The organism is Actinoallomurus sp. CA-142502 (assembly GCF_050936355.1).
Taxonomy (GTDB): Bacteria; Actinomycetota; Actinomycetes; order Streptosporangiales; family Streptosporangiaceae; genus Actinoallomurus; species Actinoallomurus iriomotensis.
This window is the reverse complement of sequence record NZ_JBNJMY010000001.1, coordinates 3030466-3087663: the sequence shown is the minus strand read 5'-3', so window position 1 is coordinate 3087663 and position 57198 is coordinate 3030466. Positions and strand designations below refer to the sequence as shown.

Genomic DNA, 57198 nt, shown 5'->3' with positions numbered 1-57198 from the left:
AGGCGGCCAGCGCGGGCGCGTTGTTGCAGTTGACCAACTCCATGCGCATGTCCGGCATGCTCCGGTCCGCGCGGAAGAGGTCGATGAGGAGCGCGGCGACCTTCTCCGCGCCTACCACCGGGCGGCGCGACGCGGTGGCCTTGCCGCCGCTGTCGGCGGTCCAGGTGGCGTCCGGCGCGAGCAGCGAGAGCAGCCCGTCCGTGTCACCGGTGGCCGCGGCCGCCATGAACTGCTCGGTGAGCCGCGTGATCTGCGCCGCGTCGACGGGCTCGAAGCGTTTACGGCGCGCCTGCACGTGTGCGCGGGCGCGGTGCGCCACCTGGCGCACCGCGGCCACGGATTCACCCACCGCTGCGGCGATGTCGTCGTGGTCGAAGGCGAACACCTCGCGCAGCACGAACACCGCTCGTTCGTCGGGGGTGAGTGTTTCGAGCAGCACGAGCATCGCCATGGACACCGACTCGGCGAGCACCACATCGGTCGACGCGTCGTGCTCGTCGAGCAGCAGCGGCTCGGGCAGCCAGGGGCCGATGTAGTCCTCGCGACGGCGCGCGCCGGCCCGCACCGCGTTGAGCGCCTGGCGGGTCACCAGCCGCGCCAGATACGACTTGGTGTCCCGCACCGTCGCGAGGTCCACTCCGGCCCACCGCAGATAGCTGTCCTGCAGCACGTCGTCGGACTCGGTCGCCGAGCCGAGGATCTCGTAGACGATCGTGAACAGCAGCGGCCGCAACAGGGTGAACCGTTCGGCGTGCTCGTCCGCCGTCATTCGGAGGTGACCACCTGCGCGACGGAGACCGGCTGCTCGGGCCTCGGGCCGCCCTTGAGCCAGCCCGGGGAACCCGGCTTGCGGGCCTCGCGGCGGATCTTCACCACGCCGAGCCTGCAGGTCATCTCCTTGACCCTCGCGCCCACGCGGCCGCCGATGTAGAGGTTCACCACGGCGTCGTCCTTGCGGGCGAGCTGCCGGACGCCGACGCGCCGGCCGAGGCTGATGCACGTCCCGGTGAGGGCCAGGTCGATCGGCGCGGATTCGGTCCCCGCGATGTGGCTCAGCACGGTGTCGGCGGCCTGCGCCCCGAGCGGCCCGGCGGCCTGGCAGCTCATCCGCACCGCCTGACCCGACGGTGCGGCGGCGTCGCCGGCCGCGACGATACGTTCGTCGTCGACGCTGGTCAGCGTCTCGTCGGTGAGCAGCCGGCCGAGCGCGTCGGTCCGCAGCCCGCTCGCCGCCGCCAGGTCCGGCACCCCGAAACCCGTCGTCCAGATGGTGAGTGCGCTGGGACGCACCGCACCATCGCCGAAGACGACTGAGTCCGGCCGGACCTCGGTCACCACGTCGCCCTCGCGCACGGTGACACCGTGCCGGGTCAGCCACTTGGCGACGTACCGGCGACCCGGCGTGCTCAGTGACGGCATCAGGGTGCCGCCGCACACCAGCGTGACCGTGCGTCCTTGTTCGGCCAGTTCGGCGGCCGTCTCGATGCCGGTCGGCCCGCCGCCGACCACGGTGACCGGAGCATCGAGCGGCGACTCCCCCAGCCTGGCGCGCAGCCGCTGCGCGGGCTCGAACTCCGCGATGGGGAGGGCGAACTCGGCCGCCCCGGACACCGACGACGGTATCGCCGCGCTGCTGCCGACCGCGTAGATGACGTGGTCGTAGTCCAGCGCGCGGCCCGACGCCAGCTCTACCGTCCTGGCGGAGGTGTCGATGCGCGTGGCGCTGTCGACGACCAACGCGATGCCGTCGCCGAGCAGCGTGCCGTAGTCGACCGTCGCGTCGCCGGTTCCGCTTGTGGCGTGTGTCGTGTTCGGTCATGCCCACAAGACACCACCCGGCGTGACATGCGTCACTTCAGCGCGCACCGAGGAAGGGCGTCAGCAGCGGTAGCAGGGCGTCGGGGCGGTCCAGCGGGATGATGTGGCCGCAGTCCTCGATGAGATGGCCGGTGAGGTCGTCGGCGACGGGCCGCAGCTGCCGTTCGAGGGCGGCGCCGACGGGGTGGGCTCCGATCGCCATCGTGGGCACGGTGAGCCGGTGGGCGCCGGCGGCGTCCTGGATCTGGCGTGCGTTCGCCGGGGCGGCCCGGTAGTAGGAGAAGGCGCAGCGCAGGGCCTCGGACCCGGTGTACGCGCCGATGAAGGCGTCCCGGATCTCGCGTGGCACACCGCGGCCGCGGGTGCCGGCCGTGAGGAACCAGTCGATGTACTCCGCCTCGTGCCCGGCCAGGACCGTCTCGGCGAGGCCGGGAACCGCGTGGAAGCCGAACCACCACGGCGGCCCGCCGGCGAGGAAGTCCTCGGCGCCGGGCAACGGGCCCAGCGACGACTCCATGAGCACCAGTCGCCGTACGCGTTCGGGGCGCCGCATCGCGAGCAGGAACGCGGGCGGGGCGCCGGCGTCGATGCCGACGACCGCCGCCGACGGTTCGCCGAGAGCGGTGAGGAGTTCTTCGGCGTCGGTGGCCAGGGTCCCGGCGTCGTAGCCGTCCGCCGCTCTCGTGGTCGCGCCGAGTCCGCGCAGGTCCGGGGCGATGACGCGGTGGTGCCGGGCGAGCCCGGGGAGGACCTCGGTCCACAGCCGCCAGGTGTGCGGGAAGCCGTGGAGCAGCAGGACGGCGGGTCCGTTCCCGGCGACCGCCACGTTGATCTCGATGCCGTTGGCCGCCACCCGTCGCAGGGAGATCGCGGGGTGGCCGGAGACGGGCGGATGAGCTGTGCCGGGCATGAGGTCTCCCTGGTGCAGTGGTAACCGATGGTGACCAGGAAAGGTTAGGTAACCTCTACCGCGTGGCCAAGACCGCACTTTCGCGACAGGTGGTGAGCCGCAGGTGACCTCCTCACCCGCCCGTACCTCTCCGGCCCGCACGGCGAAGGGGGCGCGGGGCGACCTCTTCGACCCCGCGTGCCCGACCCGCCGCCTGCTGGACCGCATCGGCACGAAGTGGACGTCCATGGCCGTCAAGGTCCTCGCGGAGGCCTCCCCGGACGAGGTGCGCTTCGCCGAACTCCGGCGGCGGATGCCCGGCGTCTCGCAGAAGATGCTGTCCGCGACGTTGCAGAGCCTGACCCGCGACGGCCTGGTGGCCCGGCGGGTGGAGCCGACCGTGCCGCCGAGGGTCCACTACCGGCTCACCGACCTGGGCCTGTCGCTGGAGGTCGCGCTCGCCACCGTCCGGGCCTGGGCCGAGGAGCACATGGCCGAGATCGACCGCGCCGACCACGCCCACGCCGACGAGTAGGGCCGGTCGAGCCTCTCCGCGATGAAGCCTCGTCAGCCGGACCCCGAGGACGGCGGGCGCTCCGCCGTCCTCGGATCGGCGAGCCGTGCGACCAGGCCGTCGAGAAGAGCCCGGAGCAGTTCGGCGAGCTGCTCGCGCTGGGCGGGCGTCAGGTGCTCGACCAGGGCCTGCTCGTGGCGGAGCAGCTCGTCGACGCTCCCCTCGATCAGCGCGTGACCCTCCGCGGTCAGTTCGACCGCGCTCGTCCGCCCTCCGCTGCTGCGGTGGGCCCGTACGAGGCCGGAGGTCTCGGCGCGGGCGACGCGCTGGCTGATCGCCCCCGCGCTGACCAGGCAGGCCTCCTTGAGCTCCGCCGGCGTCATCCGGTACGGCGCGCCGTGTCGGCGCAGCGTGGACAGCAGGTCCAGAGTGGCGGCGTCGATGCCGAGCCGCGCAAGGGTACGGCGCCGGTCGTCGGCCAGCAGCTTGCCGGCATGCCAGATCCGGGTGATCACGCCGATCGACTCGACCGGCGTGCCGGGGCGCTCGCGCGTCCAGGCGAGCTGGATCCGCTCCGCTCCGTCCGGGTTGCGTGGTGGCGTCATACCGACCTAGCGTAGAGCACGCTGTTTAGACCTAAACAAGGAGTGTCATGCCACGCACGGCAATCGTCACCGGGGGCGGTACGGGCATCGGCCGCGCGGTCGCGCGGCGGCTCGCCGCCGACGGACTGGACGTCGTGATCACCGGGCGGCGCAAGCAGGTGCTCGAGCAGACCGCCGAGGAACTGGGCGTCCGCGCGGTCGCCTTCGACGCCTCCGACGTCGCGGCGATCGAGGCCGCCCTGCCCGACCTGCCCGGCCAGGTGGACGTCCTGGTCAACAACGCGGGCGGCAACATCGCCCGGCACCGGCCCGCGCCCGCCGAGGGCGACCTGGCCGGGCTGCGCGACCTGTGGGCCGCTCAACTCGAGAGCAACCTGATCAGCGCGGTCCTGACGACGAGCGCGCTGACGCCGCGGCTGGCCGCCGGCGGCCGCGTGATCTCGATCGGCTCGATCGCGGGAGCGCGCGGCAGCGGCGGCGGCGGGGCGTACGGGGCGGCCAAGGCCGCGCTGCACACCTGGACCGGCGACCTGGCCTTCGAGCTCGGCGGCCGGGGCGTCACGGTGAACGCCATCGCCCCGGGCTACATCGAGGACACCGAGTTCTTCGGCGCGGGCGGTCCGGGGACCGAACGCCGGGCCTGGCTGATCGGCCAGACGGCCAACGGCCGTCCCGGCCACCCCGAGGACGTCGCCGACACGGTCGCCTTCCTGGCCTCGCCGGAGGCCGGCAACATCACCGCCCAGGTGATCCACGTCAACGGCGGCGCCTTCCGCGGCCGCTGACGAGGAACAGAGAAACGCCCGGAACCCTCAGCCGAGGGTTCCGGGCGTTCTTTCAGCGCAGGTCGCCGTTGGTCATCCCGGTCGGGGCCGGCGGCAGGGCCACCAGGCCCATCTCGGCGCGGGAGGCGAACAGCTCGTGCTTGGGCACCACTCGCACGCTGTAGCCGAACGCTCCGGCGCGGTCGAGGGTGACGTCACCGGCGTAGCGCAGCCGGCCGCCCTCGATGTTCTCCACCTGCGTCAGCTCGACGTACGACGGGTCGACGAGCGTGTCGGTCTCGCCGACACGGCCGTACACGACCTCCACGGCGACGTCCGACGGCTCCAGGCCGCCGAGCTCCACCGTCGCGCGCACGGTGAGCGTGCCGCCCAGCTGCGGGCTCTGCGCCGCGCCGCTGGACTCCACGTGCTCGACCGTGACGCCCGGCCAGAGCTTGGCCACCCGCAGCTTCCAGGCGGCCACGGACTTTGCCGCCACGTGCTCGTCGGCGGCCAGCAGCCGGCCCGAGACGGCGGCCGGGGCGTACAGGTCCCGGACGTAGTCGCGGAGCATGCGCCCGGCGAGGACCTTCGGGCCGAGCGTGGTCAGCGTGTGCTTGACCATCTCCAGCCAGCGACGCGGCTGGCCGTCGGTGGTCCGGTCGTAGAACAGCGCCGCGACGTGGTCCTCGATCAGCTCGTACAGGGCGTTCGCCTCGACGTCGTCGCGGCGGTCCGGGTCGGCGGCGCGGTCGGCCGAGGGGATGGCCCAGCCGTTGTTGCCGTCGAACCACTCGTCCCACCAGCCGTCGCGGATCGACAGGTTGAGCCCGCCGTTCAGCGCCGCCTTCATACCCGACGTGCCGCACGCCTCCAGCGGCCGCAGCGGGTTGTTCATCCACACGTCGCAGCCCTGGACCAGGGACTGGCCGAGCGCCATGTCGTAGTCGGGCAGGAACACGATGCGGTGGCGTACGGCCGGGTCGTCGGTGAACCGGACGATGTCCTGGATGAGCCGCTTGCCGCCCTCGTCGGCCGGGTGGGCCTTGCCCGCGATGATGATCTGCACCGGACGCTCGGGGTCGAGCAGGATCGACTTGAGCCGCTCCGGGTCGCGCAGCATCAGGGTCAGCCGCTTGTACGACGGCACGCGGCGGGCGAACCCGAAGGTCAGCACGTCGGGGTCGAGGACGTCGTCGATCCAGGTGAGCTCGGCGTCGCTCGCGCCGCGCTGCAGCCACGACTCGCGCAGCCGCCGCCGGGCGTCGAGCACGAGGCGCTCGCGGAGCGTCCGGCGGATGCGCCAGATCTCCGCCTCGGGGACCCGGGCGACCGCGTCCCAGCCCTCGCCGTCCTCGACGACACCGGTCAGCTGCCGCCGGGCGAGGTCCACCATCTCGGGCGCGACCCAGGTCTCGGCGTGCACGCCGTTGGTGATGGAGCCGATCGGCACCTCTTCGGTGTCGAAGCCCGGCCACAGCCCGCCGAACATCTCCCGGCTGACGGCGCCGTGCAGCACCGACACGCCGTTCACGCGCTGCGCGAGGCGCATGCCCATGACGGCCATGTTGAAGACGTCGGGGTCGCCCTCCTCGTACGTCTCCGCGCCGAGGGCGAGGATGCGCTCGCTGGGGATGGAGGACGCCTCGTTGTCGGTGCCGAAGTACTTCTTGATCAGCTCACGGGGGAACCGGTCGATGCCGGCCGGGACGGGCGTGTGGGTGGTGAACACCGTGCCGCCGCGCGCGGCCTCCAGTGCCTCGTCGAGGGTGAGGCCCTGCTCGTCGATGTACTCGCGGATGCGCTCGAGGCCGAGGAACCCGGCGTGGCCCTCGTTGGTGTGGAAGACCTCGGGGGCGGCGTGTCCGGTGACGCGGCAGAACTGGCGGATCGCGCGGACGCCGCCGATGCCGAGGAGCATCTCCTGCAAAAGCCGATGGTCCGTTCCACCGCCGTACAACCGGTCGGTGACGTCGCGCGACGCGGGGGAGTTCTCCTCGACGTTGGAGTCGAGGAGGAGCAGCGGCACGCGGCCGACGCTCGCGATCCAGACCTGGGCGTTCAGCCGGTCGCCGTCCGGCAGGCCGACGGCGACCCGCACGGGCGTGCCGTCCTGCTCGCGCAGCAGCGTCAGCGGCAGGCCGTCGGGGTCGATCGGCGGGTAGTGCTCCTGCTGCCAACCCTCGGCCGACAGCGACTGGGAGAAGTACCCGTGGCGGTACAGCAGGCCGACACCGATGATCGGCACGCCGAGGTCGCTCGCGGTCTTCAGGTGGTCGCCGGCGAGGATGCCGAGACCGCCGGAGTACTGCGGCAGGGCCGCCGCGATGCCGTACTCCGGGGAGAAGTAGGCGATGGCCGCCGGAACGTCGGACAGCCCCTGGTACCAGCGCGGGGCGGTGACGTACTCGCGCAGTTCCTCGACGGCGTCGCCGAGCGCGCGCAGGAAACGCCGGTCGCCGGTGAGAGCGTCCAGGCGTTCGGCCGAGACCTCCCCCAGCAACCGCATCGGATCATGGCGAGTCGCCTCCCAGAGCTCCGGATCGACCGACTGAAAGAGCTCGAGCGTCTCTGGATGCCACGACCAGCGCAGGTTGAGGACAAGCTCCTCGAGCGGCTGGAGCGGCTCGGGCAGGACCGTGCGTACGGTGAATCTCCGGATGGCCTTCACGTGGCGCGACACTAATCGGTAACGGGCAGTGCTCGCGACCCAAACCCGCACAGCGGCCCACATCCTTGGATCTATGTTTGCCGCCTCCGTACGCCGGACGCGGCGAAGTGCGAAGTCCGCCGGGTGATGTCACCATTGACCGAAGGGCCGCCGGGCCGATCCTCGGCGAGCCGTTCGCGTGCGCGGCACACCCCGCCCGGCACGCTCGCGCCGTACGGGCCGGTCACGCCATCGCCTTACCATCGAGACAAGGCACAACCACCGGATCTGGCCGCGCAGACCTCCCCCTGGGATCCCCTCCCGGTACGCCGACGTGCCGAGATCCTCCCCGATCATGAAAACCGACAATTCTCCTGTTTCAGTCGCGGGAGATTGGCAACGGAGTCCATATGCGCGAGCCCTCGCCGAGCACCCCCGTACCGCACGGCGCCACCCGTGGTCAAGAAAGATCATTTATTTCGGAAGACGAGGTTGATCCCGCCTCCACGTCGGTACGCTCGCCTGCGATGATCGGACGAATTCCCATTCTCGACGTGCAGCCCGTGGTCGACTGTGGTCGCTGGCCGGCCAGGGCCGTCCCCCACGAGACCTTCACGGTGAGCGCCACGGTGTTCCGCGAGGGGCACGAGATGCTGGGCGCGGGCGTCGTGCTGCGCGATCCCGAGGGCCACGCCGGACCGCCGGCCCTCATGCACGAGGTCACTCCGGGCACCGACCGGTACGCCGCGGAGGTCACGCCCTCCTCGACCGGGACGTGGCACTTCCGGGTCGAGGCGTGGGGCGACCCGATCGCGCACTGGTGGCACGACGCGGGCATCAAGATCCCGCGCGGGCAGGACACCGAGCTGATGCTCGAGGAGGGCGCCCGGCTGTTCGAGCGGCTCGCCCGTGAGGTGCCGCGGGCCGAGCGTGCGGCGGTCACGAGCGTGGTCCGCGCGCTGCGCGAGACCGCCATCCCGCCGCTCATGCGCTTCGAGGCGGCCGACACGGCGGAGATCCACGCGCTGGTGGAGCGGCACCCGCTGCGCGAGCACGTGACGGTGACCGAGTGGCAGCCGCTGCTCGTCCAGCGCGAGCGCGCCCTGTACGGCTCCTGGTACGAGATGTTCCCCCGCTCAGAGGGCGCCTCGTACGACCCGATGGGCCGCCGCGCGCCGCAGTCGGGAACGTTCCGAAGCGCGATGAAGCGGCTCCCGGCGATCGCCGAGATGGGCTTCGACGTGGTCTACCTGCCGCCGATCCACCCGATCGGCTCGCAGTTCCGCAAGGGCCCGAACAACACGCTGCACGCCGAGCCGCACGACCCCGGATCGCCGTGGGCGATCGGGTCCGAGGACGGCGGGCACGACGCGATCCACCCGCAGCTGGGCGGGTTCGCCGACTTCGACGCGTTCGTCGACTATGCCAAGAACCTCGGCATGGAGGTGGCGCTGGACCTGGCGCTGCAGTGCTCGCCGGACCACCCGTGGGTCAAGGAGCACCCCGAGTGGTTCACCACGCGCGCCGACGGGTCGATCGCCTACGCCGAGAACCCGCCGAAGAAGTACCAGGACATCTATCCGCTCAACTTCGACAACGACCCCGAGGGCATCTACGCCGAGGTCGAGCGGGTCGTACGGCTGTGGATGGACCACGGCGTGCGGATCTTCCGGGTGGACAATCCGCACACCAAGCCGGTGGCGTTCTGGGAACGGCTCCTCGCGAGCATCGCCGAGACCGACCCCGACGTGCTGTTCCTGGCCGAGGCGTTCACCCGGCCGGCGATGATGCACACGCTCGCCAAGATCGGTTTCCACCAGTCCTACACGTACTTCACCTGGCGCAACAGCAGCCAGGAGCTGGAGGAGTACCTCCACGAGCTGTCCGGCCCCGCGGCCGCGTACATGCGGCCGAACTTCTTCGTCAACACGCCGGACATCCTCCACGAGTACCTCCAGCACGGCGGGCCGCCCGCGTTCGCGGTGCGGGCCGTGCTGGCCTCGATGCTGTCCCCGACGTGGGGCGTCTACTCCGGTTACGAGCTGTTCGAGAACACCCCGGTGCGACCGGGCAGCGAGGAGTACCGCGATTCGGAGAAATACCAATTCCGGCCGCGCGACTGGGAGGCGGCCGAGCGCGAGGGCCGAAGCCTCGCGCCACTCATCTCGACCCTCAACTCTTTGCGAAGAGCACACCCCGCACTGCGCAGGCTGCGTAATCTACGATTCCATAACGTCGACCAGCCTGAGCTGATCTGTTTCTCCAAACGCGTGCCTCCGACCGACGGGAACGCCGCGGACCTCGGGGACGTCGTGCTGGTCGTCGTCAACCTCAATCCACATCAGGTTCGCGAGGCGACCGTCCACCTCGACATGCCCGCGCTCGGTCTGGACTGGCCGGAGGAGTTCGTCGTCAGAGACGAATTGTCTGGCGGGTCTTATACCTGGCGGCAATCGAACTACGTGCGCCTCGACCCGCACACCCAGTCCGCACACATCTTCACGGTTTCGAGAGGCGAGAGTTGACCCAGATCGATCCCCTGCTCGGAGGCGGCACCGTAGAGCCGGTTCCGGACACGTTCACGCGCGAGACGCCGAACGAGCCGCACTGGTACAAGAACGCGGTCTTCTACGAGGTGCTGATCCGCGGCTTCTACGATTCGACCGGCGATGGCACCGGCGACATCAAGGGCCTCACCGAGAAGCTCGACTATCTGGTCTGGCTCGGCATCGACTGCATCTGGCTGCTGCCCATCTACGAGTCGCCGCTGCGCGACGGCGGGTACGACATCAGCGACTTCATGAAGATCCTGCCGGAGTTCGGCGACCTCGGTGACTTCGTGGAGCTGGTGGACGAGGCCCACAAGCGCGGCATCCGCGTCATCGCCGATCTCGTGATGAACCACACCAGCGACCAGCACCCGTGGTTCAAGGCGTCCCAGGAGGACCCGGACGGGCCGTTCGGCGACTTCTACGTCTGGTCCGACGACAACACCGGGTACGCCGACGCGCGGATCATCTTCGTCGACACCGAGACCTCCAACTGGACCTGGGACCCGGTGCGCGAGCAGTACTACTGGCACCGGTTCTTCAGCCACCAGCCGGACCTCAACTTCGACAACCCGGACGTGCAGGAGGCGATGCTGGAGGTCCTGCGCTTCTGGCTGGACCTCGGCATCGACGGCTTCCGTCTCGACGCGGTGCCCTACCTGTTCGAGCGCGAGGGCACCAACTGCGAGAACCTCAAGGAGACGCACGACTACCTGAAGAAGGTTCGCGCCGAGATCGACCGGCTCTACCCCGACCGGGTGATGCTGGCCGAGGCCAACCAGTGGCCGGCGGACGTCGTGGAGTACCTCGGCGACCCCGCGACCGGCGGTGACGAATGCCACATGGCGTTCCACTTCCCGGTCATGCCGCGGATCTTCATGGCGGTACGCCGGGAGCAGCGCTACCCGATCTCGGAGATCATGGCCCAGACGCCGAAGATCCCCGAGAACGCCCAGTGGGGCATCTTCCTCCGCAACCACGACGAGCTGACGCTCGAGATGGTGACGGACGAAGAGCGCGACTACATGTACTCCGAGTACGCCAAGGACCCGAGGATGAAGGCCAACATCGGCATCCGCCGGCGGCTGGCCCCGCTCCTCGACAACGACCGCAACCAGCTGGAGCTGTTCACCGCGCTGCTGCTGTCGCTGCCCGGATCGCCGGTGCTGTACTACGGCGACGAGATCGGGATGGGCGACAACATCTGGCTCGGCGACCGCGACGCGGTCCGTACCCCGATGCAGTGGACCCCGGACCGCAACGCGGGCTTCTCCAAGTGCGACCCGGGCCGCCTCTACCTCCCGACGATCATGGACCCGATCTACGGGTACCAGGCGATCAATGTCGAGTCGCAGCAGAACAACCCGGGTTCGCTGCTGCACTGGACGCGCAAGATGATCGAGATCCGCAAGCGCCACCCCGTGTTCGGGGTCGGCGACTACACGGAGCTGTCCGCGTCCAACCCGAGCGTCCTGGCCTTCGTTAGGGAGTTCGGCGCGGATCGCGTACTTTGTGTGAACAACCTGTCACGGTTCCCCCAACCCGTGGAGCTCGACCTGCGGCGCTTCGAGGGCGTCAACCCGGTCGAGTGCATGGGTGGTGTTCAATTCCCCCCAATCGGGGAATTGCCATATCTCCTGACACTTCCAGGACACGGTTTCTACTGGTTCCTCCTGCCGGCGAACCACGGAGGTGGTGGCGAATAGCCATGTGGCCCAGGCAGGAGGAACGGGCGAGGTGACGTAGCCAGTGCGGCTGACCGAACGACTCGACGATCTGATCGCGGACTGGCTTCCGCGCCAGCGGTGGTTCGCGGGCAAGGACCGAGGGATCGACGACGTCTCGGTCGTGTTCGAAACGGAGCTGGTCTCCGGCGATCCGTCGCTACGCCATGTAGTGATCGCCGTACGCCAGGGTGAGCAGGTCGACCGTTACCAGGTACCGGTCGGCCTCCGCCGCGAGCTACCCGGACGGCTGGAGTACGCCGAGATCGGGCGCATCGACGGCGTGCACGTCTATGACGCCGTGCACGACCCCGAGCTGACCCGCGTGCTCCTGGAGAAGATGGCCGACTGCTCCGACGCGGGGCCGCTGGCCTTCCGGTCGATCTCCGGCCTGGAGACCGACCTCGACAGCCTCGCCAGCCCCGCCGAGCAGAGCAACACCTCGCTCATCTACGGCGACCTCTACATCTGCAAGCTGTTCCGGCGGCTGACCGCCGGCATCAACCCCGACCTGGAGCTCAGCCGCGGCCTGATGGGCGCGGGCAGCAAGCACGTGCCCGCGCTCCACGGATGGATCTCCTGCGAGCTGGACGGCACCGTCTCCACGCTCGCGATGCTGTCGGAGTTCCTGCGGACCGGAACCGACGGCTGGCAGCTCGCCGGCACGAGCGTGCGCGACCTGTACGCCGAGGCCGACCTGCACGCCGACGAGGTCGGCGGCGACTTCGCGGCCGAGTCCGAACGCCTCGGCGCCGCCACCGCCGAGGTCCACCGCGACCTGGCCACCGCCTTCGGCACCGGCGTCATGGCCTCCGCGGAGGTGCGGGAGCTGGCCCGGCAGATGCACGCCCGGCTCAACGAGGCCTGCGCCGCGGTCCCCCAGCTCGTCCCGTACGCCGGGCGGCTCAGCGAGGCGTTCGACGCCTTCGCCACGGTCGACGAACCCCTCATGGTCCAGCGGGTCCACGGCGACTTCCACCTCGGCCAGGTCATGCGGACCGAGATGGGCTGGATGCTGCTCGACTTCGAAGGTGAGCCGGCCAAGCCGCTGGAGGAACGCCGGCGGCCGGCGCACCCGCTGCGCGACGTCGCGGGCATGCTCCGCTCCTACGACTACGCGGCCCGGCACCTGCTGGTGAACGCCAAGGCGGTCTCGGGCAACCCGGACCAGCTGGAGTACCGCGCGCACGAGTGGGCCGAGCGCAACCGCACGGCGTTCTGCCGCGGCTACGCCGAGGCGGGCGGCGTCGACCCGGCGGCGCACGAGGAGATCATCCGCGCCTTCGAGTTCGACAAGGCCGTCTACGAGGTCATGTACGAGGCGCGGAACCGGCCGTCGTGGCTGCACATCCCGCTCAGCTCCATCGCCGCGCTGAGCGCCTCACCGGCCCCGGGGTCGCGCACCCGCTGATCCGGTCCGTCGTCGGCACGCGGGACCTCGGGGAGTCCCGCTGCCGGGGATCGTCCCTACCGGCGCCGATACGGGTTCGGCTCCCAGCGCACGAGATGGTCGGCGAGATCGTTGCCGAGGTACAGCATCTCGGCCGCGTCGGTCGCCAGCAGGCCCTGCGGCGTGTACAGAAGGTCGCAGGGCACGTCGAACTCGGCCCGCTCGGGACTGGTATGGATGATCTCTCTCAGCAGACCGTCCCGGGTGCGGCCGGCGACCTGAGGGTCGCTCGTCACGGAGACGAAGGGGCTGAGCCGCAGCCTGCCGTCGACGCCCTGGACGTGCAGTTCGGCGAGCTGCCGCATGCCCTCCGGGAAGCGCGCCAGGCCGGTGACACGCCGGATGTCGGCCTCCGTGCCGTTCCGCCAGAGGTTCGGTATCAGGTCATCGGGGTTGTTCCGGTCGCAGAACCGGAAGACGCGGATCTTCCCCGCGGCCTGTACGGCGCGAGTACCCGACGTGTCGGCCGGGGCCTTGAACAGGCGGGCCGCGGCCTGGAAGACCCGCGCGGCCTCCGCATCGCGTCCGGTCACACCAAACCCCCGCACAGTCGCAACGCCCACCGGAGAAGGCCGATGACGATGGGCCGGATGCGACCGTACGGCTCGCGGCGTAAATCCTGATCAACTTCTGATGTCACCGCATGAAACCGGATGCTCTCCCATCACGTCTGATCGCGGTATGGGCCTGGGCGGCCACAGTCGGTAAGATCCGCTGTTCTCCGCCCTTCCCGGCTTGGGCGAACCGATGGAGGTATGTCCGTGAGTGGGATCGTGTTGGTGCTCGTGCTGGCACTGATCGTCCTGGTTGTGGCGCTCGTGATCCTGCTCATCGTGGTGCTCGGCCGGCGGCGCCCGGCACCGCCGCCCGCGGTGCCCCGCGACCCGTTCGCCGCCGAGGACAGCGTCGCCGGCGACCCCCGCACGCTCAAGGCGGGCGACCTGGTCGAGTACCTCGGCACCCGCTACTTCGTACGGGGCTCGCTGCGGCTGCGCGAGGGCGGCTTCACCTGGAACGAGCACCTCCTGGACGCCGACACGGCCGAAGGGCGGAAGGTGTGGCTGTCGGTCGAGGAGGACCCCGACCTCGAGGTCGTCTTCTGGACCGAATACGAGATCGGCGACCTGCGTCCGGGCGCGAGGACGGTCACCGTCGAGGGCGTGGAGTACCGCCGCGACGAGCACGGCACCGCCGACTACACCAGCGAGGGGACGACCGGCGTCGGGGCCCGGGGCCGCGTCGAGTACGTCGACTACGAGGGCCCGGGCGGCCGCTACCTGTCGTTCGAGCAGTACGGCGGCGGCCAGTGGGAGGCCGGGCTCGGCGAGCGGGTCCCCGCCGGCACGATGACGATCTACCCGAGCGGCGGCTGAATGCTGGCCGTCCTCGACACCCCCTACCAGGACGCGCGCGCCGACGGCCTCTCGTTCGCGCTCGGCCTGCCGCCGCTGGACGCGCTCGCCGTCCTGCCGGTCGAGCGCGCCGGCGTGACCGTCGAACTGCGGCTGCTCGGCGCGTCCCACCAGGTGCTGGCCGGGCCGCTCAGCGAGACGGTCGCGTGCCTGCCGGGCGCAGCCTCGCCGTTGCCCGGCAGCGCGGCCACCGCCCTGCTCGGCTGGACGTACGCGTTCACCGCGGAGACCGCCGCGCACGACGACGACGCGGCGTTCGGACGGGCCATCGAGGCGGTGTGCGCGCGGCTCGCGGACCGCGGCGACGCGCTGACCGGTGCGTTCCCCGGCTCCCCGCACGCCGTCACCGCCATCGCCCTCGATGCGGCGGCGCCGCACGCCACCGCGCGGCAGTCCGGGATCGGCTGGCGGACCTGGCACGCCTACCCCCAGACCCGGGAGATCGTGATGACGCGGAGCCGGCTGGTGAGACCTTCATGAACAGGACCCGGGGCATGAACAGGACGTACCGGGCCGTGGTCGGCGTGCTCGCCACCGCGCTGCTGGCCGTGACCCTCACCGGCTGCGGCTCGCCGTCGTCATGGATCGCGAAGAAGTACCAGCGGGTCGGGACGGACACCTACCGGTCGTCCCTGCCCCCGCAGGCCGTGGCGGCGGCGATCAACCGCAAGTTCAAGGCGATCGACCGGGTCGACGACCTGGCGACGCTCGGCTCGGGGGGCGGCATCTTCCTGCGCTACCCGAGGCTCGTCGTCGGCGTGACGCCGTACGGGCCGGGCAGCAGGATCACCGTCGACAAGCCGTCCGGCGGTTACAACCGGTACTACTCCCACGTCGGCAGGCGCTGGAGTGCCCCGGGCAGCAACGGCTGGAACAGCCACGGCATCCCATCCTTCCGCGGCGGCGGTCCCGGGTCAGGCAAATAAGGAGCAACCGATGCACGACACCCTCCATGACATCGGCGCGACCTTCGCCTACGGCGCGGTCGGCATCGCGTTGATGGCACTCGGCTACCTGGTGGTGGAGGTGACGACACCCGGCCGGCTCGGCCGTCAGATCTGGACCGAGGCCAACAAGGGCGCCGCGCTGCTCCTCGGCGTCAAGCTGCTCGGCATCGGCGCGATCGTCACCACCGCGATCGTCACCAGCGACAACGACCTGAGCCGGGGGCTGGTCGACACCGCGGTCTACGGCGGGATCGGCATCGTGCTGATGGTCGTGGCGTTCTACTTCCTCGCCCTGATCACGCCTGGCAGGCTCGGCGCGACGCTGGTGGACGGCGCCGCCGTCCACCCGGCGGGCTGGGTGGTCGCCGCCGCCGACATCGCCGTCGCCGCGATCGTGTCCGGGGCGGTCTCCTGACCGCCCGCGACCTCGACCGGTCCGCGCCGCCGCCGTCCGTGCCGGAGGCGGACGCGCCGCCGGCCGGGAGGCTCGGGGCCCCGGCCCGGGTGGCGCGGGCGCTCGTGCTGGCCGCGGTCTTCACGTGCGCGGCGTGCGGGCTGGTGTACGAGCTGGCGCTGGTGGCGCTCGGCAGCTACCTGGTGGGCGACTCCGTCACGCAGGCGTCGATCGTGCTGTCGGTCATGGTCTTCGCGATGGGTGTCGGGTCGCTGCTGGCCAAACCGCTGCGGCGGCACGCGGCGGCCGCGTTCGCGCTGGTCGAGGGCGCGCTCGCGCTGGTCGGCGGCCTGTCGGTGCTCGCGCTGTACGCCGCGTTCTCCTGGCTGGACCTGTACGTCCCGGCGCTCGTGGCGGTGGCGTTCGCGGTCGGCGCGCTGATCGGCGCGGAGATCCCGTTGCTGATGACGCTGCTCCAGAAGATCCGCAAGCAGGACGCGGGCAGCGCCGTCGCCGACCTGTTCGCCGCCGACTACGTGGGGGCGCTCGTCGGCGGGCTCGCGTTCCCGTTCGTCCTGCTGCCGACGTTCGGACACATCAAGGGCGCGCTGCTGGTCGGCGTGGTGAACGCGGTCGCCGGCGTGGCGGTGGTGCTGTGGTTGTTCCGGCGGCAGCTCGGCCATGTCGCCCGGGTCGCGCTCGGGCTCGGCATGGTGGCGGTCCTGGCCGTCCTCGGGACGACCTACGCGCTCGCCGACCGGATCGAGGTGACCGCGCGGCAGGCACTGTTCCAGGACCCGATCGTGCTGGCGAGGGATACCCCGTACCAGGAGATCGTGATCACCGAGAAGGTCACGCTCGCGGGCTCCACGGACCTGCGCCTGTACCTGAACGGGGACCTTCAGTTCTCCTCGGCGGACGAGTACCGGTACCACGAGTCGCTCGTCCACCCGCTGATGTCCGGCCCGCACGGGAACGTGCTGATCCTCGGCGGCGGCGACGGCCTGGCGCTGCGCGAGGTACTGCGCTACCCGGACGTCCGCAGCGCGACCCTGATCGAGCTCGACCCGGAGATGCTGCGTCTCGCCCGCACCTACCAGCCGCTGGTGTCGCTCAACCACCGCTCGTTCGAGGACCCGCGCGCCACCGCGGTCAGGGCCGACGCGTTCACCTGGCTGCGCGGCCAGAGCCGGCGGTTCGACGCGGTCATCGTGGACATGCCGGACCCGGACGACGTCCCCACCGCGAAGCTGTACTCGGTCGAGTTCTACGGCCTGGTGAAGCGGATCCTCGCCCCCGGCGGCCAGATGGTCGTCCAGTCCGGCTCGCCCTACTTCGCCCCGAAGTCGTTCTACAGCATCGAGAAGTCCATCGGCGCCGCGGGCCTCACGACCACCCCCTACCACGTGGACGTGCCGAGCTTCGGCGACTGGGGCTTCGTCCTCGCCGCGCCCGCCGCGAAGCCGCCCGCGCTGGCGCTGCCGCCGGACGCCCCGCCGCTGCGGTTTCTGGACGCGTCCGTGCTGCAGGCCGCCTCCGTCTTCCCCAAGGACCGCCGGTCCCGCGACGTGCAGGTCAACACTCTCGTGCACCCCCGCCTCGTCCAGTACGAGGGCGAGGAGTGGAAGGACTCCTGATCGGCGATCGACGGCGGCGCGAATCTCGTGATCGAAAAGGATTACGCTCCACCCACCGGGCACGTTGAAGGTACGAGTTGGCAGCGACAGTTCAAGGAGCGTCATGGCGCGGGTCACCCACGACGAGATCGACCGGCTGATCGGCGGGGACCATCACGACCCCCACGGGATCCTGGGCGCGCACCCCGGTACGGACGGCGTGACCATCCGTGCGCTGCGGCCACTGGCGAGCAAGGTGGAGGTCGTCCTCGCCGACGGTGAACGCCGGCCGATGCGCCACGTGCACGCGGGCGTCTTCGCCACCACCCTGGCGCCCGGCAGCCCGCTGTCCGACGACGAGCCGGTGGCGGTGCCCGACTACCGCCTCGCGGTGACGTACGACGGGCCCGAGCTGGTCCAGGACGACCCGTACCGGCACGCGCCGACGCTCGGCGAGCTGGACCTGCACCTGATCGGCGAGGGCCGGCACGAGGAGCTGTGGGAGGTGCTCGGCGCGCACACCCGCCGGTACCGGTCGGTGTTCGGGCCGGTCGAGGGCACCTCGTTCGCGGTGTGGGCGCCGAACGCCCGCGGCGTCCGGGTGATCGGCGACTTCAACCACTGGGACGGCCGTGCGCACCCGATGCGCTCGCTCGGCTCCTCCGGGGTGTGGGAGCTGTTCGTGCCCGGCGTCGGTGACGGCACCAACTACAAGTTCGAGATCCTCGGCGCCGACCACATCTGGCGGCGCAAGGCCGACCCGATGGCGCAGTACGCCGAGCGGCCGCCCGCGACCGCCTCGAAGGTCTTCACCTCCCGCTACACGTGGGAGGACGACGAGTGGATGACGCGGCGCAAGTCCTATGACCCGCTGCGCTCGCCGATGAGCGTGTACGAGGTGCACCTCGGCTCGTGGCGGTCGGAGCTGGGCTATCGCGAGCTCGCCACCGAGCTGGTGGACTACGTCTCCGACATGGGCTTCACGCACGTGGAGTTCCTGCCGGTCTCCGAGCACCCGTTCGGCGGGTCGTGGGGGTACCAGGTGACCTCCTACTACGCGCCGACCGCCCGGTTCGGCGACCCCGACGAGTTCCGCCATCTGGTGGACCGGCTGCACCAGGCCGGCATCGGCGTGATCGTCGACTGGGTGCCGGGCCACTTCCCCAAGGACGAGTGGGCGCTGGCCCGGTTCGACGGCACGCCGCTGTACGAGCACGGCGACCCGCGCCGGGGCGAGCAGAAGGACTGGGGCACGTTCATCTTCGACTTCGGCCGCTCGGAGGTGCGCAACTTCCTCGTCGCGAACGCCTCGTACTGGCTGGAGGAGTTCCACGTCGACGGCCTGCGGGTGGACGCGGTCGCCTCGATGATCTACCTGGACTACTCGCGCGGCGAGGGCGAGTGGACGCCGAACATCTACGGCGGGCGGGAGAACCTCGAGGCGATCGACTTCCTCAAGGAGATGAACGCCACCTGCTACAAGCGCTCCCCCGGCATCATGACGATCGCCGAGGAGTCCACCGCGTGGCCCGGCGTGACCCGGCCGACGCACCTGGGCGGGCTGGGGTTCGGCTTCAAGTGGAACATGGGCTGGATGCACGACACGCTCGGCTACCTGAAGCACGAGCCGATCTTCCGCGGCTACCACCACCACGAGATCACCTTCTCCATGGTGTACGCCTACTCGGAGAACTACGTGCTGCCGCTGTCCCACGACGAGGTCGTGCACGGCAAGGGTTCGCTGCTCGGCAAGATGCCGGGCGACGAGTGGCAGCGGTTCGCCGGGCTGCGCGCGCTGCTGGCGTACATGTGGGCGCACCCGGGCAAGCAGCTGCTGTTCATGGGCCAGGAGTTCGGCCAGGGCGCCGAGTGGGCCGAGTCCCGGTCGCTCGACTGGTGGCTGCTCGACAAGGCCGAGGACAACTTCCACGCGGGCCTGCAGCGGATGGTCCGCGACCTCAACCGCGCCTACGGCGAGGCGGAGGCGCTGTGGACGCGGGACGCCCGGCCGGAGGGGTTCAGCTGGATCGACGCGGACGACGTCGCCGGCAACGTGATCTCGTTCCTGCGGTACGCCGAGGACGGCACGCCGCTCGCCTGTGTGATCAACTTCGCCGGCGTCCCGCATGAGGACTACCGCCTGGGCCTGCCCCGCACGGGCCGCTGGCGCGAGGTGGTGAACACCGACGCGTTCGAGTACGGCGGCAGCGGCGTCGGCAACATGGGCGCGGTGTGGGCCACCGAGGAGCCGTGCCACGGCCAGCCCGCCTCCGCGCTGCTGCGCGTCCCCCCGCTCGGCGCCCTCTGGCTCTCCCCGGAGTGACCTTCCGCCATCCGGCCGGCTCGACACACGGCCGGATATGGCTAGAGATCTTGTGCGGCCGCACCGGTCGCGGCAGATTTGCGCGCGCAACCTCAGGAGGTAACGCGTGCCGATCTCACCACGGCGAGGCCTTCTCGCCGCCGCGATCGCCACCGCGGCCGCGCTCGCGGTCACGGGGGCGCCCGCCGCCCACGCGGCGAAGAAACCCACGATCAAGGTGTCGGACGGGGTGACCCAGCCGGTCTTCTCCTACGCGGACGCGATCCGGGAGTACGTCCGGGTCGAGTCGCCGGTCGACGCCGACCACGACGGCAAGAAGGACCTCATCCGGGTGGACATCATCCGTCCGAAGGAGAGCGGCCCGGACTTCAAGGTCCCCGTGATCATGGATGAGAGCCCGTACTACGACAACCTCGGCCGCGGCAACGAGGGCGAGCGCAAGACGTACGACGCGGCCGGGAATCCGGTGAAGTTCCCGCTCTTCTACGACAACTACTTCGTGCCCCGCGGCTACGCGGTGCTCGACGTCGACATGGACGGCACGACCAAGTCCGACGGCTGCCCGACCTCCGGCGGCCTGTCCGACGTCCTGGGCGGCAAGGCGGTCGTCGACTGGCTGAACGGCCGCGCCACCGCGTACGACGCCAAGGGGAACAAGGTCAAGGCGACCTGGACCAACGGCCGTACGGGGATGATCGGCAAGTCCTACGACGGCACACTCGCCAACGGTGTGGCGGCGACCGGCGTGCAGGGCCTGGACACGATCGTGCCGATCTCGGCGATCAGCTCCTGGTACGACTACAGCCGGATGAACGGCACGCTGTGGTGGACGGGTGAGGAGGACGGCCTGGCCGACACGGTCGACACCGACCCGCCGGCCAAGTGCGCCGCCGTACGGCAGGAGCTCGCCACCGGCCAGGACGACGCGACCGGGAACTACAACGCGTTCTGGAGCTCCCGCGACTACCGGTCCGCGCCCACCCCGGACGTGAGCCGCGTGCACGCGAGCGTGTTCGCCGTCCACGGCACGAACGACCTGAACGTCAAGCCGAGCCAGTTCTCCACGTGGTGGGCCGGCCTCGCGGCGCGGAACGTGCCGCGCAAGGTGTGGCTGTCGCAGTACGGGCACGTGGACCCGTTCGACTTCCGCCGCGACGCGTGGGTGGACACCCTGCACCAGTGGTTCGACTACTGGCTCTGGCACGTGCACAACGGCGTCATGAAGCAGCCGCGCGCGGACATCGAGACCGGCCCGGACCAGTGGACGACCGAGTCGGACTGGCCGTCACCGCGGGCGCGGAGCCTGCCCCTGCGTCCCCAGGCCGACGGCACCCTGGGCCTGTCCGCCTCCTCGGGCAACGCGACGTTCACCGACACCAAGGAGGACGAGGGCTCCCTCGTGTCGGACCCGACGACGGCGCAGCCGTACCGGCTGGCGTACACCACGCCCCCGCTCAAGCAGGACGTACGGCTGTCGGGCACGCCGACGGTGTCGCTGAGGTTCACCACGGACCGCCCCGCCGCCGACCTGGGCGCACTGCTGGTCGACTACGGCACCGACACGCGGGTGAACTACCTCGGCGCGGGTTCGGGCGTGAAGACCCTGACGACCGAGGACTGCCACGGCGAGAGCACCGCGACCGACGACGCCTGCTACAAGCAGGTGGTGACCGACACGGCGACCTCGGACGTGAACGTGGTGACGCGCGGCTTCCTGGACGCGCAGAACCGTACGTCGCTGAGTACGTCGTCGCCGCTGACGCCGGGGACGACGTATTCGGTGCACTGGCCGACCCTGCCGCAGGACTACCGGTTCAAGGCGGGCCACCGGCTGGCGCTGATCCTGTTCGGCGTGGACGGCGACGTCCAGTACGACGAACAGGCCACGGGCGCCACGGTGAAGGTGGATCTGGCGGGCAGCCAGATCAGCCTGCCGGTGGTGGTGAGCGGCGGCACACCGTCGAAGGACAAGACGTTCTCGGCGAAACAGACCTGGCGCGGCCCGGCCCGCGTGGTCCTCCCCCGCCAGCCCCGTTTCTTCCACTGATCGCCTGACGACGGGCCCCGGGACACGCGTCCCGGGGCCCGTTTCACGTTTCCGGCAACGGCTCGTGCGGGTAGAGGTCCCGCCACAGTCGCCGGAGGAACTTCTCTGCACTGCCGTCGTCATAGCGGACCGCACGATAGAGCTCGTCACCGGGCAGACTGTCGGGGTCGAGGATGGCCGCACGGAGCTCGTTCTTGAAGGTCCTGATCTCCTCGTCGGACTCGTGCCGCACGAGCTGCTTCAGGTCGTCGAATGCCTCGTCGTACGCCTCGGGATGACAATAAATCTCCGAAACGGAGATTAATGTACCAAACGGCAAATCGGGATCGATGTTCCAGAACGGCCTGCTCATCCTTCCTCCAGGGAAGAGTCCGGTCACGGCTCCACGTACATCGTCGAAATCTCGTAGCCATTCATATCCCGATTGGGCCGGAAGTAAAACTTAATCTTTGCATCGTCACGGATCTCGACGGGTACACACGTCGGCTCGGGGACATCTGAATCCTGATTTGACGTTCTCTTCGCCGTCACCCAATCGGCGCGGCGGCGTAAGGCCTCATCCAGGCTGCCGTCGACCGGCTCCAGCGCATACGCCGAACAGTAACGATGGCCGCCCACCCCCAGAAGGTCCTCGACTGTCAGGGCGACGCCCTGTGGCACTTTTCCGGCCACGAACGGGGTCTCCAACGCATCGCGGACCGACGGATGTCGCACTCCCCGCGCGAACGCGGTCGCGAATGCCTCCGGATCCTGGATCGCGGTTGCGGTGTCGGCGCAGCGATGCGGTCGGTTTCCGGGCTTGAGGCCGTCGATTCCGGCGAACCGCTTGGCATCGTCGAGCTGGGCGGGATCCTGGAAACCCGTCACCCGGCGCTGGAGCCTCTCGTCGTCCGCATGACCCTCGTGGCGTTCGAGGGCGTGACCCTGCCCCATGTCCATGGCTACCAGCACCCGCATGGCCGCCGGGTCGCAGTCCTTCGCCTGGGCCAGCCACGGACGCCGGTCCGCGTTCTCGGCGATGTACTCGGCGGCCCGGCCTTCGCCGATCTCCGGCAGACCCGCCTCTGTCGGCCGGAAGCCGCGCAGGATCTCGCGTGGCGTCGGCTGGTCGTCGGCGATGGGAATGTCGAGCCGCTTCGCGTACGGCTCCGGCTCATACGCGTCAACAGCCGTTTCCGGACCAGCCGGAGTCGGCTTTTCATTCGCGGCGAGCGCGCCCCTGCGGCTTTCGGCACGGGATAACGAATCTTCCGATCCGGGCAGATCGGCCGGAGGGCGTTCCGTGCCCGCTCGCCCTTCGGTCGTCTCGCCCGTGTCAGTGCCGTCAATGCGATCCATCCCCATGGAGGCATCCCTGACATTTCGACAATTGAGGTTGCCGAGCTCTACAGGCTAACTTCGCGACCATCGTGATCACCAGAGCGCCGAACGAATTCGTACATGCTCACCCGGCGACACTGAAATACGGAATGCCGATATCTTCGGATTATCAATGCCACGGGCACGAAGGGGCCTGGCGGCAGCCGGATCAGCCTGCCGGTGGTGGCGAGCGGCGGCACGCCGTCGAAGGCCCGCGAGGTCATCGGTGGGACAGGCCTGGCGCGGCCCGAGCCACACCGTCCTCCCGTCGGCCGCGCGTCTTCCGCCGACCCCTCTCACGCCGAGACGGGCCTGCCGTCGTCCTCGACCTTCCCCCCCCGGCGTGAAGGTCAGGTCGCGGCGTCACCGGCCCGGAAGCGGCTCGTCCGGATACAGGTCGCGCCACAGCCGTTCGAGGAACGCCCGGTCGCTGCCGTCGCTGTACTGCGCGGCGACGTACAACGCGTCTTCGGGCAGGGCCGACCGGTCGCGTAACGCGTCTCCCAGCTGCGACTTGAACCGCTGGATCGCGGGATCTCCCTTCGGGCTCCGCACCCGAGTGATCAGGTCCTCGTAGGCCTCGTCGTGGGCCTCGGGATGGCAGTAGGCCTCCACCGTGTCCAGGAGAACGGAGAAAGGCGCCTCGGGATGGTTTCGCCAATATCTGTCGGTCAAGGCCATACGTCTGCACCCCTTAAGGTCGCTCCACGAACATCGTGCTGACTTCATAGCCGTCACGCAATGCCCTCGCCCGAAAGAAGAATTGGACTTTTCCTCCATCGAACGAATCAACTAAGGCCGCGCCCGGATCGGGTACGTCGGGATCACGATCGTTGGCGCGCGAGTCGACCCAGGAATCGCGGCAGTCCATGGCCGCGCGGATCTGTCCGCCCACCGGCAGAAGCCGATAACCGCTGCAGTATCGATGGCCGTCCGGCCCCAGCAGTTCCTCGATCGGGATGGCGACACGTGGCGGATTCGCATGCGGATCGAACGGTCTGCGGAGGACGTCACGGATGTCGGGATGTTCCATCGCGCGGGCGAACATGGTCGCGAACGCGGCCGGATCCTGGACCGCGGTGGCGGTGTCGGCGCACCGGTGGGCCCGGTCGCCCGGTTTGCATCCGTCGATCCCCGCCACCCTCTTGGCCGGGTCCAGCTGGGCGGGGTCCTCGAGCGCGGTCACGCGGCGCCGCAGCCTCTCGTGGTCGGCGTAGCCCTCGTGGCGCTCCAGCGCGTGGCCCTGGCCCAGGTCCAGGGCCACCAGCACCCGCTGGACGGCCGGGTCGGAGTCCGCGGCACAGGCCAACCACGGACGCTCGCCGACATACCGGGCGATGTGGTCGGCGGCCTCCCGCTCCGTCACCTCGGGCAGGCCCGCGTCGGCGGGCGCGAACCGGCCGAGCACCTCACGCGGCGTCGGCTGGTCGTCGGCGATGGGAGTGTCGAGCAGTTTCGCGTACGGCTGCGGCGCCCGCTCCCCCACGTCAGCGGCCGTTTCCGGAGGCTTCTCATTCGCCGCGAGCGCGGCTAATCGACTCTCGACTCGGGATAACGAATCGTCCGATCCGGGGTGATCCGCCGGAAACTGTTCGCCGCCCGCCGGCCGTTCGGCCGTCTCACCGGTGTTCGCGCCGTCGACCCGATCCACCACCATAAGGTCAGCCCTTTACATATTCCGCCAACTGTAGTTGCCGAGCCTTGCAGGCTAACTCCGCCGACATCATGATCGCCAGACCCAATTTCAACCGTGCGCGGCAAGACACCGAATACGGAAAGGCCTCTATATACGGCATGACCAATACGAGGCAGCCGCTACCGCAGGTCGGGAACTCCGCCACCGTGCCGTCCGCGATCAAGGGGTCCGGCATCATGAGGGCATGTCCTCACGGGAGCTCGTGGTCCTGGGAACCTCCAGTGCGGTGCCGACCAAGAGCCGGAACCACAACGGGTACCTCCTGCGCTGGGACGGGTTCGGTGTCCTGTTCGACCCCGGGGAGGGCACGCAACGGCAGATGGTCCGTGCCGGGGTCAGCGCCCACGACGTCAACGCGATCTGCCTCACCCACTTCCACGGCGACCACTGCCTGGGCGTACCCGGGGTGGTGCAGCGGATCGCGCGGGACCGCGTCGCGCATCCGGTCAGCGCCGTCTTTCCCCGCAGCGGTACGGAGTACTGGCGGCGGCTGCGTCACGCCACGCTCTTCAACGACACGCAGGTGATCGCCGAGCGGCCCGTCGCCGGTGACGTCCAGGAGGTCGCGGCGGACGGCGCGCCGTTCACGCTCACCGCGCGGCGGCTCTGCCACAGTGTCGAGTCCTACGGCTACCGGATCGAGGAGCCCGGCGGCATCACGATGCTGCCCGACCGGCTCGCCGCGTACGGCATCGCGGGGCCGCTCGTCGGACGTCTCCAGCGCGAGGGGCGGGTCACCGCGCCCGGCGGCCGTACGGTCACGCTCGAGGAGTGCGGCGTTCCCCGGCCCGGCCAGAAGGTCGCGTTCGTCATGGACACGCGGCTCTGTGACGCGATCAAGCCGCTCGCCGACAGGGCCGACCTGCTCGTGATCGAGTCGACGTTCCTCGACGCCGACGCCGGGCTGGCCGAGGACTACGGACACCTCACCGCGCGCCAGGCCGGACGGATCGCCGCCGACGCCGGCGTACGGCGCCTGGTCCTGACCCACTTCTCCGAACGGTACGGCGCCGAGGACGAGCCGAGGTTCGCCGAGGAGGCCGCCGCGGCGTACGCGGGCGACATCGTCACGGCGCGAGATCTCGTTCGCGTACCGGTGCCGTCACGACACCGGCCGGGGAGTGCCGCGCGCCCATAGGATCTCGCGCCGTGACCACCGATACGTCCGATCTGTGCCCTACGTGCTCCCATGTCCTCCCGGCGGCCGGTGACCATCCGGTCTGGTGCGCGGAGTGCGAGTGGGGGCTGGGCGAGCCCGAGGCGCCGCGCGGCGGGCCGGTGCGGGCCTGGTTCGACCGGCGGTCGGCCGCTCTCGTCGAGGCCCTGTACCGCGACGTGTCGCGCGCCGAGCCCGCCCGCCCGGGCTGGAACGCCGCGCGGGTCGCCTCCTACCTGCTCGCGCTGGCCGTGCACGCCTGCCCGCTCGCCCTTCTCGCGGTCGCCGGTCTGCTCCTGTGGACGGACGTCAACGCCGTCACGGTCATCGCCGCCGTCGTACTGGTGGTCCTCGCGTACTTCCTCGCCCCGCGCCTCGGCCGGATGCCGCGCGGCGACGCGGTGAAGTGCCGGGAGGACGCGCCCGCGCTGTTCGCCCTGCTCGACCGGGTCGGCACGGAGGTCGGGGCCGCCCCCGTGCACACGGTGGTGGTCACCGGAGAGTTCAACGCCTCCTACGGCGCCGTCGGCCTCCGGCGGCGGCACGTCCTGACGATCGGCCTGCCGATCTGGGACCCCCTGACCGGGCAGCAGCGCGTGGCCCTGCTGGGCCATGAGTTCGCCCACGGCGTCAACGGCGACTCCCGGCACGGCCTGGTCGTCGGCACCGCGCTGTCGACGCTGGCCCGGCTGTACCACGCGACCCGGCCGGGCGGCCGCGACCGGCGGATGAACTACCTCATCGACCTCATGGTGCGGGCGCTGCAGGGTGTGGTGAGCGGGCTGGTCGCGATGGTGTTCCGCGCGCAGCTCGCGCTGACGCTGCGGGCCGGCCAGCGGGCCGAGTACCTCGCCGACCGCCTCGCGGGTCAGGTCGCCTCCCCCGGCGCCGCCGCGGACATGCTCGACACCATGCTCGTCACCGCCCAGACCCACCGGTTGGTCCTGCGCCGCACCGCGGTGCGCGCCGGCACCGAACTGTGGGCCGAGCAGCGCGAGGCCGTCGCGAACCTGCCGGAGTCGGAGCGCGAACGCCGGCGCCGCCTCGCCGCGCGGGAACGCCTGCGCGTGGACGAGAGCCACCCGCCGACGCATCTGCGGATCGCCGTGCTGCGCGACCGGCCCGAGTCCGAGCCACGGGTACGGATCGAAGCCGACGAGACCGAGCGGATCACCGCGGAACTCGCGGCGGACTACGACCGGGTCGCCCGCGAGCTACGCGAGTCCGCCCGCGCCGCCCTGTACCGCTGACCGCCGCCCTAGGCGGCGTCGGAGCCGAAGGTCTTCTGGACCGCTTGGGTCATGTCGACGAGGCGGACCACGAGCCAGCCGGCCAGGTAGAGCACGAACGCGGCGATCTCCGCCAGGCAGAGGAACAGGGCCGACTCGAAGAAGTGGGAGACGAACAGCGTCACCGAGAACGTGGCCAGGAAGGCGACGATCGCCAGCGCCGCGTGCGAGAGGAACCGGCGCATCGCGCCGGCCATCGCGCCGTACGCGGCGGACAGCGTACGGGAGTGCGCCTCCGCGTCGTCCAGGGTGGCGAGGTGGCGTCTCCGGTCCGTCTCGAATCCGTCCCGCGCCGAACCGTCCCAGGCCACGGTCGCTCTGGCCGACTCGTCGAGCCGGGACCGCAACGCCGATATGTGCCGAGCGTGTGCGGCGTGCACGCTCGCCGCCGTGTCGTAGTGCCGGGGGTCGACGGCGTTCGCCCAGAGCCGGTCGGTGACCGGCCGGACCAGTGAGAGCCCGCCCAGCGGCGCGACCGTGGAGGTCAGCCTGTCGATCACGGTGCGGAGCAGCGCCGGCAGATCCTGCGGGTCCCCGGCGGTGGAGGGCGGCGACGAAGACCCGTCGGACACCGGCGGAGACGGCGTGACGACCGCCCCCGCGTCCGGGCCGGCGCCGGTGAGGTAGGACAGGTTCGCGGCCTCCGCCCCGCGGTAGCGGCCCGTCGTCTCGGCCAGCCTGGTCTGGCTGGACGCCGCGTGCCGAACCGCGTCGCCGAGTACCCGCCCGAACCGGTCGTGGGCCGTCCTGAACAGGTCGGCGGCGCCGTTGGCCGCGAGGCCCTGGGGGAAGGCCGGCAGCGCCTGGTCGGCGTGGTTCCGCTCCAGATCCCGCAGCGCCTGGACGTGCGGGGCGAGGGCGTCGTCGTGGTACCGCGCGAGACTCGCCGCGTGGACCGCGTATCCCGATTCCGCGTATCCCAATTTCTGACCCTTCCTGGCGACGTGTACGTGAACGACCGGAACCGGACCGGCGCTCAGGTGGAGCAGGAACGGCGGATCGCGTCCAGGAGCCAGCGCGGGCCCACGACCGCCGCGCCCGCGGCCTCGCAGCGGGCGCGGAGCTCGCGGTCGGCGGTGACGACGAGGCGGTGCTCGTCCGGCGCCCGCCGCGCGGCCAGGCCGGCGATCGTGTCGTCGCCGCTGCCCGGGGCGGCCACGACCTCGACGCCCTCCACCGCGCCCACACCGCGCGCCGCACCCTCGACGACCAGCACGATCTCCGGATAGCAGAGGTCGGCGACGGCTCCCGGAACGCCGTCGAAGCCGTCGATGGCGGCGATCTCGTCGCGCAGCCGTTCGGCCGCGCCCCGGCGGTCGCGCCACCAGCCGTCCGCTCGTGAACCCATGACGTTCGCCACGTCGACCACGAGGACCACCCGGTACAGCGACCGGCGCAGCCGCTGCCACGCATCGGCGAAGGCGGGGAACAGCTTCCGGTCCGCGACCTCGTCGGCGGGCACCCACTCCACCGCGGCGCTCTCGAACGACCGCGGGCGCACCTCGCTCCGCGTCGGCGCCGAACCGATCACCGTGTCGTACGACCAGCCGCCGTGGTCCTCGTGGGACAGCCAGTGCACGCGGACGGTCGCGGGGTCCAGCGTGCTCTCCTCGGACGCCTCGCGCAGGGCCGCCTCGACCGGGTTCTCGTGGCTGTGCCGGGCCCCGCCGAGCAGGCCCCACGTGCCACCGCCGATCGACAGCCGCGACCGCTTCTGCAACAGGACGTACGGGTCGGGGTCCATGCAGTACGGCAGCACGCCCGCCGCCCCGTAGCGTCCCCAGTGCCGATGTCCCGCGTCGCAGTTCGCCCAGCCGTCGCCGTCGCCCATGGGGGCGAGCTTAGAGCCCGCACGGCGGCGCGGCCCTCATCCGCGCCCGTCCGCCGACGGGACGGACCGTGACTCACGGCGGTCTCCGAGGGCATTGACGCGCGGCTCCGGCCGGGCTACGGTCCGAACTTACAGGAAAGTTTCCTTTTTGTTAGTGCGGCGCCGCGCTCCTCTTTCCCGCCAGACCGAGGAGCATCAAGTGAAACGTACGATCCTCCGACTCGTCGTCGCGTTCGCCGCGACGGCGCTCCTCACGCTCCCCCACCTCGCCCGGGCGGCCGGTACGCCGACCGCGACGTTCTCCAAGGACTCCGGCTGGGGCACCGGCTACCAGGGCAAATACACGATCACCAACGGCGGCTCGACGACGCTGAACGGCTGGAAGGTCGAGGTCGACGTGCCCGCCGGCGGGTCGATCGGCTCCGCGTGGGACACCGTGCTCACCCACAGCGGCAACCACTACACGTTCACCAACGCCTCCTACAACGGCACGCTGGCACCCGGCGCCTCGGTGAGCTTCGGGTTCAACGGCGCCCCCGAGTCGGCCACGCCGACCAACTGCACGCTGAACGGCTCGCCCTGCGCGGGCGGCGGTGGCGGCGGCACCGACACCTCCGCGCCGTCCGTCCCCGGCGGCCTCCACGTCACCGGCACGACCTCCTCCTCGATCGCGCTCGCCTGGACCGCCTCCACCGACAACGTCGGCGTCACCGGCTACAGGGTGTACGAGGGGTCCACGGTCGTCGCGACCGTGAGCGGCACGAGCGCGACCGTCGGCGGGCTGTCCGCCAGCTCCAGCCACACCTACACCGTCACCGCGCTCGACGCCGCCGGCAACGAGTCGGCCAAGAGCGCGTCCGTCACCGGCACGACCCAGTCGGGCGGCGGCACCGGCGGCACGTACCAGAAGATCGGCTACTACCCGCAGTGGGGCATCTACGGCCGCAACTTCTGGATGAAGGACCTCGACGCGAACGGCGCGGCGGGCAAGCTGACCGTGCTCAACTACGCCTTCGAGAACGTCGATCCGAACAACCTCACCTGCTTCGAGACGACCAAGGCGACCACCACCAACCCCGAGGACCCGGACCAGGGCACCGGCGCCGGCGACGCGTACGCCGACTACGGCGCCTCCGTGAGCGCCGACCACAGCGTCGACGGCGTCGCCGACACGTGGGACCAGAAGCTCAAGGGCAACTTCAACCAGATCAAGAAGCTGAAGGCCAAGCACCCGAACCTCAAGGTGCTCGTCTCGCTCGGCGGCTGGACGTACTCCAAGTTCTTCTCTGACGTGGCCAAGACCGACGCGTCGCGCAAGAAGTTCGTCGGCTCCTGCATCGACATGTTCATCAAGGGCAACCTGCCCGTCTCCTCCGACGGCACGGGCGGGGCGGGCACCGGCGCGGGCGTGTTCGACGGGTTCGACATCGACTGGGAGTGGCCGGGCAGCGCCGACGGGCACCCCGGCAACCACTACTCGGCGGACGACAAGGCCAACCTCACCGCGCTGCTCGCCGAGTTCCGTACCGAGCTGAACGCGCTGGGCTCCGGCTACCTGCTCACCGCGTTCACCCCCGCCGACCAGGCGAAGATCAACGCCGGCTGGGACCTGTCGAAGATCTTCAACTCCCTCGACTACGCCAACATGCAGGGGTATGACTTCCACGGCTCCGGCAGCGACAACTCCTGGGAGCCGAACCGCACCGGCGACCAGGCCAACCTGTACGTCGACCCGAACGACCCGTACCCGACGCACTTCAGCGTCGACTCGGCCGTCAAGCTCTACACCGGCGCCGGCGTGAACCCGCGCAAGGTCCTCGTCGGCATCCCGTTCTACGGCCGCGGCTGGCAGCAGGTGGCCGACGGCGGCGCGAACGGCGAGTGGCAGCAGGCGAACGGCGCGGCGCCCGGCGACTTCCCGGAGGAGGCCGGTACCCGCGGCTACAAGAACATCGCCACGAACGTCCCCGGCTGCACCGTCCACCACAACGAGCAGTCCGTCGCGACGTACTGCTACACGGGCGCGAACGGCCAGTGGTGGACCTTCGACGACCCGTGGTCGATCGGCAAGAAGACCGACTACATCAAGGCCAACAACCTCGGCGGCGCGATGATCTGGGAGATGTCGGGTGACACCGGCACCCTGATGTCCGCCCTGGACGGCGGCCTCAAGTAACGCGGCGAGGAGCGGCTCCGCGACGGGGCCGCTCCTCACCCGGCTCAGCGGCGTTCGGCCGCGGCCTTGACGGCGCGCAGGGTCGCGTCGATGTTGCGGGCGTGTTCGCGGCACCGGGCGGCGACGACCCGCTCGTGCATGTCGGGGACCTCGGCGATGCGGTCGGTAAGTGGTGATCGCGCCGTGCCGAAATCCACCGACTCGCACAGCCACGTCCGATCGCCGCGGAGCGGATGCAGCTGGTATCTCCAGACGGCGATGGGCCGGGCCGGGTCGCCGGCCGGATCGTCGGGATCGGTGACCGCGAAGGCGAACTCGCGCGGCGGGGACCAGGTCAGCACGGTGGACGTCCGGCTCCAGCACAGGTCCCCGCGCGTGTTCCCCGAGGTGAAACGGGCGCCCGGCGCCCCTTCGGTGAAGGGCGGGTCCCAGCCGCCCCCGGTGTTCTCCGGGGAGAACGTCCCCATCTTCGCCGGATCGGTCACCAGCGCCCAGACGACGGCGGGCGGCGCGGCGATGTCGATGTCCCGCTGGACGAGCGGGCGGTCGGTCAGGAGCATCGGCGTGGCCCCCGGCTCACCGGCCGGCCGAGGCCGCGTCCCGGCGCTCCGCGGTCAGCCGCCGGCTGATCACCAGGCGCTGGATCTGGTTGGTCCCCTCGAAGATCTGCAACACCTTCGCCTCTCGCATGTAGCGTTCGACCGGGTAGCGGTCGGTGTACCCGACCGCGCCGAGGATCTGCACGGCGTCGGTGGTGACCTGCATCGCGGTGTCGGTGCAGAACAGTTTCGCCATCGACGCCTCCTTGGTCAGGTCCTCACCCGCGTCGAGCCGGCGCGCCGCGGAACGGTAGAGGCAACGCCCCGCCTCGATCGCCGTGGCCATGTCGGCGAGCATGAAGGCGACCGCCTGGAACTCCCCCACGGGACGGCCGAACTGGCGCCGGGTCATCGCGTAGTCGGTCGCGACGTCCAGCGCCGCCTGGGACAGCCCGATGGCGCACGCGGCGATGCCCAGGCGGCCCCGGTCCAGGGCGGACATGGCGATCGCGAAGCCCCGGCCGAGCTCACCGACGAGCCGCTCCCGCGGGACTCTCGCGTCGTTCAGGTGGATCTGCGCGACGGGCGACCCGGTCAGCCCCATCTTCTTCTCCGGCCGGTCCGGAGACAGCCCGGGAGTGTCCTTGTCCGCCAGCAGGCAGCTGATCCCGCCCGGGCCGTCCCCGCCGGTCCGGACGAACAGGTTGTAGAAGTCGGCGTGCCCGGCATGGGTGATCCACGCCTTGGTTCCGTTGACGACGAAGTGCCCGCCGTCGGGGACCGCCTTCGTCGTCAGCGACGCCGCGTCGGAGCCGGCGCCGGGTTCGGACAGGCAGTACGACCCGAGCAGCTCGCCGCCGAGCATGGCCGGCAGCAGCTCGCGGCGCTGCGCGTCGTCACCGTGGGCGGCGACGGGAAAGCACGCGAGAGTGTGCACCGCGACCGTCTCGGCGATCGTGAGCCAGCCCCCGGCCAGCACTTCGAGCGCCTGGAGATAGTCCTCGAAACGCCATCCGCTCCCGCCGAGCTCGCGTGCGTACGGCAGGCCGAGCACGCCGAGCTTCCCGAGAACGCGGCACAAGTCGCGCGGAAAGCGGCTGTGCGCCTCGTCCTCGTCCGCACGCGGACGGATTTCCTCGGCGACCAGCTCCCGCAGCCGGGGAAGGAGTTCGTCCGGAACGGCCGGAGTGGTCGACATTATCGATCTCCCTTGCTCGGTGCTGACAGCTCTGTTTTAGTGAGGTTGACTTCGCGGGGGCCGGATACCCCGGTCGCGGGCACCTCGACCGGATAACGTATGCCCCCGTCACGACGCGGGGCCACCCTCCGCGATGACGGTGACCGAGATGGGACAGCGACGAATGCGCGACGGTCTGCGGCCTGGCCTGACGGCGACGATGACGTATACAGTTCCGCCCGAGCGGACAGTCCCGAATCTTTTGCCCGAATCGGCCGAATTCGCGGCACTGCCGAACGTCTTGGCCACCGGTTATCTCGTCGGAATCGTCGAGTGGACGTGCATCCGCGCGATCGCCGGACAACTCGACGACGCCGAACGCACCCTCGGCATCCATGTCGATCTCAGTCACGAAGGGCCCACGCCCCCCGGGGCGGACCTCACGGTGAGCGTCGAGCTCGTCTCCGTCGAGGGCCGCCGGCTCACCTTCTCCGTACGGGCGTCCGACGACGCCGGGGTGGTCTGCAAGGGAACACACGAGCGTGCGGTCATCGACATCGCGAGGTTCACCGACCGGCTGGCGGCACGCACCGGTGGACGGAGTGACGGCCAGGTGGAGGCCGCCGGACACTGAGCCGGCCGCTCAGCCGGCGTCGCGGCGGCCACGGCTCCGCTCGGCGGAGCCGGCGCGCCCGTACCGGTAGGCCTCGGCCGTGTCGAGCGTGACGATGCACTCCTCCGTGATGTCGGCCAGGGTCGTGAGGAACCTCCGGAGGCGTTCTTCCTGGTCGAACACCAGGATGGTGACCGGGACGTTGTCGGGGCGGCGCAGGAGTCCCCGGCGCGTCCGCCGGGAGGCGCCGATGTGACCGTCGAGGCCGCGTAACACGGTGACGTCCGCCAGCCCGGCGTCGCGGGCCCGCGCGACGATCTCGGTGTGCACGGCCCGGCGATCCCGGCGGATGCGGTCACCCACAAGGATCATCAGTCGGGCGACCGGAACCGGCACCGCCGGCCGGCGCTCCGGATCGCCTCGTGTCACTCCGGGCCACCCGGTGCGGGTGCGGCCACCGCCACGGAGTGATGCCGGACGACCGTGTCGTAGTCATCGAGGACGGCCTTCGCGTCATCGTGGACCACCGCGGTCTCGTACTCCTGCCCGGCGAAGCGACGAATCGCGTCGGTGGAATTCCAGAGGCTGAGCACCGTCAGCCGGACGCGGCCCGACTCCTCGTGGCATAAGAGAAAAGCGCCCAGGTATCCCGGCACCCGGGCCAGCTCGACGAGCACGGAACTTTCGAAATGTCGCTGGTAGGCAGCTGCTCCGTCGATGGTCGCAGAAGCGCCCCAAGTCCTGGCGATCATCGCTTCCTCCGGTGTCGCCGACGCCCGCGGACCGGCTATCGTCGGCTCCCCGATAATACTCGCCGGACAATGATTCGAGAACGAATTTTCAAGCCATTAGTGCAGCTTAATCGAGCCTTAAGTAGATGTCGATGGCATGATAAGCCATCTTAATCAATAGTTGAAGGGAGTCAACATCTCGATCCTGCAATGGCAGTCAGGTGAATTCCCATGGGATGGATGCTTCTCGCGGCACTCGCGGTCCTCGCTCTGCTCGCCCCCTGGATCGGAACGGACAGCCGCGACGGACACGACTGGTCCGCGCATCACCTCTGGCCGTACCCCGGCGGCGACGACCCGGCCGGCGACCGCTGGAACGAGCATGTGCACGCTCGTCCCAGGGGCGCCGTCTGACCGGGCCGACGGCCCGCAGGCACTCAGGAGTCCGGGTGGCCGGGGTCCTCTGCCAGATCGTTTCGCGGCGCGCCGTTGTCGCGCCGATCCAGGGCGATCTGCAGGGCGTCGGCGGCCTTCGCCCGCACTTCTTCGGTCTCGTACCGCTGTGCCGTCAGACCGGTCCGCTCGGGCGGCCCGGTCCGTACGTCCTCGCGCTCCTCGTTCATCGGGTTTCCCCGCTTGACTAGTACCGGTAGTGGTCCGCCTTGTAGGGACCGTTGACGTCGACGCCGATGTAGGCGGCCTGCTCCTTGGTGAGCGTGGTCAGCTTGACGCCGAGCGCGTCCAGGTGCAGGCGGGCGACCTTCTCATCGAGGTGCTTGGGCAGGGTGTAGACCCCCACCGGGTACTTCTCGGTGTGGTTGAACAGCTCGATCTGGGCGATCACCTGGTTGGTGAAGGAGTTCGACATCACGAACGACGGGTGACCCGTCGCGCAGCCGAGGTTCACCAGCCGGCCCTCGGCCAGCACGATGATGGAGTGGCCGTCCTCGAAGGTCCAGGTGTGAACCTGCGGCTTGACCTCTTCCTTCTTGATGCCGGGGATCTTCGCCAGGCCGGCCATGTCGATCTCGTTGTCGAAGTGGCCGATGTTGCTGACGATCGCCTGGTGCTTCATCCGCCCCATCTGGTCGGCGCTGATGATGCCCGTGTTGCCGGTGCAGGTGACGAAGATGTCCGCCTTGCCGACGATGTCATCCAGCGTGGTGACCTCGAAACCGTCCATCGCCGCCTGGAGCGCGCAGATCGGGTCGATCTCGGTGACGACGACCCGGGCGCCCTGCCCGCGCAGCGCGTCCGCGCAGCCCTTGCCGACGTCGCCGTACCCGCACACGACCGCGACCTTGCCGCCGATCAGGACATCGGTGGCGCGATTGATGCCGTCGATCACGCTGTGCCGGCAGCCGTACTTGTTGTCGAACTTGGACTTGGTCACCGAGTCGTTGACGTTGATCGCCGGGAACGCCAGCGTGCCCGCCTTGGCCATCTCGTACAGCCGGTGAACGCCGGTCGTGGTCTCCTCGGTCACGCCCTTGATCCGCTCGGCGGTCTTCGTCCAGCGACCCGAGCCGTCGACCGTACGGCGGAGCAGGTCCAGGATGACCTTCCACTCCTCCGGGTCGTCCTCCGACGCCGAGGGCACGGCACCGGCCTTCTCGTACTCGGCGCCCTTGTGCACCAGCAGCGTCGCGTCGCCGCCGTCGTCGAGGATCATGTTCGGGCCCTCGTCGCCAGGCCACGACAGCGCCTGGTCGGTGCACCACCAGTACTCCTCCAGCGTCTCGCCCTTCCAGGCGAACACCGGGACGCCCCGCAGATCGTCGGGCGTGCCGTCCCGGCCGACGACGATCGCCGCGGCGGCGTGGTCCTGGGTGGAGAAGATGTTGCAACTCGCCCAGCGCACGTCGGCGCCCAGCTCGACCAGGGTCTCGATCAGCACGGCGGTCTGGATCGTCATGTGCAACGAGCCCATGATCTTCGCCCCGCGCAGCGGCTTGGACTCGGCGTACTCCTCACGGACCGCCATCAGGCCCGGCATCTCGTGCTCGGCGAGTTCGATCTCCTTGCGGCCGAACGCCGCCAGTGACAGATCGGCGACCTTGTACTCGAAATTTGTCAACTCGCTCTCCATTCGCTTGGGCGATGGTCTGGACACGCCTTGAAGCCCGAGAATAAGTAGAACGGCAATCTTTCGCATAACCACCATTGGTGTAATCATGCTGCGACCAAAGTCGCACCCGTGTTCTCCGAACAGCGGATTCATCCACTGGGGCATCAGGTTATCTTCGGCGCAGCGGTGTCATCTCGCACTAAGCATTACCACCGGCGGAAGACAAGGATGGTTGATAACAAAATGACAGAAACCCGCGCGGAAGTAGGGATAATCGGCGGCAGCGGCCTGTATGAATTGGCGGAGCTGGAGAACGCCGAGACGGTCGAGGTCGAGACTCCTTTCGGGTCGCCCAGTGACGCCCTGGTCGTCGGCCGGCTCTCCGGCCGCTCGGTGGCGTTCGTGCCGAGGCACGGCCGAGGTCACCGCCTCACCCCCACCGAGATTCCGGTGCGGGCGAACATCTGGGCGCTGAAGGCACTGGGCGTCCGGCAGGTCCTCAGCATCAGCGCCGTCGGCAGCCTGCGCGAGGAATACCGGCCGGGAAGTCTGGTGGTGCCAGACCAGATCGTGGACTGGACGAAGAGCGGCCGGCCGAAATCGTTCTTCGAGGACGGGATCGTCGTGCACACCTCGGTCGCCGACCCGTACTGCGGCCGGCTCCGCGAAGAACTCATGGCGGCGGCGCACAGCGCGACCGATACCACGATTCACGACAGCGGCACCTATATCTGCATTGAGGGACCGCAGTTCTCCACACGCGCCGAATCGGAACTCTATCGGCTTTTGAAAATGGACATCATCGGCATGACCGCCGTTCCGGAGGCCAAACTCGCGCGCGAGGCGGAGCTGTGTTACTCGGCGCTGGCGCTGGTGACCGACTACGACTGCTGGCGTTCGGACGAACAGGCCGTCGAGGCCGATCTGGTCACCGCCGTCATGGCGCGCAACGCCGACGCCGCGAAGAGGACGATCGTCCGCCTCGTCGAGAAACTCCCGGCCGACACCGAGTGCGAATGTCAGGACGCACTGGCCCACGCGATCATCACCGACCGGGCCGCCGTGCCGCCCTCGGTGCGTGAGCGGCTGGACCTCCTCATCGGCAGACACCTCAACACCTGATCGACCAAGGACCAACGAACGAGAAACGGAGGACCGTCATGAGCTATCGGCTGTTCACCTCGGAATCGGTCGCCGAGGGCCACCCCGACAAGATCGCGGATCAGATCAGCGACACCCTCGTCGACGCGATGCTGGCAGCGGATCCGCACAGCCGCGCCGCGATCGAGACCTTGATCAGCACCGGCTTCGTCCACGTCACCGGGGAGGTCTCCGGGTCGCTCCCCGACGTCGAGGCGCTCGTGCGGAAGAAGATCCTGGACATCGGGTACGACTCTTCCGCCAAGGGTTTCGACGGCGCCTCGTGCGGGGTCGCGGTGTCGATCGGCGCACAGTCCGCGGACATCGCGCAGGGCGTCGAGCGCTCGTACGAGGCCCGTACGGACAGCACCGACGAGTTCGACCTCCAGGGTGCGGGCGACCAGGGCCTGATGTTCGGCTACGCGTGCTCGGAGACCCCGGAGCTGATGCCGTTCCCGCTGACCCTGGCCCATCGGCTCGCGCGACGTCTCGCGGCGGTGCGGCGCGACGGCACCATTCCGTACCTGCGCCCGGACGGCAAGACCCAGGTCACCCTGGCCTACCAGGGCGACCTTCCGGTCCGGCTCGACACGGTCGTGGTGTCCACGCAGCACGCCCCGGACGTCTCCCTGGAGGGACTCCTCATCCCGGACATCATCGAGCACGTGATCACTCCAGAGATCACCTCGCTCGACCTGGCCACCGATGACTACCGGCTCCTCGTGAACCCGACGGGACGGTTCGAGGTCGGCGGTCCCATGGGCGACGCCGGGCTGACCGGCCGGAAGATCATCGTCGACACGTACGGCGGTATGGCCCGGCACGGCGGAGGCGCCTTCTCCGGCAAGGACCCCTCCAAGGTCGACCGCTCGGCGGCGTACGCCATGCGCTGGGTGGCCAAGAACGTCGTCGCGGCCGGGCTGGCCGGGCGGTGCGAGGTGCAGGTCGCGTACGCGATCGGCAAGGCACGGCCGGTGGGCCTGTTCGTCGAGTGCTTCGGCACGGAGAAGATCCCCACCGAACAGATCCAGGACGCCATCAACCAGGTCTTCGACCTGCGGCCGGCGGCGATCATCGCGGACCTGGACCTGCGGCGCCCGAAGTACGCCCAGACCGCGGTGTACGGGCACTTCGGCCGGGAGGAACCGGAGATGACCTGGGAACGCTGCGACCGGGTGGCGGCCCTGCGAGAGGTCACGGGGATCTGATCGTGAACATCGACGCCTTGACCGACCGTCAGCGGCTCGCCGATCTGATCCGCGACAACATCCGGACCGTGCCGGACTTTCCCCGTCCCGGCATCGCCTTCCTCGACCTTTGTCCCGTCTTCTCCCAACCCGCCCTGCTCGGCGCACTCGCCGGCGCGATGAGCGACGCCTTCGCCGGCGCCTTCGACCGGGTGCTGGCGATCGAGGCGCGGGGATTCGTGGTGGGAACGGCGGTGGCCTGCCACGCCGACCGGCCACTGGTCCTGGCCCGCAAGAGCGGCAAACTGCCCGGACCGGTCGACTCGGTGCGGTACGACCTCGAGTACGGCAGCGCCGAGCTGCAGGTGCAACGGGACGTCCTGCGGCCGGGCGAGCGGGTGATCGTCGTCGACGACGTGCTGGCGACCGGCGGCACCATGGCGGCCGCCGACGAACTGGTCCGCCGCAGCGGGGCGGCCGTCGCCGGGTATGCGGTCGTGGTCACCATTCCGGGACTCGGCGGTGAAGGCCGACTCGGTCCGGCAAAGGTGTTTTCGGTCCTACCGACAGGGAATTGAGGTCAATATCGGTCCGCGCCGGTCTGTTTTATCACCAACAACACCGGCTACAGGATTATCTGATGAATCTCTGGTTACAGGAGCATCGACTTGACACGTAATGGCTGATATGGAACCGTCCTCCTGACCGACGAGTAAAACCCTTGCCACTCCCAGGTCAGACGCAAAGCATTCCGCAGCAGTGGTCATCCGTCCGCGGAAATCAACAGATCCGTCAATGAGGCGATGCGTTCATGCACGGTCCGAACCCGATCTTCGCCGACACCCGAGCATATCGGCAGAGCAATGAAGCTGATAACAGCAAGATCGATATAGCGGTATCCGCGCCCAGGCCGGACGTGGCCAATTCAACCGGCCCCCTCGACCGAGCTGGGCACGGCATCGTCACGAACCCTGCCGACGTCCGTGCACGCCCGGGAAATTCTCTGCACACTGGAGAACGAATGAACGCACACTCGACTACGAAAAACGAAACTACTATTGAAGTCGTTGAAGAGCGATTCGCGAGCACCGAGGAACTCCGCGAGTTAAGCCGCGACGTCCACGATCGGATCGCTCACTCGGTGCTCACCGTGCTCAACAGCCTTGAATTGGTGGAATTGGAACGGGAGGCGGCCGAGCCGGCGACGAGATCTCGCCTCGCCCAGGCGAAGAGGTCCACCGCGGAGACGCTCGAGGAGGTCCGGCGCCTCGCCGCCCGCCTTCGCGTCCTGGCCGAACGTGTCACCCATCCTTGGAACGATGCACCCCGCAAGGCAGAGTCTTGGAACGATGCACACCGCAGGGCCGACCGCGTCTGCAAGGCCACGGCCGCACCCGCCGACCAGGCACGGACGACGGTGCCGGGCGAGGCCAGCGAGGTGCACGACGAGCTGTTCTTAGTGGTACGGGAGGCGGTGTTCAACGCGGTCACGCACGCGCGCGCCAAGTGCGTCGCGGTCGATGTGCGGGCGGACGGAGACTGGATCAACGCGGTCGTGGAGGACGACGGGAGCGGCTTCGAACCGCACCGGCTGCCGCCCGCGAAGAGCGTCGGACTGGTCTCGATGCGTGAGCGCACCGTCCGCGTCGGCGGCCGGCTCGACATCGCCTCCTGCCCCTGCTGTGGCACTCGCGTCACCATTGGGATGCCGCTTCGGGGAGCATTGCGTGAGCACGGGGGATAGGCGGATCCGGGTCCTCATCGCGGACGACCACACGCTGTTTCGTGAGGGAATCGCGGAAATACTGGCTCGAGAAAAGGATCTGGAAGTCGCCGGCGAAGCCGATTCGGGCCGCGGACTTCTCGCGATCGCCCGGAAGATACATCCCGACGCCATCATTGTCGACGTCGAGATGCCGGGACCGGGAGCGGAGGCGACCGTACGGGAGATCGTCAGCGAACTTCCGGACACTCGCGTCATCATCTTGACCATGCACGACGATCCCGGACTCGTCGAGAAAATGCTCGCCGCCGGAGCCCGGGCGTACGTCATCAAGGGCGCCACTCGCGAGGCGCTGCTGGCCGCCGTCCGGGGAGCCAGGCACGACGACCAGCACGTGGTCGTCTCGGTTTCCCGGGAAACGGTGATCAGATTAAGAGAACCACCGGAATCCCCACTCTCGCCGCGCGAACTCGAGGTGCTGACGGCGGTTTCGGCCGGACTAAGCAACGCGCAGATCGCCGCCCGGCTGTTCATCACCGAGGGAACGGTGAAACGGCACCTGACGAATGTGTACGTGAAGCTCGACGTGACGACCCGGATGAACGCCATCAACAAGGCGATCGAAATGGGACTCATCAAACCCAGGGGCTTCCGGCACCCGAAGCACTACTGATCCGGCGCCGATCCGGAGGGAGAAAACGATGACCGACAGTTCGACCGCGACAGCGCCCCCGATGATCGAGGGAGGCCACGTCCTCGTCGACCTCTCGGTACTGATCGCCGAGGACCTGCCCTGCTACTGGTCGACCCACCAGCCGTTCCAGCACAAGACGTGGAACTGGTTCGAGAGCAGGAGCGAGCCCAGCGGCTGCGTCATCAATCGTTCCGGGCCGTACGCGACCCGGTGGATGGCGATCGACGAGCACACGGGGACGCACCTCGACGCCCCGAGCCACTTCATCCCCCCTGAGGGGTCGGGACTGCCGTACGCGGGGCCGGCCGGCGCCGTGTCGATCGACCGGGTGCCGCTCGATCGACCCATGGGCCCGGCCGGAGTCGTCGACGTGTCCGCGCTGGTGGGCACCGTGGACGAGCCGGGCCGCAGCCCGATCATCGACGCTCGGATGATCACGGATTGGGAGGAGGAGAACGGCCGGTTCCGCCCCGGTGACGTGTGCCTGTTCCGCACCGGCTGGGACGTCCACTACCAGCGCGGCGAGGCCGGTTCGGCGTACCTGCACGACATCGTCGTGACCGGGCGGCGCCCCGCTTGGCCGGCGCCCGAGGTGGAGACCATCGAGCTGCTTCTGGAGCGCGGTGTCCGCTGCGTGGGCATCGACGCGCCCAGCATGGGGCCGGCGCACGAGGACCGCGGGCAGGCGGTGCACGTCAGCGGGCTGAGCGGGGGCGCCGTCTACGTGGAGTGCCTGACCGGGTTGGACCGGCTGCCCGAACGTGGCGCGTTCTTCTGCTTCCTGCCGCTGAACGTGGAGCGCGCCACCGGCGCTCCCGGCCGGGCCGTGGCCTGGCTACCGGCGGGATGACCCGGTTACGCCCGCCGTTCGCAGCACCCGCGACGACAGGGCCCAAGTGGATCGGGACCGCGCCGCGCGGGCCCGGTCCACGCGGGCTCTCAGCCGCTCGCGAGCCGGCGGGCCGCCTCGTCCTTCAGCTCGGCGCAGACGTTCTTGAGCACGCTCAGCATCGCCAGCGCGGCGGGCGAGCGGTACGAACCGGGCGCCAGGGCGACGCGGATCTTCCGCGACAGCGCCTTGGTGTCCAGCGGTCGCACCACGACGTCCGCACGGACCGTGGGCACGGTGAGCTGCGGTATCAGCGCCACCCCGACGCCCGCGGCGACAAGCCCCTCGACCACGGTCCGGTCGTCGGTCCGCAGCGCGACGATCGGCTCGAAGCCCACCTCACGGCAGGCCTCGGGCAGCACCTCCAGGGTCGAGCCGTGCCGGACGCCCTGGATCCAGGGCTCGCCCGCCAGGTCGGTGAGCCCGACGCTGTCCATCTCCGCGAGCGGGTGCCCGAGGGGAAGCCCGATATGGAGCGGATCGTCGACCAGATCCAGCTGCTCGATGTCGTCGGGCAGCGGGGGCTCCTGCTCGAACTGGTAGACGAGCGCGAGGTTGATCTCGTTGGCGCGCAGGCCGGACACGCACTCGTCCGGATCGCCCTGGAACAGGTCGAGCTCGATGCCGGGGTAGCGATCGCGGAAGGCGGCGATCGACCGTGCCACCAGGGTCGAGCCGGCGGTGGCGAACCAGCCGAGCCGCAGCAGCCCGGACTCCAGCCCGGCGAACGCCCGCAGCTCCTTCTCGATCGAGTCGAGCTGCTGGAAGACCGTCTCCGCCTGGCTGACGAGCAGTCGCCCCGGCTCGGTGAGCGAGACGCCGCGTGCGCCGCGCTCCACCAGGCGGGTGCCGAGCTCTCGTTCGAACGCCGCGATCTGCTGGGAGATGGCGGACGGGGTGTAGGCCAGCGCCTGGGCCGCCGCGGTGAACGAGCCCCGTCTGGAGACCTCGCGAAGAATCCACAGGCGGCGCACATCAAGCATTAAAACATTCTAACAGGAGCCTGCAGAAAATGTTGCTGGCCGAAAAGGCCTACCCGGACAAAGCTACCCTCTGGTCGCGATAGGAAGTATTCATGGCCGAAGTAGACGCGGATCGGCGGCCCCAGCGCCGGACGACGACCGAGTTGCGACGCGAGCTGGGGCTCAAGGAAGCGGTGGCGATCGGGATCGGGGGCACCGTCGGCGGGGGCATCTTCGTCCTCGTGGGCGTCGCCGGAGGTAAAGCCGGACCCGCCGCCCTCATCGCGTTCTCATTAGCCTTCGTAGCCTCTCTCTTCATCGCACTCCCCTACGCCGAACTCGCCTGCCGGCTGCCGATGGCGGGCGGCGGCTACGCGTTCGCCCGCCAGGTCCTCGGTCCCCACTGGGGATTCCTGATGGGCTGGATCTACTGGGGCGCCTACGTCTTTCTGTCCGGTTACGTGACGATCGGCTTCGGCGGCTACCTCCACGCCGCGACGGGCTTCCCCACGACGGCGGGCGCCGCGGTCCTGGTGGCCGCGTGCATCGCGGTGAACCTCCTCGGCGTCAAGGTGTCCGGCGGCGTCCAGACCGCGGTGATCGCCGCGGCGATCATCGGTCTGGCCGGATTCTCCTTTTGGGGCCTGCCGCATGTCAGCCTCAGCCACCTGACCCCCTTCGCCCCGCATGGCGTCAACGGAATATTCCTGGCCGCACTCGTGGCATTCCTGTCATTCGGCGGATTCGACATGGTGGCCGCCGCCGGAGAAGAAATAAAACACCCGGAACGTAATCTGCCGCGCGCCATTCTGCTGACTCTGGCCGGCGTGCTCTTCCTTTACGTAATCGTGGCGTTCGTCGCGGTGGGCACCGTTTCCTCGGACCATCTGGGCTCCTCGGCCTCACCGCTGGCCGACGCCGCCGGCGTTTTCGGCGGCGACCTCGCGCGGCACCTCATCGTGTTCTGCGCCCTGCTGACCACGGCCGCGACGGCGAACGCCATCGTGGTGGTGACGTCCCGCACCGTCTTCGCGATGTCGCGCGACCGGATGCTCCCCGCGCCGTTCGCCGCGGTGAGCGCGCGCACCGGGTCTCCCTGGATCGCGGTGCTGATCAACGGTGTCCTGATCGGGGGCGTGGCGCTGGTCGGCACCGTCTCGATGTCCTCCTCGACCGGCGGCTTCCTGTACGTCCTCCACTTCGTGCCGCCCCTGCTGGCGCTGGTCCGGCTGCGCCGCGACGACGCCGGCGAGCGCCCGGCGTTCTCCACACCGGCCCCGCGGATCCTCGTGCCCCTCGCCTTCGCGTGTAGCGCGGGTCTGCTCGTCGCCAGCGGATTCACCGGAGTGACCATCGGCTCGGCGTGGCTCCTGGTCGGCGTCGTCCTCTACATCGGCTACTTGTACACGCAGCGCGCCGACCGCGCGGGGCGGGTGGGCTGACCGCGGGAACGACCCGTGGCGAAGGACCGGAACACGATTGAGGGAGTCGGAGCATGGCTGCCGGTGACGACATCACGCGAACGGACCTCTTCCTGGTCGACGAACTGCTCACGCCGGAAGAACGCGACATACGCGATCGGGTCCGGCACTTCGTCGACGCGGAGGTGCTGCCGATCATCAACGACTACTGGGAACGCGCCGAGTTCCCGTTCGCGCTCGTACCGGGGCTGGGCGAGCTGCGGATCGCCGGAGGATCGCTGGCCGGTGACGGCTGCCCCGGGATGAGCTCGCTCGCCGAGGGCCTCGTCGCCGCCGAGCTCGCCCGTGCCGACGGCGGCCTGCGGGTGTTCTTCGTCGGCCACGGCCTGGCCATGATGTCCATCGGCCTGCTGGGCTCGGCCGAGCAGCGGTCCCGCTGGCTGCCGAAGCTCGCCTCGATGGAGACGCTCGGCGCGTTCGCGATGACCGAGCCGGCGCACGGGTCGGACGTCTCCTCGCTGGAGACGCGAGCGCGGCGCGACGGCGAGGCGTACGTCCTGGAGGGCGCCAAGCGCTGGATCGGCAACGGCACCTTCGCGGACGTCGTCGTGGTCTGGGCCCGCGACGACGAGGGCGAGGTCGGCGGCTTCGTCGTGGAGACCCCGGCGGAGGGGTACGCCGCGACGGCCATGCGCGGCAAGACCGCCTGCCGGGTGGCGGCGCACGCCGAGATCTCGCTGACCGGCGTGCGGGTGCCCGCCGAGAACCGCCTGAGCGAGGCGACGTCGTGGCGCGCGATCACGCCGCTGATGCTCAAGGCCCGCCAGGACGTCTGCTGGGAGGCGCTCGGGCACGCCGTCGCCGCGTACGAGGCCGCCGCGGCCCACGCGGTGAACCGCCGCCAGTTCGGCCGTCCGCTGGCCGATTTCCAACTCGTCCAGGCCAAGCTCGCGCGGATGCTGGCCGACCTCACTAGCATGCAGCTGATGTGCTGGCGGCTGACCCGTCTGGAAGAGGAGGGCAGGGCGACCCTCGCCCAGGCGTCCGCCGCCAAGCTGCACACCGCCGCCGCCGCCCGCCAGATCGTCCTGGACGCGCGCGACATCCTCGGCGGTGACGGACTTCTGATCGACCGGCACGTGGCCCGCCATCACGCCGACATCGAGGCCCTCTACACCTACGAGGGCACCCAGGACATCCAGAAGCTCATCCTGGGCCGCAGCATCACCGGCCGATCGGCCTTCACCCGCTGATCCGCCTGACCCATCCCAGACACGGAGGAGCCTTGTGACGTTCGACCCGGTCCCCCAGCGACCCGAGTTGCCGAAGCTGGAGGAAGAAGTACTGCGGCGCTGGAACGACGAGGGAGTGTTCCGCAAATCCCTGGACCGGACCGCCGGGGGCACGCTGTTCCGGTTCTACGACGGCCCGCCGACCGCCAACGGGCGGCCCGGCGTGCACCACGTCGAGGCCCGGGTGTTCAAGGACGTCTTTCCCCGCTACCGGACGATGAAGGGGCAGGCCGTGCCCCGCAAGGCCGGCTGGGACTGCCACGGGATTCCCGTCGAGCTGGAGGTGGAGCGCGAGCTCGGGCTGACGCGGAAGAAGCAGATCGAGGAGTACGGCGTCGCGGCGTTCAACGCACGATGCCGCGAGTCGGTGACGCGTTACGTCGGCGAGTTCCAGCGGCTCACCGAGCGCACCGGCTTCTGGGTGGACACCGACGACGCCTACTGGACGCTGAGCGACGAGTACGTCGAGAGCGTCTGGTGGTCGCTCAAGACGCTGTACGAGCGCGGGCTGATCTACCAGGACCAGCGCGTCGTGCCGTACTGCCCGCGATGCGGCACCGCGCTTTCGGACCACGAGGTCGCCCAGGGGTACCGGGAGACCGACGACCCGAGCATCTTCGTGCGCTTCCCGGTGCTGTCCGGCCCGCTGGGTCCCGGCGGCGCCGGCCTGCCCGAGCCGGGCGCCGAGGTGTCGCTCCTGGTGTGGACGACGATGCCGTGGACGCTCGTGCCCGCCACGGCCGCGGTCGTCAGCGACAAGATCCGGTACGTCCTGGCCCGCGGCGGGCGGGCCGGCGACCACTTCGTGGTCCTGGCCGCCGAGCGCGTCAAGGTCGCTCTGGGCGACGAGGCGGAGATCATCCGCGACGTGACGATCGAGGAGCTGGCGGGCGCCCGCTACAAGGCGCCCTTCGACTTCGTCGGTCCCGGCTCGGCGGACGACCCCGACGGCGACCCGGCCTCCTGGCGCTTCGTCGTGATCGATGACTTCGTCGAGATCGACCAGGGCACCGGGATCGTGCACACCGGCGCGGCGTTCGGCGAAGACGACATGCGCGTGGCCCGCGCCAACGGCATGCCGACGGTCAAGCCGGTGGACGCCGAGGGACGGTTCGACGAGCGGGTCGGCCCGTACGCCGGCATGTTCATCCGCGACGCGGACGCCCCGATCACCGACTTCCTCCGGGAGAACGACCTGCTGGTGCAGGAGGGGACGTACCGGCACTCGTTCCCGTTCTGCTGGCGGTGCTCGTCGCCGCTGCTGTACTACGCCAAGCCGTCGTGGTTCATCGCCACCACCCGGCTCCGGGACGACCTGCTGGCCGGCAACGCCGAGGTCGACTGGCGGCCGCCGCACATCCGGGACGGCCGATACGGCGACTGGCTGGCCAACAACGTCGACTGGGCGCTGTCCCGCGAGCGCTACTGGGGCACCCCGCTGCCGCTGTGGCGCTGCTCGCGGTGCGACCACACGGTGGCCGTCGGATCCCGCGCCGAACTCGGCGAGCTGGCCGGCCGTGACCTGTCCGAACTCGACCCGCACCGCCCGTACGTCGACGAGATCACCTTCGACTGCGGGTCCTGCGACGGCACCATGACGCGGGTCCCCGAGGTCATCGACGCCTGGTACGACTCGGGTTCGATGCCGTTCGCGCAGTTCGGGTACCCGCACGTGCCCGGTAGCGAGGAGCGTTTCACGACGGCGTACCCGGCCGACTACATCTGCGAGGCCATCGACCAGACCCGCGGCTGGTTCTACTCCCTGCAGGCGGTCGGCACGCTGCTGTTCGGCCAGAACGCCTACCGGCGGTCGCTGTGCCTCGGTCACATCGTGGACGACGACGGACGCAAGATGTCCAAGTCGGCGGGCAACGTCCTGGACCCGTTCGCGCTGGTCGACGCCTACGGCGCGGACGCCCTGCGCTGGGTGCTGCTCGTCGAGGGCAACCCCTGGCAGTCCCGCAGGGTCGGCGAGCGGGTGCTGGAGGAGGCGATCCGCCGGGTCCTGCTGACGATCTGGAACACCTACTACTTCTTCGTCACCTACGCCCGGCTCGCGGAGTGGCGGCCCGGCCAGGACGTGCCTCCGGTCGAGCGGCGGCCGGTGCTCGACCGCTACATCCTCGCCGAGCTGGCCGATGTGACCGCCGAGGTCGACGCGGCCATGAACGACTTCGACGTGACGGCCGCCGGGCGGCGGCTCGCCGGTTTCGTCACCGACCTGTCGAACTGGTACGTGCGCTGCAGCCGGGACCGGTTCTGGAACACCGACCCGGCGGCGCCGGCCGCGGACTCCGAGGCGGCGTTCGCCACCCTGCACACGTGCCTGTCCACGCTCAGCCGGCTGCTCGCCCCGATCACGCCCTTCCTGGCCGAGGTCCTCTACCGGAACCTCGTGCTCAGCGTCGATCCGGCCGCCCCGGAGTCGGTGCACCTGACCGACTTCCCCGAACCCGACGCGTCCGCGCGGGACGACGGGCTGCGGGAGGTGATGGCCACCGCGCGGCGGCTCGTCACGCTGGGCCGGGAGGCGCGCAGCAACTCCGGCATCGGCGTGCGCCAGCCGCTGCGGCGCGCGGTCGTGACGTTGCCGGCCGGGCTCCACGACCGCTTCGACGACGTTCGCGACGTCATCGCGACCGAGCTCAACGTCAAGGAGCTCGAGCTGACGGGGGGCGGCCGGGCCGAGCCGGTGTCGCACGCGATCAAACCGGTGTTCCGTGCGATCGGCGCGACGTTCGGCAACCGCACCCAGGCGGTCGCCGCCGCCGTCCGGGAGGCCGACCCGGAGGCCGTCGCCACCGCCGTCCGCGAGGACGGGCGGTTCACGGTCCAGGTGGACGGTGAACCGATCACGCTGGACGCCGAGCACGTGCAGATCGCCGAGATCCCGGTCATCGGCTGGCAGGTGTGCCGCGACGGCGGGCACAGCGTCGCGCTCGACGTCTCGATCGATCGCGAACTCCGCTTGGAGGGCCTGGCCCGTGAGCTGGTCCGGCTCACCAACGACCTGCGCAAGCGTCGCGGCCTCGGCTTCGCCGACCGCGTCACGATGACGGTCGACGTCGGCGCCGACCCGCGCGGGGAGATCGCCGACATGCTCACCGCGCACACCACCGTCATCGGGCAGAACGTGCTCGCGGACGAGATCCGGCGGGGTCCCGTCGGCGACGGGGCGGAGCGGGTCTCGCTGGCGGACGGCGACATCACGCTGGATCTGCGGCTGTCCGGCCGGCCGGCGGGCGTGTGACCGAGGACCGCCCGGAACCCTCGCGGACGAGGGTTCCGGGCGGTCGCTCAGACGCTGGGCACGAAGAAATGGGTCCGCCGCAGCCGGATCAGCCCGTCGTCGAACTCATAGATGTCGGCGAACCCCACATCGGTGCGGGTGTCGCCGGGCAGTACACAGCTCACGACACCCCAGGCGGCGGCCCTCCCGTCCTGGACGACCGTGTGCTCGACGTGGTGCGTACTCGACAGGATCTTCCGCTCGTCGTGGTAGAAGCGAAGGACGCGGTCGAGACCGTCGAGCGAGGGGAATCCCGGCCGTTCGTAGACGATCTCCGGGTGGAAGAACTCCGGCAGCGCGTCCCAGTCCATGGCGTCGATGGTGCCGAACATCTTCCGGAGCCATGCGTCGTCCATCGCATCTCCCCTGCTCACTCGAACCTTACGGTCAGCGGTGCCAGGCCGTGCGTCTCGATCACGAACTCGTCGCCGCGCGACGCGGGCAGCGCCCGGCCGAGCGACCCCGACAGCACGATATCGCCGGGGAGCAGGCTGGTGCCCAGGCGGTTCAACGTGCGGGCCAGCCACGCGACCGACTCGGCCGGATGACCGAGCACCGCGCTGCCCAGCGCCTCGACCTCCGTGGTGCCGTTCCGGTGGACGAGCATGCCGATCGTCCGCAGGTCGGCGTCGCGCAACGCCTGGTTCCAGGGTCCCACGGTGAAGGCGCCGTAGGACGCGTCGTCCGCGATGGTGTCGACGAGTTTGATCTGCCAGTCGGTGATCCGGCTGTCGATCACCTCGACGGACGCCGCGATCGCGTCGGTCGCGGCCAGGACCTCTTCGGCGGTGCAGTCCTCGCGGTCCAGGGGCTTGCCGATCAGGAACGCCAGCTCACCCTCGACCCGCGGCTGCAGGAACACCTCGGCCGGAACGCTCGACCGGCCCCCTTCGGCGGGGTAGAACCGCGACTCCCAGAGCCGGCCGTAGTCGGGCTCGTCCACGCCGATCTGGGCCCGCATCGCCTGGCTGGTCAGCCCGATCTTGTGCCCCAGCACCCGCTCGCCGCGCTCGGCCCGCAGCTCCGACCAGCGGGTCTGGATGGCGTAGGCCGTGGCGGGCGAGTCGAGGCCGGTCGTCTCGCTGAGCGGCCGGATGGTGTGCCGCTCCTCCCAGGCGCGATCCAGGATGCCGGCGATCGCCTCGACGTCGACGGTCTTGACGTCGTCGGCCGGGGCGCCGGCCATCAGCGCGCCTTCTCGGCGAGGATGAGGATGCCGCCCGGCATGTCGTCCTCGAGCACCTCGCGAACGGTGAAGCCGCCGTCGGCCAGGGCCTCGCTCCAGCCCTTGGAGTCCAGGAGCGTCTGCCGCATCAGGGCGTGCACGAAGGTGAACTCCGGGGTGAACCACGGACGGTGGTCACCTTCGGCGGGCGGCTGCACCTCGGCGATGAGCAGCCGTGCCCCGTCCGGCAGGCGGCCGGCCATGTCGGACAGGTACGCCACCAGCGCGTCCCGGCCCTGGGCCAGGATCTCGTGCAGCAGGAAGAACGTGACCACCAGCTGGGTGTCGGCCAGTGCCGCGATGGAGTTCAGGTCACCGGCGTCACCGCGGACGACCCGTACCCGGTCGGTGAGCCTGGCCTCGCGCACCGCCTTCTCGGCCTCCACCACGGCCTCGGGGCTGATGTCCACGCCGGTGCCGCTCGCGCCGAAGCGCGAGCACACGGTCAGCAGGAACCTGGCGTTACCGCAGCCGAGGTCGAGCGCGGTGTCGAACTCGATCCCCTCGAGCAGGCGCAGGGCGTGGGGGACGACGTCCTTGCGGCCGAGCATCGCCGCGCCGTCCGCCACCCAGCGTCCGTCGCGCGGATAGTCGACGCCGTACCGCTTGTCGCCGCTCAGGAAGGCGTCCATCCGCCGCAGCGGCTCGCCGTACCCGCCGACGAGCCAGACCAGGTAGCCCTTGTCCTGGCAGACGTCGCGTCCGTAGTCCGTGAGGGTGAAGGCGTCGCCGTTCTCCTCGACGAGGCCCCGCTGGATCAGGTAGCGAAGGGAGGCGCCGAGCAGCGCGGCCTGGTCCGAGCCGCGGTCCTTGACCGTCGTCCGGGTCAGCGCGCCATTCTCCAGATCGGTGAGCAGGCCTGCCATCTCGAACGCGGCCAGCACACTGCTCACCGCATATCCCTCGAAAAGGTCGAACGCTCGGCGGCTTGCTTCGGCGCGCCGCTCAGTGTCAGCCGTCATCGCTGTTCAACGCCCTTTCCATTGGAGAATGACGAACAGCCACAGCCTATTCGGAGCGTCGTGACGTCAGGAATCCCACAAAGACGTATGACGAGTACCCGCAAAGGTGTAACGCCCGGTTCCACCATTGCGAGATTGTCCGCCCGCCGGGCCCCCGGTCATCCTTTCTGGGATGCCGGTACCCAAGGAGCGAGATTCGTGCGAGTCGTTATCACAGGTTCCATCGCGCTCGACCACCTGATGACCTTTCCCGGACGGTTCGCGGAGCATCTGATCGCCGACCACGCGGACGAGGTCTCGTTGTCCTTCCTCGCGGACGGGCTGACCGTCCGCCGCGGCGGTACCGGCGCGAACATCGCGCTCGGGCTGGCCCGGCTCGGGCACCGGCCGGTGCTCGCCGGCGCGGCCGGCCCGGACTTCGCCGACTACCGCGCCGACCTGGAGAACGAAGGGGTGGACAACGCGTTCGTCCGGATCTCGGCGGAGCAGTACACCGCGCGCTTCGTCTGCACGACGGACGCCGTCGGGAACCAGATCGGGACGTTCTACCCCGGCGCGATGAGCGAGGCCCGCGAGGTCTACCTGCGGCCGGTGGCCGAGCGGCTCGGCGGCGTCGACCTGGTGCTGATCGCCCCGGACGACCCGGACGCGATGCTGCGCCACACCGACGAGTGCCGCCGGGACGGATATCCGTTCGCCGCCGATCCCTCCCAGCAACTGGCGCGGATGGACGGTCCCGACATCCGGCAGCTCGTCGAGGGCGCCCGGTACCTGTTCACCAACGCCTACGAACGCGTGCTGCTGTGCCAGAAGACCGGCTGGTCCGAGCAGGAGGTGCTGGCGCGCGTCGGGCAGTGGATCACCACGCGGGGACGGGACGGCGTCTCGATCGACGGCTCGGAGCGGCCGCGGATCGACGTGCCGGCCGTCCGTACCGATGACGAGGTGGATCCGACCGGCGTCGGCGACGGTTTCCGTGCCGGTTTCGTGTCCGGCATCGCGTGGGGCCTGCGGCCCGAGCGGGCGGCCGAGATCGGCTGCGCCCTCGCCACGCTGGTGCTCGGGGTGGCCGGGCCGCAGGGCTACGAGCTCGAGCCCGACCGGTTCACCGCCATGCTGACCTCGGCGTACGGCGCGGACAGCGCCGACGAGATCGGGCCCCTTCTCCGGGCGGCCGTGCGCGAGGCCGGTGCGGTCCGGTGACCGACCCGCGGTCGCTGCGGTCCCTGCTCGCGGAGGGACGGCGGCTCCTCGGCACGTTCAGCATCATCCCGTCGCCCGACGTCGTCGAGATCATCGCGGTGAGCGGCCTGGACTTCGTGATCATCGACATGGAGCACGGACCGTTCGGGCTGGAGACGGTCCGCGCCGGGCTGCTGGCCGCGCGGGCGCACGGCCTGCGGACCGTGGTCCGGGTGAGGACGGCGGAGGCGGCGCTGGTCGGGGCGGCGCTGGACGTCGGCGCGGACGGCGTGCTGGTCCCGCAGGTCGGCTCGGCCGACGCCGCGCGGGCCGTGGTCGAGGCGGCCAGGTTCGCGCCGGACGGCACGCGTGGCGCCAACCCCTTCGTCCGCGCCGCCCGGTACGGCGCCACGGCGGACTGGTTCGCCGGCGCGAACCGGGACGTCGCGGTGATGGTGATGATCGAGGGGGCGGAGGGGATCGCGGCGATGCCCGAGATCCTCGAGGTCACCGGCCTCGACGGCGTCTTCCTCGGGCCGGTGGACATGTCGCACTCCCTCGGCGTGCCGGGACAGATCGATCATCCGAGTGTCCGCGACGCCCTCGAGAAGGCGGCCGCCGCGGCGGCCGCGCGGAACATGGCCACCGCGGTGTTCGCGCCCGACGAGGCCCATGCCCGCGCGTGGTGGGAGCTGGGGATCCAGCTCGTCGCGTGCGGCGTGGACGCGCAGCTGATGCGGGAGCGCCTGGTCCGGCTCGCCGAGGCGGCCGGTCCACCGGCGGTGAGCGAGAGGTCGCTCACCACTGGTGGAGTGTGAGCCGAGGCTCCCGGGCCGGCGGCGTGGGGTCGCGCCAGATGTCGAGCGGCACCGCGCGTGCGGCGCGTCCGTCGTCGCGCAGCACCCGGCCCATCAGCTTCACGTGCCGTAGCGTCAGGGTGCGTTCGGCGACGACGAGGTTCGGCACGGCCGCCGCGATCTCCATCTCCAGCGGCTGAAGCTCCTCGACGGACCGCAGCCACACCGTCACCGCCAGGTCGCTGTGGCCGACCACGGCCGCGCACATCCGGGTCTGCGGCAGACGGGCGAGATGCGCCGCGGCCTCCGCCAGGGAGTGGTGCGGCACGTCGATCCACAGGGTCGCCGCGACGGGACGGCCGGAGATCGCGCGGGATATCTCGCACCGCAGCGTCAGCGCGCCGCTGTCGAGCAGACGGTGCAGCCGGCGGCGTACTGTGCTCGGGCTCGCGCCGGTGACGGTGGCCAGTTCCTCGTACGACGCGCGGCCGTCACGGCTGAGCGCCACCGCCAGCCGGCGGTCCGTGGGGCGTAGCTCGGCGGAGCCGGTCCGGGCCGGCGACCCGCTCTGCAGGCGGCGCCGCTGCGCGGGGGAAAGCGACTCTAATCGCCAGTGGCTGCCCTCGACGAACATCTCGCTGGCCACCGAGGTGCGGCTGGACACCACACCGGGCAGCGCGTTCAGCCGGCGCAGCAGGTAGTGGGAGAGCGTGGGCAGGTCCGGGGTCCAGACGGTGACGAGTAGATCGCAGGTGCCGACCGTGTGGGCGACGGTCACGGCCTGCGGGTCGTCGGCGAGCGCCGCCGCCACGTCGTGCACCCGGTCGGCGGTGCAGTGCACCGCGACGAGGGCGAACGACATGCTCCGCATGAGCGACGGAGCCCCGTACGCGGTGACCCAGGCCAGTCCCTCCGTGCTTAACCGCTCCCAGTGCCGCGCGGCGGTGACCGGGTTGACCTCGAGCACCTCGCCGATCAGCCGCCAGGGCGCGCGCGGCGCGATCTGCAGCGCGTTGACCAGAGCGAGGTCGAGCTCCCTCAGTTCGTTGCCGGTTTCGTGCACTGAGCGTCCCGCCGTCGTCGGATAACTGCAATGTCGGGGAATGAGGCAGTTGTTGCAGCATTATGGCATCGGTCCTTTTCTCGGGGGAAGGGGAAGACGCCGGTGCGCACTATGGCTGACAGTGCGCGTTCCTCACCCGAACGCACTTCCGGCTGAATCCCCAACATCTCGGGCAACCGAGTTAGTCCGTAACGATTGGGTCCCAACCTTGGAATGGACGGGAGTTCGCACATGACAGCCGAATATCCACCAGGGATTCCCGACGACGCGTCGCCAGTCCGCGGAAGCATCGCGGCTCGCCTCAACCGGCTCCCGATTGGGCGCGTCCACAAGCTCGCGGTCATCTTCGTCGGCCTCGGGCTCTTCTTCGACACTTACGAGGTCTTCCTCGCCGGGACGCTCTCGGCGGTCCTGAAGACCCAGTTCGGGCTGTCCCCCGACACGCTCAAGGCCGTCCTGGCCAGCGCCTTCGTCGGCCAGTTCCTCGGCGCGATCTTCTTCGGGCGCCTCGCCGACCGGCTCGGCCGCCGGCAGGCGTTCGTCCTGAACCTGGCGATCTACTCGGTGTTCTCGCTGATCGGCGGCCTTGCGCCGAACGCGACGGTCCTCGTCATCGCCCGCTTCATCGCGGGTCTCGGCCTCGGCGCCGAACTCGCCCTCGCCGACGCCTACCTGTCCGACCTCCTGCCGCCCAAGTTCCGCGGCCGCTATCTCGCGTGGGCGTACACGACCGCGTTCCTCGGCATTCCCGCCGCCGGCTTCCTGGCCCGGTGGCTCGTTCCACTCAAGCCACTCGGCGTCTCCGGCTGGCGGTGGATGTTCTTCATCGGCGCGCTCGGCGCCCTGCTCGTCTGGGTGCTGCGGCGCGCGCTTCCCGAGTCGCCGCGCTGGCTGGAGTCGGTGGGCCGGACCGAGGAGGCCGACCGGATCGTCACCTCCTGGGAGGATGACGCGCGCCGCTCGGGCGCCGACCTTCCCCCACCGCAGCAGGACGAGGTCACCGTCTCGCAGGACCGCCTGCCCGTACGGGTCCTGTTCAGCCGCAGGTTCGCCCGCCGCACCTTCATGCAGTGGACGATCAACGGGCTGGAGGTCTTCGGCTACTACGGCTTCGGCAGCCTGGCGCCCCTGGTGCTCCTGTCCAAGGGGTACTCGGTGGTCAGTTCGCTGACCTTCCTCGCGTTCACCTACATCGGCTACCCCGTCGGCTCGGCGCTGTCCCTGCCGATCATCGAACGGCTGGAGCGCAAGGTCCTGATCGCGGCCGGCGCCGCGGGCATGGCGATCACGGGCCTGCTGTTCGGCTACGCCCCCTCGGCCTTCTGGATCGTGCTCTGGGGCTTCCTGTTCACGGTGATCAGCAACATCTTCTCCAACGCCTTCCACGTCTACCTCGGCGAGATCTACCCGACCGCGGTACGCGCCACGGCCGCCGGAGCGGCGTACTCGATCAGCCGGCTCGTCACCGCGCTGCTGCCGTACATCCTGATCCCGGTCCTCGACCACTGGGGCGGCTCCGCGGTCTTCACGGTGGTCGCCATCGCCCTCGGGCTCCTCATCATCGACGTACTCGCGCTCGGGCCAAGGACCACCGGGCTGGCCGTCGAGGCCACTGAGCAGCCCGACGCCGCCGAACCGCTCGAACCACGCCCCTCACAAGCCGCCGGCTGAACCCGCGACGACGAAGGGAGACACATGGTCTCGCAAGCCTCCGGAACGCCCCTCGGGGACGCCGCCGCGGAGGACGCGGTCACGATCTGCCGTGACCTGCTGCGATTCGACACCACCAATTACGGCGACGGTTCCGGTCCGGGAGAACGCCTGGCGGCGGAGTACATCGCCGGCGTGCTCGCGGACGCGGGACTCGAACCGGAGATCATCGAGCCGACGCCGGGCCGTACGAACGTGGTCGCCGTCTGGCCCGGCGCGAATCCGGACCGGCCACGGCTCCTGGTCCACGGCCACACCGACGTGGTCCCCGCCGACGCCGCGGACTGGCGGTACCCGCCGTTCTCCGGGGAGATCGCCGACGGGTGCGTGTGGGGCCGCGGCGCGGTCGACATGAAGAACCTTCTCGCCATGGTCCTGGCGGTCGTACGCGAGCGGCGGCGCGAGTCTCGTCCCCCGGCACGCGATGTGGTCCTGGCGTTCGTGGCCGACGAGGAGACCGGCGGCCATCACGGTGCGGGCTGGCTCTGCCAGAACCGCCCCGAGCTGTTCGAAGGATGCACGGAGGCGATCAGCGAGGTCGGCGGCTTCTCCGTGACGCTGCCGACCGGACGCCGGCTCTACCTCGTGGAGACCGCCCAGAAGGGCATCGCCTGGTACCGCCTGACGGCCGACGGCGTCGCCGGGCACGGCTCGATGCTGAACGACGAGAACAGCGTGATCGAGCTCGCCGAGGCGGTCGCCCGGATCGGCCGGCACCGGTTCCCGCAGCGGATCCGGCCGGCGTTGCGGGACTTCCTGACGGAGCTGGCCGCCGAGCTGGGCGAACCGCTCGACCTGGAGAACCCCGCTCCGCTGCTCAAGGCCCTCGGGCCGGTCGAGCGCATCGTCGGGGGGACCTTCCGCGACATGGCGACTCCGACTGTGCTCAGGGCCGGGATGAAGACCAACGTCATCCCGGGTCAGGCGCACGCGGAGATCGACTGTCGCTACCTGCCGGGTTCGGAGGAGACCTTCCTCTCCGAGCTCGACACCCTTCTCGGTCCCCACGTGCGGCGCGAGGAACTGCACTACGACATCGCGGTCGAGACCGACTTCACCGGGCCGGTCACCGACGCGATGCGCGCCAGCCTGGAGGCGGAGGATCCCGACGGCCGGGCCGTGCCCTACCTGCTGTCGGCGGGCACGGACGCGAAGCACTTCAGCCGGCTGGGCATCGCCTGCTTCGGCTTCGTGCCGCTTCGGCTCCCTCCGGACTTCGACTACCCCGGCGTCTTCCACGGGGTGGACGAACGCGTTCCGACCGAGAGCCTGCGGTTCGGGGCGCGCGTGCTGGACCGGTTCTTCGACCTCTGCTGAGCGGGGCA

Annotated in this window: 53 protein-coding genes (1 of these 53 only partly in view); 30 read left to right on the top strand and 23 right to left on the bottom strand. The window is 70.0% G+C overall.

Features of this window, described 5'->3' with window-relative positions:
* The 3 genes from sigJ to ACQEV1_RS15020 all read right to left on the bottom strand — a co-directional run.
* On the bottom strand, positions 1 to 769 hold the 5' portion of the coding sequence (gene sigJ / locus ACQEV1_RS15030) for an RNA polymerase sigma factor SigJ (protein ID WP_433394425.1). It extends 128 nt beyond the left edge of the window; only the first 769 of its 897 coding nucleotides appear in the window; the start codon lies at positions 767 to 769; the stop codon falls past the left edge of the window.
* The gene (locus tag ACQEV1_RS15025) at positions 766 to 1743 is read right to left on the bottom strand and encodes an NAD(P)/FAD-dependent oxidoreductase (RefSeq protein WP_433405907.1); all 978 of its coding nucleotides are present in this window, start codon (positions 1741 to 1743) and stop codon (positions 766 to 768) included. The genes sigJ and ACQEV1_RS15025 overlap by 4 nt, the downstream gene beginning before the upstream one ends.
* 112 nt (positions 1744 to 1855) lie before the next feature.
* Entirely contained in the window at positions 1856 to 2728 is an 873-nt protein-coding gene (locus ACQEV1_RS15020) for an alpha/beta fold hydrolase (protein WP_285617986.1), read from the bottom strand.
* A gap of 103 nt (positions 2729 to 2831) precedes the next feature.
* On the opposite strand from ACQEV1_RS15020, the gene ACQEV1_RS15015 reads away from it, so the two are divergent.
* Positions 2832 to 3242, top strand: coding sequence for a winged helix-turn-helix transcriptional regulator (locus tag ACQEV1_RS15015; protein ID WP_433394423.1), 411 nt, complete (start codon positions 2832 to 2834; stop codon positions 3240 to 3242).
* A 32-nt stretch (positions 3243 to 3274) separates the two neighbouring features.
* Here the strand turns inward: ACQEV1_RS15015 and ACQEV1_RS15010 are convergent, their stop codons facing one another.
* Positions 3275 to 3826: a MarR family winged helix-turn-helix transcriptional regulator gene (locus ACQEV1_RS15010; RefSeq protein WP_433394421.1), complete on the bottom strand. Its 552-nt coding sequence runs from the start codon at positions 3824 to 3826 to the stop codon at positions 3275 to 3277.
* A gap of 47 nt (positions 3827 to 3873) precedes the next feature.
* Between ACQEV1_RS15010 and ACQEV1_RS15005 the strand changes: the two genes are divergently transcribed.
* Positions 3874 to 4611, top strand: coding sequence for an SDR family NAD(P)-dependent oxidoreductase (locus ACQEV1_RS15005; RefSeq protein WP_433394419.1), 738 nt, complete (start codon positions 3874 to 3876; stop codon positions 4609 to 4611).
* A 52-nt stretch (positions 4612 to 4663) separates the two neighbouring features.
* Here the strand turns inward: ACQEV1_RS15005 and glgP are convergent, their stop codons facing one another.
* Entirely contained in the window at positions 4664 to 7261 is a 2598-nt protein-coding gene (gene glgP, locus ACQEV1_RS15000) for an alpha-glucan family phosphorylase (RefSeq protein ID WP_285617992.1), read from the bottom strand.
* Between the two features lie 506 nt (positions 7262 to 7767).
* Between glgP and ACQEV1_RS14995 the strand changes: the two genes are divergently transcribed.
* The 3 genes from ACQEV1_RS14995 to ACQEV1_RS14985 are packed head-to-tail and all read left to right on the top strand — an operon-like array spanning position 7768 to position 12924.
* On the top strand, positions 7768 to 9765 hold the full coding sequence (locus tag ACQEV1_RS14995) for an alpha-1,4-glucan--maltose-1-phosphate maltosyltransferase (RefSeq protein WP_285617993.1): 1998 nt from the start codon (positions 7768 to 7770) through the stop codon (positions 9763 to 9765).
* A gap of 14 nt (positions 9766 to 9779) precedes the next feature.
* Positions 9780 to 11495, top strand: coding sequence for a maltose alpha-D-glucosyltransferase (treS, locus tag ACQEV1_RS14990; RefSeq protein WP_285571337.1), 1716 nt, complete (start codon positions 9780 to 9782; stop codon positions 11493 to 11495).
* A 43-nt stretch (positions 11496 to 11538) separates the two neighbouring features.
* A complete protein-coding gene (locus tag ACQEV1_RS14985; RefSeq protein WP_285617995.1) occupies positions 11539 to 12924 on the top strand; it encodes a maltokinase N-terminal cap-like domain-containing protein in 1386 nt (461 codons plus the stop codon).
* Positions 12925 to 12980: 56 nt separating this feature from the next.
* Here ACQEV1_RS14985 and ACQEV1_RS14980 read toward each other — a convergent pair whose 3' ends face one another.
* The gene (locus ACQEV1_RS14980; protein ID WP_433394416.1) at positions 12981 to 13496 is read right to left on the bottom strand and encodes a hypothetical protein; all 516 of its coding nucleotides are present in this window, start codon (positions 13494 to 13496) and stop codon (positions 12981 to 12983) included.
* Between the two features lie 237 nt (positions 13497 to 13733).
* Between ACQEV1_RS14980 and ACQEV1_RS14975 the strand changes: the two genes are divergently transcribed.
* The 7 genes from ACQEV1_RS14975 (at position 13734) to ACQEV1_RS14945 (ending at position 21702) form a co-directional block, all read left to right on the top strand.
* Positions 13734 to 14336: a DUF4178 domain-containing protein gene (locus ACQEV1_RS14975; RefSeq protein ID WP_433405905.1), complete on the top strand. Its 603-nt coding sequence runs from the start codon at positions 13734 to 13736 to the stop codon at positions 14334 to 14336.
* The gene (locus ACQEV1_RS14970) at positions 14337 to 14855 is read left to right on the top strand and encodes a DUF2617 family protein (protein ID WP_433394414.1); all 519 of its coding nucleotides are present in this window, start codon (positions 14337 to 14339) and stop codon (positions 14853 to 14855) included.
* 14 nt (positions 14856 to 14869) lie between these two features.
* The gene (locus tag ACQEV1_RS14965) at positions 14870 to 15301 is read left to right on the top strand and encodes a DUF4247 domain-containing protein (protein ID WP_433394412.1); all 432 of its coding nucleotides are present in this window, start codon (positions 14870 to 14872) and stop codon (positions 15299 to 15301) included.
* 10 nt (positions 15302 to 15311) lie between these two features.
* Complete coding sequence (locus ACQEV1_RS14960; RefSeq protein ID WP_285618003.1) at positions 15312 to 15737, top strand: DUF350 domain-containing protein; 426 nt, start codon at positions 15312 to 15314, stop codon at positions 15735 to 15737.
* Positions 15738 to 15775: 38 nt separating this feature from the next.
* Positions 15776 to 17353, top strand: coding sequence for a polyamine aminopropyltransferase (locus ACQEV1_RS14955; protein ID WP_433394410.1), 1578 nt, complete (start codon positions 15776 to 15778; stop codon positions 17351 to 17353).
* A 103-nt stretch (positions 17354 to 17456) separates the two neighbouring features.
* Positions 17457 to 19655 (top strand): 1,4-alpha-glucan branching protein GlgB, encoded by a 2199-nt coding sequence (glgB, locus tag ACQEV1_RS14950; protein ID WP_285618007.1) that lies wholly within the window; start codon positions 17457 to 17459, stop codon positions 19653 to 19655.
* 106 nt (positions 19656 to 19761) lie between these two features.
* The gene (locus ACQEV1_RS14945) at positions 19762 to 21702 is read left to right on the top strand and encodes a Xaa-Pro dipeptidyl-peptidase (RefSeq protein ID WP_433394408.1); all 1941 of its coding nucleotides are present in this window, start codon (positions 19762 to 19764) and stop codon (positions 21700 to 21702) included.
* 43 nt (positions 21703 to 21745) lie between these two features.
* On the opposite strand, the gene ACQEV1_RS14940 is transcribed toward ACQEV1_RS14945, so the two are convergent.
* The 4 genes from ACQEV1_RS14940 to ACQEV1_RS14925 all read right to left on the bottom strand — a co-directional run bounded on the left by ACQEV1_RS14940 (position 21746) and on the right by ACQEV1_RS14925 (position 24712).
* The gene (locus ACQEV1_RS14940) at positions 21746 to 22054 is read right to left on the bottom strand and encodes a hypothetical protein (RefSeq protein WP_285618009.1); all 309 of its coding nucleotides are present in this window, start codon (positions 22052 to 22054) and stop codon (positions 21746 to 21748) included.
* A 23-nt stretch (positions 22055 to 22077) separates the two neighbouring features.
* Complete coding sequence (locus ACQEV1_RS14935) at positions 22078 to 23046, bottom strand: hypothetical protein (RefSeq protein ID WP_433394406.1); 969 nt, start codon at positions 23044 to 23046, stop codon at positions 22078 to 22080.
* Positions 23047 to 23424: 378 nt separating this feature from the next.
* Positions 23425 to 23742 carry a hypothetical protein gene (locus tag ACQEV1_RS14930; RefSeq protein ID WP_285618012.1) on the bottom strand — a complete coding sequence of 106 codons (318 nt, stop codon included), beginning with the start codon at positions 23740 to 23742 and terminating at the stop codon, positions 23425 to 23427.
* Positions 23743 to 23755: 13 nt separating this feature from the next.
* Entirely contained in the window at positions 23756 to 24712 is a 957-nt protein-coding gene (locus ACQEV1_RS14925; RefSeq protein ID WP_433394403.1) for a hypothetical protein, read from the bottom strand.
* Positions 24713 to 24941: 229 nt separating this feature from the next.
* Between ACQEV1_RS14925 and ACQEV1_RS14920 the strand changes: the two genes are divergently transcribed.
* Both ACQEV1_RS14920 and ACQEV1_RS14915 read left to right on the top strand, forming a co-directional pair.
* On the top strand, positions 24942 to 25895 hold the full coding sequence (locus tag ACQEV1_RS14920; protein ID WP_433394401.1) for a ribonuclease Z: 954 nt from the start codon (positions 24942 to 24944) through the stop codon (positions 25893 to 25895).
* A gap of 11 nt (positions 25896 to 25906) precedes the next feature.
* Positions 25907 to 27163, top strand: a complete 1257-nt coding sequence (locus ACQEV1_RS14915) for a M48 family metalloprotease (protein WP_433394399.1) — start codon at positions 25907 to 25909, stop codon at positions 27161 to 27163.
* A gap of 8 nt (positions 27164 to 27171) precedes the next feature.
* On the opposite strand, the gene ACQEV1_RS14910 is transcribed toward ACQEV1_RS14915, so the two are convergent.
* Positions 27172 to 28125, bottom strand: a complete 954-nt coding sequence (locus ACQEV1_RS14910; RefSeq protein WP_433394397.1) for a hypothetical protein — start codon at positions 28123 to 28125, stop codon at positions 27172 to 27174.
* A gap of 53 nt (positions 28126 to 28178) precedes the next feature.
* Positions 28179 to 29033 (bottom strand): NUDIX domain-containing protein, encoded by an 855-nt coding sequence (locus tag ACQEV1_RS14905; protein WP_433394395.1) that lies wholly within the window; start codon positions 29031 to 29033, stop codon positions 28179 to 28181.
* A 199-nt stretch (positions 29034 to 29232) separates the two neighbouring features.
* Here ACQEV1_RS14905 and ACQEV1_RS14900 point away from each other — a divergent pair, with 199 nt between their 5' ends.
* Positions 29233 to 31209, top strand: coding sequence for a glycosyl hydrolase family 18 protein (locus tag ACQEV1_RS14900; protein ID WP_433394393.1), 1977 nt, complete (start codon positions 29233 to 29235; stop codon positions 31207 to 31209).
* Between the two features lie 44 nt (positions 31210 to 31253).
* Here the strand turns inward: ACQEV1_RS14900 and ACQEV1_RS14895 are convergent, their stop codons facing one another.
* Together ACQEV1_RS14895 and ACQEV1_RS14890 are read right to left on the bottom strand one after the other, a co-directional pair.
* On the bottom strand, positions 31254 to 31769 hold the full coding sequence (locus ACQEV1_RS14895) for an SRPBCC family protein (RefSeq protein ID WP_285618024.1): 516 nt from the start codon (positions 31767 to 31769) through the stop codon (positions 31254 to 31256).
* Between the two features lie 16 nt (positions 31770 to 31785).
* On the bottom strand, positions 31786 to 32946 hold the full coding sequence (locus tag ACQEV1_RS14890; RefSeq protein WP_433394391.1) for an acyl-CoA dehydrogenase family protein: 1161 nt from the start codon (positions 32944 to 32946) through the stop codon (positions 31786 to 31788).
* A 133-nt stretch (positions 32947 to 33079) separates the two neighbouring features.
* On the opposite strand from ACQEV1_RS14890, the gene ACQEV1_RS14885 reads away from it, so the two are divergent.
* Positions 33080 to 33559, top strand: a complete 480-nt coding sequence (locus ACQEV1_RS14885) for a thioesterase family protein (protein ID WP_285618028.1) — start codon at positions 33080 to 33082, stop codon at positions 33557 to 33559.
* A 9-nt stretch (positions 33560 to 33568) separates the two neighbouring features.
* Here the strand turns inward: ACQEV1_RS14885 and ACQEV1_RS14880 are convergent, their stop codons facing one another.
* On the bottom strand, positions 33569 to 33910 hold the full coding sequence (locus tag ACQEV1_RS14880) for a DUF190 domain-containing protein (protein WP_433394389.1): 342 nt from the start codon (positions 33908 to 33910) through the stop codon (positions 33569 to 33571).
* A gap of 53 nt (positions 33911 to 33963) precedes the next feature.
* Complete coding sequence (locus ACQEV1_RS14875) at positions 33964 to 34215, bottom strand: hypothetical protein (RefSeq protein ID WP_433394387.1); 252 nt, start codon at positions 34213 to 34215, stop codon at positions 33964 to 33966.
* A gap of 285 nt (positions 34216 to 34500) precedes the next feature.
* Here ACQEV1_RS14875 and ACQEV1_RS14870 point away from each other — a divergent pair, with 285 nt between their 5' ends.
* The gene (locus ACQEV1_RS14870; RefSeq protein ID WP_285569765.1) at positions 34501 to 34683 is read left to right on the top strand and encodes a hypothetical protein; all 183 of its coding nucleotides are present in this window, start codon (positions 34501 to 34503) and stop codon (positions 34681 to 34683) included.
* Positions 34684 to 34706: 23 nt separating this feature from the next.
* On the opposite strand, the gene ACQEV1_RS14865 is transcribed toward ACQEV1_RS14870, so the two are convergent.
* Positions 34707 to 34892, bottom strand: coding sequence for a hypothetical protein (locus tag ACQEV1_RS14865; protein ID WP_285618031.1), 186 nt, complete (start codon positions 34890 to 34892; stop codon positions 34707 to 34709).
* 17 nt (positions 34893 to 34909) lie between these two features.
* Positions 34910 to 36346 (bottom strand): adenosylhomocysteinase, encoded by a 1437-nt coding sequence (ahcY, locus tag ACQEV1_RS14860; RefSeq protein ID WP_433394384.1) that lies wholly within the window; start codon positions 36344 to 36346, stop codon positions 34910 to 34912.
* 120 nt (positions 36347 to 36466) lie between these two features.
* On the opposite strand from ahcY, the gene mtnP reads away from it, so the two are divergent.
* From mtnP to ACQEV1_RS14830, 6 genes are all read left to right on the top strand, one after another.
* Positions 36467 to 37459, top strand: coding sequence for an S-methyl-5'-thioadenosine phosphorylase (mtnP, locus tag ACQEV1_RS14855; protein WP_433394382.1), 993 nt, complete (start codon positions 36467 to 36469; stop codon positions 37457 to 37459).
* 38 nt (positions 37460 to 37497) lie between these two features.
* Positions 37498 to 38685, top strand: coding sequence for a methionine adenosyltransferase (gene metK, locus ACQEV1_RS14850; RefSeq protein ID WP_285569777.1), 1188 nt, complete (start codon positions 37498 to 37500; stop codon positions 38683 to 38685).
* Positions 38686 to 38687: 2 nt separating this feature from the next.
* Positions 38688 to 39242: an adenine phosphoribosyltransferase gene (locus ACQEV1_RS14845; protein WP_433394380.1), complete on the top strand. Its 555-nt coding sequence runs from the start codon at positions 38688 to 38690 to the stop codon at positions 39240 to 39242.
* Positions 39243 to 39475: 233 nt separating this feature from the next.
* Entirely contained in the window at positions 39476 to 40408 is a 933-nt protein-coding gene (locus tag ACQEV1_RS14840; RefSeq protein ID WP_433394378.1) for a sensor histidine kinase, read from the top strand.
* Complete coding sequence (locus ACQEV1_RS14835) at positions 40392 to 41060, top strand: response regulator transcription factor (RefSeq protein WP_433394376.1); 669 nt, start codon at positions 40392 to 40394, stop codon at positions 41058 to 41060. Before ACQEV1_RS14840 ends, ACQEV1_RS14835 begins: the two co-directional genes overlap by 17 nt.
* Positions 41061 to 41088: 28 nt before the next feature.
* Complete coding sequence (locus tag ACQEV1_RS14830) at positions 41089 to 41931, top strand: cyclase family protein (RefSeq protein WP_285618043.1); 843 nt, start codon at positions 41089 to 41091, stop codon at positions 41929 to 41931.
* A gap of 89 nt (positions 41932 to 42020) precedes the next feature.
* Here ACQEV1_RS14830 and ACQEV1_RS14825 read toward each other — a convergent pair whose 3' ends face one another.
* Complete coding sequence (locus ACQEV1_RS14825) at positions 42021 to 42953, bottom strand: LysR family transcriptional regulator (protein WP_285618045.1); 933 nt, start codon at positions 42951 to 42953, stop codon at positions 42021 to 42023.
* Positions 42954 to 43045: 92 nt separating this feature from the next.
* Here ACQEV1_RS14825 and ACQEV1_RS14820 point away from each other — a divergent pair, with 92 nt between their 5' ends.
* Genes ACQEV1_RS14820 through ileS form a run of 3 tightly spaced genes read left to right on the top strand, consistent with a single transcriptional unit; the run spans position 43046 to position 48895 of the window.
* Positions 43046 to 44374: an APC family permease gene (locus ACQEV1_RS14820; RefSeq protein ID WP_285569789.1), complete on the top strand. Its 1329-nt coding sequence runs from the start codon at positions 43046 to 43048 to the stop codon at positions 44372 to 44374.
* Positions 44375 to 44427: 53 nt separating this feature from the next.
* Complete coding sequence (locus tag ACQEV1_RS14815) at positions 44428 to 45606, top strand: acyl-CoA dehydrogenase family protein (protein ID WP_285618047.1); 1179 nt, start codon at positions 44428 to 44430, stop codon at positions 45604 to 45606.
* Between the two features lie 34 nt (positions 45607 to 45640).
* Positions 45641 to 48895 (top strand): isoleucine--tRNA ligase, encoded by a 3255-nt coding sequence (gene ileS, locus ACQEV1_RS14810; RefSeq protein ID WP_285618049.1) that lies wholly within the window; start codon positions 45641 to 45643, stop codon positions 48893 to 48895.
* A 47-nt stretch (positions 48896 to 48942) separates the two neighbouring features.
* Here ileS and ACQEV1_RS14805 read toward each other — a convergent pair whose 3' ends face one another.
* Genes ACQEV1_RS14805 through ACQEV1_RS14795 form a run of 3 tightly spaced genes read right to left on the bottom strand, consistent with a single transcriptional unit; the run spans position 48943 to position 51052 of the window.
* Positions 48943 to 49290 (bottom strand): nuclear transport factor 2 family protein, encoded by a 348-nt coding sequence (locus ACQEV1_RS14805; RefSeq protein ID WP_285569797.1) that lies wholly within the window; start codon positions 49288 to 49290, stop codon positions 48943 to 48945.
* Between the two features lie 14 nt (positions 49291 to 49304).
* Positions 49305 to 50120: a 2-keto-4-pentenoate hydratase gene (locus ACQEV1_RS14800; protein WP_285569799.1), complete on the bottom strand. Its 816-nt coding sequence runs from the start codon at positions 50118 to 50120 to the stop codon at positions 49305 to 49307.
* Positions 50120 to 51052 carry an SAM-dependent methyltransferase gene (locus ACQEV1_RS14795; RefSeq protein WP_433394371.1) on the bottom strand — a complete coding sequence of 311 codons (933 nt, stop codon included), beginning with the start codon at positions 51050 to 51052 and terminating at the stop codon, positions 50120 to 50122. The genes ACQEV1_RS14800 and ACQEV1_RS14795 overlap by 1 nt, the downstream gene beginning before the upstream one ends.
* Positions 51053 to 51319: 267 nt before the next feature.
* Here ACQEV1_RS14795 and ACQEV1_RS14790 point away from each other — a divergent pair, with 267 nt between their 5' ends.
* A complete protein-coding gene (locus tag ACQEV1_RS14790; protein WP_433394369.1) occupies positions 51320 to 52324 on the top strand; it encodes a carbohydrate kinase family protein in 1005 nt (334 codons plus the stop codon).
* Positions 52321 to 53121 carry an HpcH/HpaI aldolase family protein gene (locus tag ACQEV1_RS14785; RefSeq protein WP_285618054.1) on the top strand — a complete coding sequence of 267 codons (801 nt, stop codon included), beginning with the start codon at positions 52321 to 52323 and terminating at the stop codon, positions 53119 to 53121. The genes ACQEV1_RS14790 and ACQEV1_RS14785 overlap by 4 nt, the downstream gene beginning before the upstream one ends.
* Here ACQEV1_RS14785 and ACQEV1_RS14780 read toward each other — a convergent pair.
* Positions 53102 to 54163, bottom strand: coding sequence for an Lrp/AsnC family transcriptional regulator (locus tag ACQEV1_RS14780; protein ID WP_285618056.1), 1062 nt, complete (start codon positions 54161 to 54163; stop codon positions 53102 to 53104). The two genes, ACQEV1_RS14785 and ACQEV1_RS14780, sit on opposite strands and share 20 nt — an antisense overlap.
* Positions 54164 to 54394: 231 nt before the next feature.
* Between ACQEV1_RS14780 and ACQEV1_RS14775 the strand changes: the two genes are divergently transcribed.
* Positions 54395 to 55834, top strand: coding sequence for an MFS transporter (locus ACQEV1_RS14775; RefSeq protein WP_285618058.1), 1440 nt, complete (start codon positions 54395 to 54397; stop codon positions 55832 to 55834).
* Between the two features lie 24 nt (positions 55835 to 55858).
* Complete coding sequence (locus ACQEV1_RS14770; protein WP_285618061.1) at positions 55859 to 57190, top strand: M20/M25/M40 family metallo-hydrolase; 1332 nt, start codon at positions 55859 to 55861, stop codon at positions 57188 to 57190.
* Positions 57191 to 57198: the final 8 nt, after the last annotated feature.

Bases quoted from the DNA above. Each gene is read 5' to 3' on its own strand.
- ACQEV1_RS15020 (WP_285617986.1), bottom strand. From the start codon at position 2,728: ATGCCCGGCACAGCTCATCCGCCCGTCTCCGGCCACCCCGCGATCTCC.
- ACQEV1_RS15010 (WP_433394421.1), bottom strand. From the start codon at position 3,826: ATGACGCCACCACGCAACCCGGACGGAGCGGAGCGGATCCAGCTCGCC.
- ACQEV1_RS15005 (WP_433394419.1), top strand. From the start codon at position 3,874: ATGCCACGCACGGCAATCGTCACCGGGGGCGGTACGGGCATCGGCCGC.
- ACQEV1_RS14995 (WP_285617993.1), top strand. From the start codon at position 7,768: ATGATCGGACGAATTCCCATTCTCGACGTGCAGCCCGTGGTCGACTGT.
- ACQEV1_RS14970 (WP_433394414.1), top strand. From the start codon at position 14,337: ATGCTGGCCGTCCTCGACACCCCCTACCAGGACGCGCGCGCCGACGGC.
- ACQEV1_RS14965 (WP_433394412.1), top strand. From the start codon at position 14,870: ATGAACAGGACGTACCGGGCCGTGGTCGGCGTGCTCGCCACCGCGCTG.
- ACQEV1_RS14960 (WP_285618003.1), top strand. From the start codon at position 15,312: ATGCACGACACCCTCCATGACATCGGCGCGACCTTCGCCTACGGCGCG.
- glgB (WP_285618007.1), top strand. From the start codon at position 17,457: ATGGCGCGGGTCACCCACGACGAGATCGACCGGCTGATCGGCGGGGAC.
- ACQEV1_RS14940 (WP_285618009.1), bottom strand. From the start codon at position 22,054: ATGAGCAGGCCGTTCTGGAACATCGATCCCGATTTGCCGTTTGGTACA.
- ACQEV1_RS14935 (WP_433394406.1), bottom strand. From the start codon at position 23,046: ATGGGGATGGATCGCATTGACGGCACTGACACGGGCGAGACGACCGAA.
- ACQEV1_RS14930 (WP_285618012.1), bottom strand. From the start codon at position 23,742: ATGGCCTTGACCGACAGATATTGGCGAAACCATCCCGAGGCGCCTTTC.
- ACQEV1_RS14920 (WP_433394401.1), top strand. From the start codon at position 24,942: ATGTCCTCACGGGAGCTCGTGGTCCTGGGAACCTCCAGTGCGGTGCCG.
- ACQEV1_RS14905 (WP_433394395.1), bottom strand. From the start codon at position 29,033: ATGGGCGACGGCGACGGCTGGGCGAACTGCGACGCGGGACATCGGCAC.
- ACQEV1_RS14895 (WP_285618024.1), bottom strand. From the start codon at position 31,769: ATGCTCCTGACCGACCGCCCGCTCGTCCAGCGGGACATCGACATCGCC.
- ACQEV1_RS14890 (WP_433394391.1), bottom strand. From the start codon at position 32,946: ATGTCGACCACTCCGGCCGTTCCGGACGAACTCCTTCCCCGGCTGCGG.
- ACQEV1_RS14885 (WP_285618028.1), top strand. From the start codon at position 33,080: ATGACGGTGACCGAGATGGGACAGCGACGAATGCGCGACGGTCTGCGG.
- ACQEV1_RS14880 (WP_433394389.1), bottom strand. From the start codon at position 33,910: ATGATCCTTGTGGGTGACCGCATCCGCCGGGATCGCCGGGCCGTGCAC.
- ACQEV1_RS14870 (WP_285569765.1), top strand. From the start codon at position 34,501: ATGGGATGGATGCTTCTCGCGGCACTCGCGGTCCTCGCTCTGCTCGCC.
- ACQEV1_RS14865 (WP_285618031.1), bottom strand. From the start codon at position 34,892: ATGAACGAGGAGCGCGAGGACGTACGGACCGGGCCGCCCGAGCGGACC.
- metK (WP_285569777.1), top strand. From the start codon at position 37,498: ATGAGCTATCGGCTGTTCACCTCGGAATCGGTCGCCGAGGGCCACCCC.
- ACQEV1_RS14840 (WP_433394378.1), top strand. From the start codon at position 39,476: ATGCACGGTCCGAACCCGATCTTCGCCGACACCCGAGCATATCGGCAG.
- ACQEV1_RS14830 (WP_285618043.1), top strand. From the start codon at position 41,089: ATGACCGACAGTTCGACCGCGACAGCGCCCCCGATGATCGAGGGAGGC.
- ACQEV1_RS14825 (WP_285618045.1), bottom strand. From the start codon at position 42,953: ATGCTTGATGTGCGCCGCCTGTGGATTCTTCGCGAGGTCTCCAGACGG.
- ACQEV1_RS14820 (WP_285569789.1), top strand. From the start codon at position 43,046: ATGGCCGAAGTAGACGCGGATCGGCGGCCCCAGCGCCGGACGACGACC.
- ACQEV1_RS14815 (WP_285618047.1), top strand. From the start codon at position 44,428: ATGGCTGCCGGTGACGACATCACGCGAACGGACCTCTTCCTGGTCGAC.
- ACQEV1_RS14805 (WP_285569797.1), bottom strand. From the start codon at position 49,290: ATGGACGACGCATGGCTCCGGAAGATGTTCGGCACCATCGACGCCATG.
- ACQEV1_RS14800 (WP_285569799.1), bottom strand. From the start codon at position 50,120: ATGGCCGGCGCCCCGGCCGACGACGTCAAGACCGTCGACGTCGAGGCG.
- ACQEV1_RS14775 (WP_285618058.1), top strand. From the start codon at position 54,395: ATGACAGCCGAATATCCACCAGGGATTCCCGACGACGCGTCGCCAGTC.
- ACQEV1_RS14770 (WP_285618061.1), top strand. From the start codon at position 55,859: ATGGTCTCGCAAGCCTCCGGAACGCCCCTCGGGGACGCCGCCGCGGAG.